At 59.7% G+C, this 57,671-nt stretch carries 34 protein-coding genes (1 of these 34 running past the window's edge); 15 read left to right on the top strand and 19 right to left on the bottom strand.

What is annotated here, in order from left to right; genetic code table 11:
- Positions 1–161, bottom strand: the start of a protein-coding gene (locus RYC18_RS19330; protein WP_002551776.1) for a carbamoyltransferase. Its footprint begins 1,597 nt before the window's first position; the window shows 161 of its 1,758 coding nt (coding positions 1–161); its start codon is at positions 159–161; its stop codon lies beyond the left edge, outside the window.
- A gap of 302 nt (positions 162–463) precedes the next feature.
- On the opposite strand from RYC18_RS19330, the gene RYC18_RS19325 reads away from it, so the two are divergent.
- Positions 464–6,556: a membrane-targeted effector domain-containing toxin gene (locus RYC18_RS19325; protein WP_316886614.1), complete on the top strand. Its 6,093-nt coding sequence runs from the start codon at positions 464–466 to the stop codon at positions 6,554–6,556.
- Positions 6,557–6,566: 10 nt separating this feature from the next.
- On the opposite strand, the gene RYC18_RS19320 is transcribed toward RYC18_RS19325, so the two are convergent.
- From RYC18_RS19320 to glnE, 8 genes are all read right to left on the bottom strand, one after another.
- Complete coding sequence (locus RYC18_RS19320; protein ID WP_080164388.1) at positions 6,567–8,012, bottom strand: lipopolysaccharide kinase InaA family protein; 1,446 nt, start codon at positions 8,010–8,012, stop codon at positions 6,567–6,569.
- On the bottom strand, positions 8,012–8,791 hold the full coding sequence (locus RYC18_RS19315) for a lipopolysaccharide kinase InaA family protein (protein WP_005743032.1): 780 nt from the start codon (positions 8,789–8,791) through the stop codon (positions 8,012–8,014). The genes RYC18_RS19320 and RYC18_RS19315 overlap by 1 nt, the downstream gene beginning before the upstream one ends.
- The gene (locus RYC18_RS19310; RefSeq protein ID WP_005743033.1) at positions 8,788–9,522 is read right to left on the bottom strand and encodes a lipopolysaccharide kinase InaA family protein; all 735 of its coding nucleotides are present in this window, start codon (positions 9,520–9,522) and stop codon (positions 8,788–8,790) included. Before RYC18_RS19310 ends, RYC18_RS19315 begins: the two co-directional genes overlap by 4 nt.
- A complete protein-coding gene (rfaP, locus tag RYC18_RS19305) occupies positions 9,522–10,328 on the bottom strand; it encodes a lipopolysaccharide core heptose(I) kinase RfaP (RefSeq protein WP_005743035.1) in 807 nt (268 codons plus the stop codon). Before rfaP ends, RYC18_RS19310 begins: the two co-directional genes overlap by 1 nt.
- On the bottom strand, positions 10,328–11,449 hold the full coding sequence (locus tag RYC18_RS19300; protein ID WP_002551770.1) for a glycosyltransferase family 4 protein: 1,122 nt from the start codon (positions 11,447–11,449) through the stop codon (positions 10,328–10,330). The genes rfaP and RYC18_RS19300 overlap by 1 nt, the downstream gene beginning before the upstream one ends.
- A complete protein-coding gene (gene waaC, locus RYC18_RS19295) occupies positions 11,449–12,513 on the bottom strand; it encodes a lipopolysaccharide heptosyltransferase I (RefSeq protein ID WP_005778825.1) in 1,065 nt (354 codons plus the stop codon). Before waaC ends, RYC18_RS19300 begins: the two co-directional genes overlap by 1 nt.
- A gap of 2 nt (positions 12,514–12,515) precedes the next feature.
- Positions 12,516–13,550 (bottom strand): lipopolysaccharide heptosyltransferase II, encoded by a 1,035-nt coding sequence (gene waaF, locus RYC18_RS19290; protein WP_002551768.1) that lies wholly within the window; start codon positions 13,548–13,550, stop codon positions 12,516–12,518.
- A 129-nt stretch (positions 13,551–13,679) separates the two neighbouring features.
- On the bottom strand, positions 13,680–16,637 hold the full coding sequence (gene glnE, locus RYC18_RS19285) for a bifunctional [glutamate--ammonia ligase]-adenylyl-L-tyrosine phosphorylase/[glutamate--ammonia-ligase] adenylyltransferase (RefSeq protein ID WP_004666430.1): 2,958 nt from the start codon (positions 16,635–16,637) through the stop codon (positions 13,680–13,682).
- 384 nt (positions 16,638–17,021) lie between these two features.
- Here glnE and aceE point away from each other — a divergent pair, with 384 nt between their 5' ends.
- The 5 genes from aceE to yccS all read left to right on the top strand — a co-directional run bounded on the left by aceE (position 17,022) and on the right by yccS (position 26,938).
- Positions 17,022–19,667, top strand: coding sequence for a pyruvate dehydrogenase (acetyl-transferring), homodimeric type (gene aceE, locus RYC18_RS19280; RefSeq protein WP_002551766.1), 2,646 nt, complete (start codon positions 17,022–17,024; stop codon positions 19,665–19,667).
- A gap of 142 nt (positions 19,668–19,809) precedes the next feature.
- A complete protein-coding gene (aceF, locus tag RYC18_RS19275; RefSeq protein WP_316886613.1) occupies positions 19,810–21,462 on the top strand; it encodes a dihydrolipoyllysine-residue acetyltransferase in 1,653 nt (550 codons plus the stop codon).
- A 299-nt stretch (positions 21,463–21,761) separates the two neighbouring features.
- Positions 21,762–23,141, top strand: coding sequence for an ATP-dependent RNA helicase DbpA (dbpA, locus tag RYC18_RS19270; protein WP_002551764.1), 1,380 nt, complete (start codon positions 21,762–21,764; stop codon positions 23,139–23,141).
- Between the two features lie 296 nt (positions 23,142–23,437).
- On the top strand, positions 23,438–24,616 hold the full coding sequence (locus tag RYC18_RS19265) for an NAD(P)/FAD-dependent oxidoreductase (RefSeq protein WP_005778819.1): 1,179 nt from the start codon (positions 23,438–23,440) through the stop codon (positions 24,614–24,616).
- Positions 24,617–24,739: 123 nt separating this feature from the next.
- Entirely contained in the window at positions 24,740–26,938 is a 2,199-nt protein-coding gene (gene yccS / locus RYC18_RS19260; protein ID WP_011167518.1) for a YccS family putative transporter, read from the top strand.
- Here the strand turns inward: yccS and RYC18_RS19255 are convergent.
- Positions 26,901–27,656, bottom strand: a complete 756-nt coding sequence (locus RYC18_RS19255) for a substrate-binding periplasmic protein (RefSeq protein WP_316886612.1) — start codon at positions 27,654–27,656, stop codon at positions 26,901–26,903. The genes yccS and RYC18_RS19255 overlap by 38 nt on opposite strands.
- A 227-nt stretch (positions 27,657–27,883) precedes the next feature.
- Between RYC18_RS19255 and RYC18_RS19250 the strand changes: the two genes are divergently transcribed.
- Both RYC18_RS19250 and RYC18_RS19245 read left to right on the top strand, forming a co-directional pair.
- Positions 27,884–28,342, top strand: a complete 459-nt coding sequence (locus RYC18_RS19250) for a GNAT family N-acetyltransferase (RefSeq protein ID WP_002551760.1) — start codon at positions 27,884–27,886, stop codon at positions 28,340–28,342.
- Between the two features lie 61 nt (positions 28,343–28,403).
- Complete coding sequence (locus RYC18_RS19245) at positions 28,404–28,700, top strand: helix-turn-helix domain-containing protein (protein WP_002551759.1); 297 nt, start codon at positions 28,404–28,406, stop codon at positions 28,698–28,700.
- Between the two features lie 16 nt (positions 28,701–28,716).
- On the opposite strand, the gene RYC18_RS19240 is transcribed toward RYC18_RS19245, so the two are convergent.
- On the bottom strand, positions 28,717–29,241 hold the full coding sequence (locus RYC18_RS19240) for a M48 family metallopeptidase (protein ID WP_005731076.1): 525 nt from the start codon (positions 29,239–29,241) through the stop codon (positions 28,717–28,719).
- A gap of 33 nt (positions 29,242–29,274) precedes the next feature.
- Positions 29,275–31,413, bottom strand: coding sequence for an EAL domain-containing protein (locus RYC18_RS19235; protein ID WP_004654469.1), 2,139 nt, complete (start codon positions 31,411–31,413; stop codon positions 29,275–29,277).
- A gap of 314 nt (positions 31,414–31,727) precedes the next feature.
- Between RYC18_RS19235 and RYC18_RS19230 the strand changes: the two genes are divergently transcribed.
- Positions 31,728–32,399 (top strand): polysaccharide lyase family 7 protein, encoded by a 672-nt coding sequence (locus RYC18_RS19230; protein ID WP_005743045.1) that lies wholly within the window; start codon positions 31,728–31,730, stop codon positions 32,397–32,399.
- A 98-nt stretch (positions 32,400–32,497) separates the two neighbouring features.
- Here RYC18_RS19230 and putP read toward each other — a convergent pair whose 3' ends face one another.
- Positions 32,498–33,985: a sodium/proline symporter PutP gene (putP, locus tag RYC18_RS19225; RefSeq protein WP_005731074.1), complete on the bottom strand. Its 1,488-nt coding sequence runs from the start codon at positions 33,983–33,985 to the stop codon at positions 32,498–32,500.
- A gap of 448 nt (positions 33,986–34,433) precedes the next feature.
- On the opposite strand from putP, the gene putA reads away from it, so the two are divergent.
- Together putA and RYC18_RS19215 are read left to right on the top strand one after the other, a co-directional pair.
- Positions 34,434–38,387, top strand: coding sequence for a trifunctional transcriptional regulator/proline dehydrogenase/L-glutamate gamma-semialdehyde dehydrogenase (putA, locus tag RYC18_RS19220; RefSeq protein ID WP_316886611.1), 3,954 nt, complete (start codon positions 34,434–34,436; stop codon positions 38,385–38,387).
- A gap of 226 nt (positions 38,388–38,613) precedes the next feature.
- The gene (locus RYC18_RS19215) at positions 38,614–40,416 is read left to right on the top strand and encodes an acyl-CoA dehydrogenase (protein ID WP_005743048.1); all 1,803 of its coding nucleotides are present in this window, start codon (positions 38,614–38,616) and stop codon (positions 40,414–40,416) included.
- A 21-nt stretch (positions 40,417–40,437) separates the two neighbouring features.
- Here the strand turns inward: RYC18_RS19215 and RYC18_RS19210 are convergent, their stop codons facing one another.
- Positions 40,438–43,083, bottom strand: coding sequence for a dermonecrotic toxin domain-containing protein (locus RYC18_RS19210; RefSeq protein ID WP_081023536.1), 2,646 nt, complete (start codon positions 43,081–43,083; stop codon positions 40,438–40,440).
- Between the two features lie 500 nt (positions 43,084–43,583).
- On the opposite strand from RYC18_RS19210, the gene RYC18_RS19205 reads away from it, so the two are divergent.
- Together RYC18_RS19205 and mscK are read left to right on the top strand one after the other, a co-directional pair.
- Positions 43,584–45,326 (top strand): potassium/proton antiporter, encoded by a 1,743-nt coding sequence (locus RYC18_RS19205; protein ID WP_004666441.1) that lies wholly within the window; start codon positions 43,584–43,586, stop codon positions 45,324–45,326.
- Between the two features lie 38 nt (positions 45,327–45,364).
- Entirely contained in the window at positions 45,365–48,754 is a 3,390-nt protein-coding gene (mscK, locus tag RYC18_RS19200) for a mechanosensitive channel MscK (protein ID WP_054083575.1), read from the top strand.
- 69 nt (positions 48,755–48,823) lie between these two features.
- Here the strand turns inward: mscK and RYC18_RS19195 are convergent, their stop codons facing one another.
- Genes RYC18_RS19195 through RYC18_RS19175 form a run of 5 tightly spaced genes read right to left on the bottom strand, consistent with a single transcriptional unit; the run spans position 48,824 to position 54,977 of the window.
- Positions 48,824–50,557, bottom strand: coding sequence for an acetyl/propionyl/methylcrotonyl-CoA carboxylase subunit alpha (locus RYC18_RS19195; RefSeq protein WP_057404845.1), 1,734 nt, complete (start codon positions 50,555–50,557; stop codon positions 48,824–48,826).
- A complete protein-coding gene (locus RYC18_RS19190; RefSeq protein ID WP_005743053.1) occupies positions 50,554–52,158 on the bottom strand; it encodes a 5-oxoprolinase/urea amidolyase family protein in 1,605 nt (534 codons plus the stop codon). The genes RYC18_RS19195 and RYC18_RS19190 overlap by 4 nt, the downstream gene beginning before the upstream one ends.
- 9 nt (positions 52,159–52,167) lie before the next feature.
- Positions 52,168–52,962, bottom strand: coding sequence for a putative hydro-lyase (locus tag RYC18_RS19185; RefSeq protein ID WP_005743054.1), 795 nt, complete (start codon positions 52,960–52,962; stop codon positions 52,168–52,170).
- A 2-nt stretch (positions 52,963–52,964) separates the two neighbouring features.
- Positions 52,965–53,729, bottom strand: coding sequence for a LamB/YcsF family protein (locus tag RYC18_RS19180; protein ID WP_005778796.1), 765 nt, complete (start codon positions 53,727–53,729; stop codon positions 52,965–52,967).
- 15 nt (positions 53,730–53,744) lie between these two features.
- The gene (locus RYC18_RS19175; RefSeq protein ID WP_002551747.1) at positions 53,745–54,977 is read right to left on the bottom strand and encodes an NRAMP family divalent metal transporter; all 1,233 of its coding nucleotides are present in this window, start codon (positions 54,975–54,977) and stop codon (positions 53,745–53,747) included.
- A 253-nt stretch (positions 54,978–55,230) separates the two neighbouring features.
- Here RYC18_RS19175 and RYC18_RS19170 point away from each other — a divergent pair, with 253 nt between their 5' ends.
- Together RYC18_RS19170 and selO are read left to right on the top strand one after the other, a co-directional pair.
- The gene (locus tag RYC18_RS19170; protein WP_081023535.1) at positions 55,231–55,896 is read left to right on the top strand and encodes a GntR family transcriptional regulator; all 666 of its coding nucleotides are present in this window, start codon (positions 55,231–55,233) and stop codon (positions 55,894–55,896) included.
- 138 nt (positions 55,897–56,034) lie between these two features.
- On the top strand, positions 56,035–57,498 hold the full coding sequence (selO, locus tag RYC18_RS19165; protein ID WP_057404843.1) for a protein adenylyltransferase SelO: 1,464 nt from the start codon (positions 56,035–56,037) through the stop codon (positions 57,496–57,498).
- Positions 57,499–57,671 lie beyond the last annotated feature (173 nt).

Below are 57,671 nucleotides of genomic sequence, written 5' to 3'. Positions count from 1 at the left end.
AGACAGAACTTCGCCGACTCGTAGGGCATGCGGTTCTTCGCGTGTTTGTCACGAACGAAGCGCTCTTCTTCAGCCGCTGCTATCAGCTTGCCGTCGATATAAAGCGCTGCGGAAGGATCATGGCTAAGGGCGCCGGACAGGCCAAGGATCGTCAATGCCACTAGGGTCTAGCCTCTTTAGTCTGCATGCAGGCGCATTGCGCCCGAGAAAAGGTGTGCCCCCGCACAGCGGGCTGAGGGCAGCTAAAGGGCGGGATTATAACGTAATGACCAAGGATTGGCTCGACGCGCTGAAATGTCATCGGGGATGCCCGCCAGACGGCGTAGGAAACATCTCTTTCTCAGCATCAATAACTATCTACGACCTGACGCCCGTTGCTTCTGATTAATTGAGGCCCATCGTCGCCGGCCCGACGGCCGTCGCTCAAACCTCAGCGCCTGAAGCGCGCAATGGAACGCCTGTCATGACACAAACACTGTCCTCTTTGGCTATAACGCCTACACCACTGAAACCTGCCGATACCTGGCCTGCCGCCTCCGCCGCACTGAAAAGGCTCGATGAACTGCGCACACTTCTGGCCATCGAGCTGAAGGCCCAGCCTGGCCCGGGCGAAGCGCTGTTGACTGCGCTTGGCGGTTCCGATGTTTCTGAACGGGAACTGGAAATATTCAGCCTGCTGCAACAGACCGATGACTACTGGACAGACCCTGGCAAAAACGCTGAAAGCCGCCGCGACCGGCTTGTACCTGCCCTGCAGCGAGCCTTGCGTGATGAAGCCAGCGTCAGGATTCACGAGCGTGATCTGGAGAGTGGCTATCTTGTCTGCCTGCCGGACTCGCCCGATCAAAGCCCGGCGCTCACTTACGCCTCGCTGCATGTGCAACTGCACGATGACGAACACGTTGAAATGGCAGGCGCGCTGGCGATATCCGAGGAACAGGGACGCACGCTGCTGATGTTACCCGGGCTCGGTATCATGGGCTTTGCCACGCAGGCCCTGATGCTCGCAACCCTGACGCGCTGGCTCAACACAGCGACGTTGCAGGATGCTCTTCTGAACACGATGGAAAGGCGTCATCAAGATCAGCTTTTCAAGATCATCCAGGACGCCGACCTTTACCTTGAGCCATTCAAGGCTGAAGACCTGCAACTACAGCCGGTCACCACCCCCCCCTTCATGCATGCCCTGGATCGCCTGCTGAACAAGCAGCGCAATGACATTCGCCATGCGTGCGAACGACCTGATACTGAAGACCGGGCAACACGTCAGGCGCTGATTCAGGCAGCCATCGACATGCGCCGCCTGCTTGGCCCTGCCTACATGCTCGAACTGCGCGAACTGACCAACAGGCAACGTCAGTATCATCGAAGCCTGCCGGACTGGATGAAGATAGCCAGCGAAGCCGACCTGCAGACCTATGCCTGGCACTTGCGACACTACGATGAGGCGCATGCAGCGATGCTCAGCGTACTGGGCATCGCGGCCTCTCCAGAACATTTTGCCGAAGCACGTTTGCGCACCCGGCTGGCCGATGACCTGGGCCATGACCTGGACCCACGCGCATTGACCATCGACACGCGGCGCACGCTGCCATCCACGAGCGAGACCTACCGCGTGACATGCTCACTGGTCGAGCTGGCACTCTATGGCCTGCACCCGGAAGACGAGAGTGCAGGCTCGGACTTTATCGATCACACCGTTATCACTCTTGATGGCAAACCGCTTGATGCAGCCTGCTCGGCATTGAATCCGGCTTACCTTGCCGGAGTGATCGATGAGCTCGATCTGCGGGCGGAGTTTGGCGAGTTTCAACGCAAGGCTTACCAGCAAGAGCACAACCGGCAAATGCTCTGCGCACTGGCGCGAACCCGACTGACCGCGCAGGGTTGGGCGGCGAAGATGCAGGGGCATATCCAGCCCGGTGATTTCGCCATGGTCGCGGCACTGACCGGCCCGGCAGCGCGCGCATCCGATCCAGCATTGCGTGTACAACAGATCAAACTCAACAACCGCAACGTGATGGCCAGATTGCTGGTGTTTCGCAAGCAGGGTGCCGAGGGGCGTACGCAGCGGCTGATCATGGTCGCCACCGATGCACCCGGGCAGCAGTACTTCAAAGCCTTCGACACTGAAACCCAACTGCTGCACGAGGTGGTCGGCTGGACTGCTTCGCCATCAATGGTCAACTACCTGCTCGATCAGGTGGAAGTGGATGCCCGTGCGGCACTGGCAGAGCAACTGACGGCACTGGCACTCAAACCCCAGCCTTCGAAAGACTTCATTCAGTTTATTGATCATGCGGACTGCGAGTCGGCCTTGCGCCGCTTTACCGACGAACAGACCCGCATATTGCTTTCCGAACAGGCCAAGCATACGCCGGACTGGTACCTGCGCGCCAGTCGCGCCCAGCGCCGGGAACTGTTGGCCCTTGAACAGGCCATTGGCGGAGCGCTCGACAACTATCAGGCGCAGCCACACACGGGAGTCAAGCCATTCCAGGATTACGTACACCAACGTGCCAGCCAGCAAATCGGCAAGCTGCTGAACGTACCAGCCGGCACGGTAGACCCCGACCTGATCGTAATTACTACCGAGCGCGAAACACTGACCTACACCGACATGCTGCTCAATGGCTATGACGACAGCATTGACCCCTTGCGTGCTTCCGCAGCAACCAACGCGACGTTCAGCGGCCCGGAAGGCATCGACGTGAGCGCGCTGTCAGCTGCTGCCGTTGCAGGTTCGGTGCGCGGTCAGTGGCTGGCGGACGAGTACATTGCCTTGATCAGAAACACCCTGCTGAACAGCGAAAGCGAAGGCTATGCCTATCGTCGCCAGTTCAGCGTGATGATCACGCAACTGCAGATGCAGGCAGCGGCATTGCGCAGCGTGCTGAAAGGTCATATCGAAGCAGCGCACTATGCGTGGTTGAAACAATCTCTGGATAACGCCCACCTTGACGACACCGCCTCCCGCGAGCGATATCCCCTCTACCCGCTGCAAGTGCATGTGGACAAACCGTTTATCGCCTCGGGGCTGACCGGCGTCGATCAACTGGTCATCCCCAGCACGCTGCTCACCCACGTCGAAACCGTGCAGGGCTGCCTGGTGATCCTGCCGACACAGACTCGCCATGCTGCGCTGCTCTACACGCCACAGGCGCCTGACGGTATCGAGTTTCGTCTGTTCAGCGACTTTGTGCGCTCGCTCGTTAGCGAAGGCATGATCGATTACTACAAGGATCGCTGCCGGATCAAGACGCGCCGAACCTTGTCGTTCTTGCTCCGCGACATGCAGCAGGGTAAGGCCAACAAACCTCCGGTCATTCCCAAGGCATTCATTTCAGACTTCGCCGATACCTGTTTCAACAGGCCGCTGGAGCGCAGGTTGCGTGATGTGGAAGAGACCACCACCGGCCGCAACGACATGCTCGTCCGGCTGATCCGGGTCAGCGTCGAGATAATTGCTACCGCCTTGACCCTGCCGTTCCCACCGGCAAGCTTTGCGGTTGGCAGCCTGCTTTCATTGCATGACAGCGGGCAGGCAGTTGCCGCCTTGACTGAAGGCGACCAGCAACGCGCTGCAACATACATGCTCTCGGCACTCTTCAACGGCATCGGCGCAGGCAGCGACTTGTTGGTTGGCATTAAGGGCTTCGGCGGCGTATTGCATCAGCTTGAGCACGGTCATCAATCAGCGCCGGTCCTGCGCTCGTTCCAGCGCCAGTCCTCGCTGCCGCGTTACGAGGACCTGTACCCGGTTGAACTGCAGGAGCAGGTTTTTCTGATCGGCAAGCCCAACGCCCATGGTCACGCTGCAGTTTTCCATGCACCCCACGTCGCCTCGGCGCCCCCGATGGCAACCGGTCAGTTCGCCCTGCGAGAAGCCGCTGGTGCCTGGCAGCCACTCCTGCCACCGCCCAACGCCTTGGCGCGCGCGCCTTCCGGGCTGCGCACCGACCTGGCAGTCGACGTTTCGCTGGATAACGTGCCACGTATCACCGACGGCCACGCGAAAGGCGTGTACGCACTCAACGGAAAAAATTACATCAGGTTGTCAGGCAACACCTTTCAGGTTCAATACGATGCGCATCTGCGCTGCTGGCAGATCATCGATCCGGCCAATCCATTCGCATTCTTCGGCAAACAGCCGGTTCGCCTGAATGAACAGGGCCAGTGGCTGGTCGTCGACCGGCGCTTGCGCGGCGGCGGGCTGGACGGTCCGGGGAACTATAGGCCACTGCCTGAAGATGCCGCCGCAGGCTCGCTCAACACGTTGATCGACTATGAGATGCCAAGCACCATGAGAGCGCATCTGGACATCGTCATCAGCAAGGAAGTCTTTGACCCGACCGGCGCAGGTCTGGAAATCTATTTCGAGACCTATTTCACGGAAATACGCCAGACCTTTACAGCGTTTCGGGAAAAGCTCTACCAGGACGCTCAGGCATTTTTTGCCCGATTTTCTCCGCCGCCCAGGCCGACACTGCCCGCTTATGGCCTGCCCGGTAGAGTCGAGACGCTGATCGAGCACATCTTCACGCACAGCAACGGGTTGGTTTTCAGCGAGGCCCCAAAGTCGGTAGCCAGCAAGCGCCTGCTCCTGCTTAACATGCCTTTGCTGGCAGAACAGCGTGTCGAGGTCCTGTACATCGAACACCTGCTCACCGACAAACACCTGCTTAAACTAAACAGATATCGCCATCTGGGCAAAAAGAGTCGCTCTGGCTCTCATGAGCTCAAGTACTACCTGCACGACGTCAATCGCGGCGCCTTGAACAACTCGAGCAGCGAATACGACTACTACCACCTGATCAAGGAAGCCCACCGTCACGGCATCGAAGTGCGCCCGTTCAGCTCGTCGATAAGCTACCCGTTTTTCGGCCATTCGGTGCTGGCCGCCGCTGATGATCCGGCAGCGGCCAGCAAAATGAGCAACTTCTTCGGGCACAGGCTCATCAGCCAGGACATCGCACCCGGCTCTTCCAAACGCTGGGTCGCACTGCTCGACCAGAAACTTGCCACGACGCATGATCAGGCGCCCGGCATTGCCGAGATGCAAGGAGTCGTCAGTGTGCATGTTCAGGACATACCGGCAGGACGCCCGACCCGCATAAGTGAAGGTACCAACGGGCCGCATCAAAACACGCCGACTCGCTGTGACTTCACCATTGCGTTTGCCGACCCTGCACTGCCGGGCGTTCCGCTGCCCCCCGCCACCCCTGTGGATGACATGCTGATCCGCGAGCTGAGGGGCTCCGTTGCCGAGGGCGAGCATTGGGCGGGCCAGTACGGGTTTGTCCACGGCGAAAACACTACCTGGCTACGCGTACCACCCGAAGAGTGGACTGCCGACAGCCCGATGACAGCGATCCAGCAATCCTTGGCCGACGCGACCTATGAGATGCCGCTTGATACCAGAACGACGCTTCATACATTGGCGAACTTCGAAAGGAAAGGGCTCGACATGGAGTATTTCTTTGAAGACACAAAACTCGACACTGTTCGCAATACGTTCGCCCAGCGCCGCAAAAATCTGCAAAAGGACGCCGCCACGATCAGATCAGCCCAACTGCCACCTCGCCCGACATTGCCAGCCATCGAGCCACAGACGAGCACGGCGGGGCTGCTTGAAACCCTGTACCGTCACACGGAAGGCATCGTTATCGGCGAGTCGCATTTTTCTGTTTCGAGCAAGAAACTGATCATCGACAACCTGCCATTGCTGGCGCGGCAAAACGTCAAGACGTTGTACATGGAGCACCTGCTGACCGACCTGCATCAGGCGGACCTGGATCGTTTCTTCGAAACCGGCCAGATGAGCAAAACGTTGCTGCATGACCTGAAAATCCTGGACCGTGGGCATCACACCGACCCGGACAAGGTCTATAACTTCGAACAACTGATCATCAAGGCGCGGCAGTACGGCCTGGAGGTCCGCGCTATCGACTGCGCAAGCAGCTATCACCTCAAAGGTATTGCCAGGGAAGAGTCCATCACCCGCCAGCAGATGATGAATTACTTTGCGTCGCGCACAATCCGCAGGCATCAGGACGTGATGGGTTCCCACAAATGGATCGCGCTGGTGGGCAACAGCCATTCCAATACCTACCAGGGCGTGGTACCCGGTATTGCAGAACTGCAAGGAGGGATCGGTCTGCGGGTTATCGATGTGGCACCAGGGAAATCGACCGGCGTAGTACCGGATCCGGGAGAGCTTGTTACGGGAGGCATAACCAATGAACAGGTCTACATCAAGGGCGATTACCGAGTGGCTATGGAAGTGTCGCGCCCAGAGTCAGCCAGGCTCTTAAGCATTGACCAACGCCTCTTCAAGCCGGGAATGTTTCTGGTGCAACAGGGCGAAGGCGATTTGCAGACCATCGTCCATCGTGCTCGTGACACATGGATTCATCGCACACCGGTGCAGCGCAATGCCGAGGGCAAACTGTATCTGGAGCGTGTGCGTTGGCCGCGTATCCACCTCAAACCCTTCGACGACATGGACGCGCTGGTGACGGCCCTCGAGGCGATGAACCTCACCCGCATTGCCTGAGAGGCCAGGCTCAGTCTGGCGTGATCTTCGGCAAGCGCTGCTCCAGTATCTGGTGCAGCGCACTCTGCACCGGCCAGTTGCGCATAAACCGCGCCCGGTCACGCGCGTAGGCTGCTGCAAAGGACGATTGAGAACTGTGCTGCTGCATGGCATCCAGGTCGATCATCGCCCAGCGATCGGTGTGCCAGAACAGGTTATGCCCCTTGAAATCACCATGACTGATACGCGCCTGGATAAGCTGTGCGAACAGCGTGTCCAGCGCCAGCAGTTCGGCCTCTGGTGCATCACCGGTTGCCACATGGGGAGCGAAGCGCTCGATGATGTCCGGTCCCTCGATAAACTCGGTCACCAGCCAGGCTTTGCTGCGCAAGCCGAGAAAACGCTTTTCCTGAACTGCCAGCGGTTTTGGCGTGGCGATGCCGAGAAACATCAGGCGGTTACCTTCGCGCCATGAATGCCAGGCCCGGCTGGGACGCCAGAAGCGCTTGAGCCAGTGACTGAAATTCTTGATGTTGTAACGCTTGATGACCAGCGTACGACCACTGATTTCGACACGGCCTACGCTCGCAGCGCCACCGGTCTTGTACAGATGCCCCTTGTCGAGCAGGGCATCAGCCTGATCAAGTACCGGCAGCATCGCGGGTTCTTCCTCGCGACGAACAGCACGGAACACCGAAGCGCTGTCCTCGACGCTGAACAGACTGCAATCGCGCACGGTCTTGCCCATGAAGTCCTTGAGCCGCCAGCTGCGAACCTTGTCGATCTGCTTTTGCAGCGCCTCCATCGGCAAACCATGTTCGGCGTTGCTCAACAGGTAATGCACCAGCAACTCTTCAGTGAAGGGCTCGAAAGACCTGGGCAACTGGGCGAAGAACACGCCGAGGTTTTCCAGCACCTTTTGCCGGGACAACGGTTTGCCGGCCTGCTCGGCGCGAATGCCGGCACCATCAATCAGGTACAGCCGGCCTTGGTGGCGCAGCAGATTGTCCAGATGCAGATCTTCCTGCCACAAGCCTTTGGCGTGCTGTTGAGCGATGGCGCTCAGCGCCTCGCCGAGCACGGCTTGCTGCTCATCCGCCAGCGGTGGCAGGTCCTGGACAGCATTCCAGGCATCGCCCAGGCTTGACGCCTGCTCCAGAAACTCGAACAACAGCCAGCCACCCTCGCCATCCTGCAAACCGTCGGCCAGCAGCAGCGGAGTGGTCAGCCCCTGTTCGGCAAGCAGACGCACCCCGGCCAGCTCACGCTGAAAGTGCCGGGCCGCCTTGTCGCCCACCAGCAGTTTTGCCAGCACCGTTCGGCCTCGCCAAACGCCTGCGCCCACATAGCGCTGCCCCGGCAATACGCGCAGCAGGGTCAACAATTGCAGTTCAGCCGAACCGGCAGCATCGGCCAGCGTCAGACTCATCGGCAACTCGGGGGTACGTCCGGCATTCTTGAGTTCAGACAAGCGCATCAACGGGTCTCTTTATCATCGCGGTGTTGAAGGTCTCGTTTGTGAGCGCTGCGCTTGCCCAAACGCGCATTCCAGGCATCGACCAGCAAGCTGTCCGGAGTGGCTTGCAGGTATGCCGCCAACAGCTCGCGGCGCTCGGCTTCATGCCACATCGGCGCACGGCGCAGCAGCGGTTCCAGGTCACGGGCAAGATCACGCTTGCCGAAGATCACCGGACGGGTTTTCTCCAGGTCGATCAGTTGCGCCTGATAGCCCTTTCCCACCGCCTGCAGAAAAATATGCTTGGGATAAAAGCAGCCATGAACCTGCCCGGCACCGTGCAGTGTGCGGGCCAATTGGCCGCAGGCGTGAAGTACCGCCAGACGCTGCACGCTCTCCATCTGGTTCCACTGCTGCAACAGTTCGTCGAGATCGGTCCAGCCGTCCAGCGCACGCGTCATGAGGATCGCCCGGCGCTCCCCGTCGACCTTGCGCTCGCCATAAAACACCGCTTGCAGCGCGGGAATGCCCAGCTTGCGATAGCGACTGATATTACGAAACTCACGAGAGAAGGACGGCTCGCCAAACGGATGATGCAACGTGCGAGTCAGGTAATTGCTCTGGCGCTTGAGGTAAAAACCCTGACCCTCCAGGTCGAGGCGGAACACACTGCTCCAGCCGCCGCGCCCGGTATTGGGCTCGTCGACCGCATCGAGCCTGATGTTCCAAAGCGATTCAAAATCAGCCAGGTTGTGACGCGCCAGTAACGGCAGGTCGGCACTGGCAATAAAAACGCTCATTCACGGCCCTCGAAAAAGCTGACGATATGTCGGATACGTTTTTTGTCGGAGGCGTTCAACCGCGTTCGCTGACGGTACTGCAGGTAGAAGCGCAGGCGCTGGGTGGCCGACAAGTGATACTTCGCGACCTTGTCCAGGCACGCCAGATCCTTGGTGATCCGATAGCGCAGCATGAAGCTCCACCAGAATGCGCCATTAGGGCAATCGATGAAAAACAGCCGACCTTCGTCATCAACCAACAGGTTGCGCCATTTCAAATCATTATGTGTGAAATGGTTGTCGTGCATGGTCCGGGTACAGGCAGCCAGCTGGTGACTTACAGCGTCGACCCATTGCTGGTCGGCCAGTCGCGGATCCTTGCGTTGCGCCAGCGCAGACAAGTCTTCGGTATTGGGCAAGCCGCGAGTGATCAGTGCGCCGCGATCATACGCTGCGCCGTTGCGCTCCAGCCCCCAGGCCACCACTTCTGCCGTGGGAATGCCCCATTTGGCAAAACGCTTGAGGTTCTGCCACTCGGACTTGACCCTGGGCTTGCCGATGTAACGGCGCAGGCCTTTGCCCGCACCTACGTAGCGTTTGACGTAGTAGTAAACCCCGGCACGCTCGACGCGGATGACGTCGGACAGCGGGTCGCGGGTCAACTGCTGGCCTTGCAAGGCAAACACGGAATCCAGACTGCCGAAATCCTGCTGCAGAAAAGCGTACTCGGGCTCAAGCTTCCAGCCCGCCATCAGAGTGCATCCCCGTAGCGCACTTTGCGCTGATAAAGCTTCTCGGCCTTCTTCTCCAGCCAAGTCAGCAGCGGCGCCTCCTTGAGCAGTATTTCGCGCAGCGGTTTCTGGAAATAACCCTTGAGAAAACGCAGCTTGTCGCGTCGCGTGAGACCAATGTCCAGCGCTGAAAAGTACAGCGCGGCCAGGTCCTTGTTGCGCCAGCGTGGTGTTATTGCCCGACGCGTCTGGGCACGGTGCAGGTCGATGACCGACAATCTGAAATCGTCAGCGGTGACCGGTGTGTCGGTGTGCAACAGAAAATGACAGATGTAACAGTCGCGATGGTTCACGCCGGCGCGGTGCATCATACCGACCAAACGGGCAACTTCGGCGATAAACGCTCTTTTCAGACGGGGCTCCGGCGGCTCGTTGCGCCAGTTGATACTGACGTCTTCCAGGCTGGTAGTCGGGGCCAGCTCTTCAGTGACAATAAACGAATGCTGCGCGGCAGGGTTGCTGCCACGTTCACCATAGGCCACGGCCGTCATGGTCGGGACGCCGACTTCATGCAGACGCTCGATGGCGTCCCACTCCTTGCCAGCGCCCAGCACTGGCAACTTGGCAGTTGCCAGGTTCTTGGCGATTTCACCCCAGCCGATACCACGGTGGATCTTGACGAAATAACCACGCCCGTCGACCTCGGTGCGCAGCGTGCGGCGTCCTTCAAGCTCGCGGTAGACCTCGCCGCTCAGGCCCTCTACCTCGACGAACGCATCGCGTCCGGCCCACAGGCTCTTGAACGGTTCAGCCAGGAACAGCTTCATCAATAGTGCTCCGCCAGAATCACATCCGCAGCGTGTTGCGGCATGCTGTAAAGGTCCGCTGTGTCAGCAAAGGCCAGGCCATTGCGACCCCAGGCGCTGCGCGCGTCATCATCCTCAAGCATGTCCGACAGGTAGCGATTGAGTTGCACCTGATCGAACGGCTCGTCCAGAACCCGCCCACAGTCAGCTTCGGCTATGTAATGGGCGTACCCGCAGACTGCACTGACCAGAACCGGCAAACCGGCGACCAGTGCTTCAAGCAATACGGTGCCAGTATTCTCGTTGTAAGCCGGATGAATCAGCAGGTCGGCGCCCAGCAGAAAACGCGGAATATCGCTGCGCCCTTTCATGAACGTCACCTGGTCGCCCAGGCCCAGCGCCGCGCTTTGCAACTGGAATACTTTGGGGTCGTCCTGGCCGATTACAAACAGGCGGGTACGCTTTTTGAGCTCGGCAGGCAACGCCGCCAGCGCCTTCAGGCTGCGATCGACGCCCTTTGTCTTGAAACCGGAGCCGATCTGCACCAATAACAGGTCTTCGTCGGCAAGCCCGAATTCCTTGCGAAAGCCAGCACGGATGTCTGGTGCGTCCGGCGGTGCGCGGCGATCCTGGGAAATGCCCGGTGGCAACAAATGAAAGCGCGACGGCGGGGTGTCGTAATGCTTGATGAACAGCGGCTGCTGTACTTCGGAAATCATCAACACCTGAGTTTTCGAGTCTTTAGCAAACACCGCGCGCTCGTAGTCAGCAAAGTGGCGATAACGGCCCCACTTGCGATACAGCGGGCTGCGCAGGTTCTGCGCCTTGTCCTCGAAGCAGCCGTCGGCGGCGTAATACACATCCAGACCGGGCATCTTGTTGAAACCGATCAGACGGTCCACCGGGCGCCTGGCCAGGTCTGCTTCCATCCACGCCGTGAGCTTTTCATTGCGTCGATGATTGAAGAACGCCTTGACCGGCGCTACCAGCACTTCAAAACCGGGCGGCACATCGCCTTCCCAGATCAGGGTGTAGACGCGGATCTGGTGGCCGCGCTGCTGGCACTCCAGCGCAATGCGCATGAAATCGCGTTGCAGGCCGCCAAACGGAAAGTATTTGTAGAGTACAAAAGCCAGTTGCATCAGCCAGGTTCCTTTGCCAGCAACAGCGCGCCCAGTTGGCTCGCTACTCGCTCGGGATTCAAACGAGTGAAGCACATCGGCCACTCGCGTTTAAGGTCGAACCGGCGCTGATCATCGGCGGTCGGTTGGTACGTGCATTTCTTTTGCAGGCAAGGTGTGCAGCCCGGATAGTCGCTGGCCAGATGCACCTGCGACTTGCCATACGCTCCGGTCAGGCCCGGGTTGGTCGGGCCGAACAGGGAAATGGTCGGCACGTCCAGTGCGGCGGCCAGGTGTCCGATTCCGGTATCCACCGCAACGCAGGCCTGTGCGCTGGCCAATACCCGCGCTACACCCGCCAGATTCAATTTCGGCAGCACGTGTGCGCTGTCCAGACCGTCGGCAATGCGCTCGGCGCGTGCCTTTTCTGCCGGGTTGCCCCATGGCAATTGCACCTGCAAGCCGCGAGCCGCCATCAGTTCGGCCAGTTGTCGCCAGTACAACTCGGGCCAGTGCTTGGTGTCCCAGGTTGTGCCATGCAGGAACAGCACGAACGGAGCCTGCAACGTGTCATCCAGAGTCGCCAGCGGCTTGAGGCCGTAGTCGCCCATACCGGACGGCTGTGGATAACCCAATGCCTGAGCGAACAACTGACGCAGTCGTTCGACCGCATGCTGCCCGCGTGGCACTGCAAAAGCGCGGTCATAAAAGCGACTGGCGACCGGTTCGCGTGCCGAGTCGCGGTCCAGCCCCGCCACCGGCGCATCGACATAACGTGTCAGCCAGGCACTTTTGAACAAGCCCTGAGCATCAATCACCAGATCGTAGCGCTGTTCGCGCACCTGCTGTTTGAAGCGCCGCCACTCCCCCGACCTGAAGGTCTGCCAAAGGTGCTTGCGCCAGCGGCGGATCGCCACCGGGATCACCTTGTCGACCGCCGGGTGCCAGGCGGGAATTTCGGCGAAACCCTCTTCCACTACCCAGTCAAAGCGGATGCCGGGCAGCGCTCGCTGCGCATCGGTCAGTGCGGGCAAGGCATGGATCACATCGCCCAGCGAAGAAGTCTTGATCAGCAGTACCCGCAAAATCAGGCGACCTCCACCGGCGTGCTGTTCAGGCGGCTCAGCGCCTGAATCACGGCGTCCGGTTCAAGCAGACGCATACAGTTGTAATGGCCGAAACGGCAGGTACGCTCAAAGCACGGGCTGCACTCGATACCCAGGCGCACCACTTCCACTGCGTCGGCCAGCGGTGGCGTGAAGCCCGGCGAGGTCGAACCGTAGACGGCCACCAGCGGGCGGTTCAGCGCTGCGGCCACATGCATCAGGCCGGAATCGTTGGACACCACCGCGTCGGCACACGAGAGCAGGTCGATGGCTTCGGCCAGCGAGGTTTCACCACTGAGGTTGACCGACTCCTCACGCAGACCGGGAATCAGTTCCTGGCGAATACTCTCGCCGACCGGGTGATCCTTTTTCGAGCCGAACAGCCAGACTTGCCAGCCTTCGCGAATGCTGGCGTCGGCGACTTGTGCGTAATGCTCGGCAGGCCAGCGCTTGGACTCGCCGAACTCTGCACCTGGGCATAGTGCCAGCACCGGACGATCGAGGGTCAGCCCGAACTTGCTCAATGCCGCATCGCGAGTCGCGGTGTCGATGCGCAGGCTGGGCTTGGGATAAGGACGCGGCAACTCGGTGCTCTTGTCGAATGCCAAAGCCATGAAACGCTCGATCATCAGCGGATAGCGCTGTTTGTCGAGGGTGCGCACGTCATTGAGCAGGCCATAGCGGAATTCACCGCGCCAGCCGGTACGCTTCGGTATACCGGCAAAAAAGGGCACCAAAGCGGATTTCAGCGAGTTGGGCAGCAGGATAGCCTGATCGTATTGGCCAGCCAGGGACTTGCCGATCCGGCGACGGGTCGCCAGCTCGAGGGCGCCGTGACCCAGCGGGAAACTGAGCGCAGCACGAACCTGCGGCATGCGTTCCAGTATCGGACGGCTCCATTCAGGGGCCAGCACGTCGATTTCGCACTCGGGATGACGCTGTTTCAGACACTGGAACAGCGTTTGTGCCATCACCATGTCACCGACCCAGCTAGGCCCAACGATCAGAATTTTCATGTTCTATCCAAAAACGACCAGAAACGATCAGGGAGGCCGATCAGACTGCGTGACATTCCCACACAACCTGTCGCCTCCCTGTCATAGCTTTATATAGTGTTGCAGCGGAATATGGCGTTGCCGCGCGGCTCAGCTCAACCCCATCTGCGTCCAGATCCGCATCACCTCACGCCGCTGGGCATGAAACTGATCGCCGCTGACCACGCCCGCCTGCTTCTGCAAAGCCTGACGATGCGCTGCCGAGCGGTACGCCTTGTAGGCTTCGCGCAACAGGCCGGCGTCCGTGTCAGGCAACAGTCCGGCGTCCTCAAGCCCTTCGAGAATCCGTATGTTGTCGGTGTATTGCAGCAGCGCAGGATGCTCTCTGGACCACGCCAAGGCGGCGTATTGCACCATAAATTCGATATCGACGATACCTCCGGCGTCCTGCTTGAGGTCGAACGGCACCGACGCCTCGAAGGCATTGGCCGCCCTTCCGGCTGCTGTCACGCGGGTGCCGAGGTTGTCGCGCATCTTGCCGCGCATCTCGCTGACCTCTGCGCGCAGCTTGCCCAGATCACGCTCGCGCCCCAGCACATCGGCACGGACTTTTTCGAACTGCTCGCCAACATCGCGACTGCCGGTCATAACCCGCGCACGCACCAGCGCCTGATGCTCCCAGGTCCAGGCTTCATTGGCCTGATAACGGGCGAAGGCCCCCAGCGAACTGACCAGCAGGCCGGATGCACCCGACGGCCGCAGGCGCATGTCGACGTCATACAACTGACCGGAGTTGGTTTGCGTGGTCAGCAAATGGATCACCCGCTGCCCCAGACGAGTGAAGAACTGCGCGGTGTCGATCGGTTTGGCACCGTCGGTCTCGGCCTCCAGATCGCCATCATGAATGAACACCAGATCCAGATCGGAGCCGTGCCCCAGCTCGATGCCGCCGACCTTGCCGTAGCCGACGATCACGAAGCCCGGATCGCACAACGTGCCGTCCGGACGTAAAGGCGTACCGTGCCGGGCCACGCTGTAGCGCCAAGCCAGAGCGAGCACCTGATCGAGAATCGCCTCGGCCAGCCAGGTCAGGTAATCACTGACTTTCATCAATGGCAGGCTGCCGGATATCTCGGACGCCGCAACGCGCAGACTGTGCGCCAGCTTGAAATGCCGCAAGGCTTCCATCTGCTGCTCAAGGTCGTCCTCCGGGATACGAATCAGTCGTTCACGAAGCTCGGCCGCCAGCTCTGGTGCCAACGGCGGATTGAACAGGCGACCTTCATTGAGCAGCTCATCGAGCAGCAGCGGGAAGCGTGCGATCTGCTCCGCAATCCATGGGCTGGCAGCGCACAGGGTCAACAGTTGTCGTAATGCATCGGGGTTTTCGGTCAGCAACACCAGATACGCCGAGCGCCGGGCGACCGCTTCTACCAGCGGCAGCACACGCTCCAGCACCAGGTCGGGCTTCTCATGCTCTACCGCCTGAGCCAGCAACCGAGGGATGAACGCATCCAGCCGCTCACGACTCAGACGCTGCATCGAACGCAGGTTGGGACTGCTGCGCAGGCTGGCCAGATTCTTCAGTGCCTTTTCGGCATCGACGAAACCGGCCTGCAACAGCTGGCGACCCGCGGCTTCCTCGTCCTGGGACTCTTCCCACAGGGGCAGCCACTCGCCACCCACCGCGACTTCACTGTCGTCCTGCTGCTCGTCGTCGGGATCCGAATCGGGGTCGGCGATGACCTGACGGAAATGCCAGGACACCCGACTGCGCCAGTACATAAGGCGCTCGTGAAAACTGACCCAGTCGGCAAAGCCCATGATCAGGGCAATGCGTGCCTGATCCTGATCGTTGTCCGGCAACATTTGCGTCTGACGGTCGGCAATCGCCTGAATGGCGTGCTCGGTGTAACGCAAAAACTCATAACCCTCGCGCAGCTCTTCAGTCACCGCCGAAGGCAGATAACCCTGCCCTTCAAGGGTTTTCAGCACTTTGAACAGCGGGCGCTGTTGCAGGCTCAGGTCGCGGCCACCGTGGATCAGCTGGAACGCCTGGGCGATAAACTCGACTTCGCGAATCCCCCCCGCACCGAGCTTGATGTTTTCCGCCATGCCCTTGCGCTTCACTTCCTGCTGAATCAGCTGCTTCATGGTGCGCAGCGCTTCAATGGCCGAGAAGTCCAGGTAACGGCGATACACAAACGGGCGCAACATATCCAGCAGCTCGGCACCTGCGGTCTGATCGCCGCCGACCACTCGTGCCTTGATCATCGCGTAACGTTCCCAGTCCCGGCCCTGATCCTGGTAATACTGCTCCAGCGCGTTGAAGCTGAGCACCAGCGCCCCGGAAGAACCGTAGGGCCGCAGGCGCATGTCGACCCGGAACACGAAACCATCGACGGTTACCGGGTCCAGAGCCTTGATCAGCCGCTGCCCCAGGCGAATGAAAAACTCCTGGTTATCCAGCGCACGCTTGGTGCCCAGCGTCTCGCCACCCTCCGGGTAGGCAAAGATCAGGTCAATGTCCGACGAAAGGTTCAGTTCGACCGCGCCGAGTTTGCCCATGCCCAGAATGACCATGTGCTGCGGCTGCCCAGAGTGACGACCGGTCGGTGTGCCGAACTGCTCGCAGTGCCGTGGATACAGCCATTGGTAGGCCAGGTCGATCGAAGCATCGGCCATTTCCGATAGATCACGGCAGGTTTCGATCAGATCTGCCTGACGGGTCAGATCGCGCCAGATGATTCGCACTTGCTGGCGTGCGCGCTGCCGACGTAGATTACGCCCCAGCTCGTCATCACTGGTGGCGCTCGACAGGGCATCGGCAATCTGACCGCGCAATTGGCCGGCAGAGAGGCTACGCTCCAGCTCGCCCGAATCGGCCAGTTGCAGGAGCATCTGTGGGTCACGGCAAACTTGCTCGGTGACAAAATCACTGGCGGCGCAAACCCGGTCGAACGCCTTGCGGCGCGCTTCCGGCCAGGCCTCGAAAGACGCCAGCGCGTCCTCCGACAAAGCAGTGAGCGCGGCCTGGAAAGTCTGGCGGGCACGGGTAATCAATGGCAGCAGAATGGCCGGAAATTCAGCCAGTAAAGGTAGGCTCATGGTCTATCCTTGATCGGCGTGCAAACGCCCGTCTGTCATGACGGCAAGACGCATCTGCCAGCACCGCTTGTCGAACAAAGGTTATAAATTGCTGGAAAAATCAAATTAGAAGCATAAAAATCCGCTTTTTCCCTGCAAGATATTCAATAGCAATCAACAGTAACGTCTTAAGTTACAAGACAACAGGAGCGATTGAGTCGCTTCTCTGTAGTTTTACTACTGGGTCCGATACTCGGAGGGCTGAAATCGTCGTCGATTTGTAGTAAAACTACACGCCGCCGGATCCCACCCTCCGGTAATCCAAGAATTTATGTCGTCTGCCCACAAGGCCAGTCGCAAACTCAGGCAACCGATTCTGGAAGCCTTTCCGCCCTGGAGCAAGCCATGCAAGACCTCGATCCCGTCGAAACCCAGGAATGGCTGGACGCCCTGGAATCGGTTCTCGACAAAGAAGGCGAAGACCGCGCTCACTACCTGATGACCCGTTTGGGCGAGCTGGCCACCCGTAGTGGTTCGCAGCTGCCGTACGCCATCACTACGCCATACCGCAACACGATTCCTGTCACCCACGAAGCACGCATGCCTGGCGACCTGTTCATGGAACGCCGCATTCGCTCGCTGGTGCGCTGGAACGCATTGGCAATGGTCGTCAAAACCAACCTGAACGACCCGGATCTGGGCGGCCACATCTCCAGCTTCGCCTCCAGCGCCACGCTGTACGACATCGGCTTCAACTACTTCTTCCAGGCCCCGACCGACGAACACGGCGGCGACCTGATCTACTTCCAGGGTCACGCATCGCCAGGCGTCTATGCCCGTGCGTTCCTCGAAGGCCGTATCACCGAAGACCAGATGAACAACTTCCGCCAGGAAGTCGACGGCAATGGCCTGTCGTCTTACCCACACCCGTGGCTGATGAAGGATTTCTGGCAGTTCCCGACTGTATCGATGGGCCTTGGCCCGATCCAGGCGATCTACCAGGCACGCTTCATGAAGTACCTGGAACACCGCGGTTACATCCCGGAAGGCAAGCAGAAAGTCTGGTGCTTCCTGGGTGACGGCGAGACCGACGAGCCGGAATCCCTGGGCGCCATCGCTCTGGCCGGTCGCGAGAAGCTCGACAACCTGATCTTCGTCGTCAACTGCAACCTGCAGCGCCTCGACGGTCCGGTTCGCGGCAACGCCAAGATCATCCAGGAACTCGAAGGCGTGTTCCGTGGTGCTCAGTGGAACGTCACCAAAGTCATCTGGGGCCGTTTCTGGGACCCGCTGCTGGCCAAGGACGTCGACGGTATCCTGCAACGTCGTATGGACGAAGTCATCGACGGCGAATACCAGAACTACAAGGCCAAGGACGGCGCGTTCGTCCGCGAGCACTTCTTCAACTCGCCTGAACTCAAGGCAATGGTTGCCGATCTGTCCGACGACGAGATCTGGAAACTCAACCGTGGTGGCCACGATCCGTACAAGGTTTATGCGGCCTACCACGAAGCCGTCAACCACAAGGGTCAACCAACCGTGGTTCTGGCCAAGACCATCAAAGGTTATGGCACCGGCGCCGGCGAAGCGAAAAACACTGCACACAACACCAAGAAGGTTGATGTCGACAGCCTGCGTCACTTCCGTGACCGTTTCGACATCCCGGTCAAGGACTCCGAACTCGAAGCCCTGCCGTTCTACAAGCCGGAAGAAGGCAGCGCCGAAGCCCGTTACCTGAGCGAGCGTCGTGCTGCGCTGGGTGGCTTCGTACCTCAGCGCCGCGCGCAGAGCTTCAGCCTGCCGACGCCGCCACTCGATACCCTCAAGGCCATCCTTGACGGTTCGGGCGATCGTGAAATTTCCACCACCATGGCTTTCGTGCGCATCCTGGCGCAGCTGGTCAAGGACAAGGAAGTCGGTCAGCGCATCGTGCCGATCATCCCGGACGAAGCCCGTACCTTCGGTATGGAAGGCATGTTCCGCCAGCTGGGCATCTACTCGTCGGTCGGCCAGCTCTACGAGCCAGTCGATAAAGAACAGGTAATGTTCTATCGCGAAGACAAGAAAGGCCAGATTCTCGAAGAAGGCATCAACGAAGCGGGCGCCATGTCCTCCTTCATCGCTGCCGGTACTTCGTATTCCAGCCACAACCAGCCGATGATTCCGTTCTACATCTTCTACTCGATGTTCGGTTTCCAGCGTATCGGCGACCTGGCATGGGCTGCTGGCGACAGCCGCACCCGTGGTTTCCTGATCGGCGGCACCGCCGGCCGTACCACGCTGAACGGCGAAGGCCTGCAGCACGAAGACGGTCACAGCCACATTCTGGCGTCGACCATCCCGAACTGCCGCACCTTCGACCCGACTTACGGTTACGAACTGGCAGTGATCATCCAGGACGGCATGCGCCGGATGTTCGAAGAGCAGCAGGACGTTTTCTACTACCTGACCGTGATGAACGAGTCCTACACCCAGCCAGCCATGCCGGCCGGTGCGGAAGAAGGCATCGTCAAGGGCATGTACCTGCTCGAAGAAGACACCAGGGAAGCGGCGCACCACGTCCAGTTGCTGGGCTCGGGCACCATCCTGCGTGAAGTTCGCGAAGCGGCGAAGATTCTCCGTGACGAGTTCAACATCGGCGCTGACGTCTGGAGCGTTACCAGCTTCAACGAACTGCGTCGCGACGGTCTGGCGGTAGAGCGTAACAACCGCCTGCACCCTGGCCAGAAGCCGGAACTGAGCTATGTTGAGCAGTGCCTCAACGGTCGCAAAGGCCCGGTCATTGCATCGACGGATTACATGAAGCTGTTCGCTGACCAGATTCGTCAGTGGGTTCCAACCAAGGAGTATAAAGTCCTGGGCACCGACGGTTTCGGCCGTAGCGACAGCCGCAAGAAGCTGCGTCACTTCTTTGAAGTCGATCGTCACTTCGTTGTGCTGGCAGCCCTGGAAGCTTTGGCGGATCGTGGCGATATCGAACCTAAAGTGGTGGCGGAAGCCATCGCCAAGTTCGGCATCGATCCTGAAAAACGCAATCCACTGGACTGCTAAGAGTCTGCTTCAAGAGCGCTGATCAGAGCGTAAACAGCCGAGGATGCGGAATTTACCTACCGTAAATGAGCATCCAACGCTGTTTCGTTGTAACTGAACCAGCGTATTGGTGAGTGAACAGGTTCTCCTAAGGAGAGACATAGTGAGTGAGTTAATTCGTGTACCCGACATCGGCAACGGTGAAGGCGAAGTCATTGAATTGATGGTCAAGGTCGGTGATCGCATCGAAGCCGACCAGAGCATTCTGACGCTGGAATCAGACAAGGCGAGCATGGAAATCCCTGCTCCCAAGGCTGGCGTCATCAAGGCCATGAAGGTCAAGCTGGGCGACCGCCTGAAAGAAGGCGACGAGCTGTTCGAGCTGGAAGTGGAAGGCGAAGCGGCTGCCGCTCCTGCCCCCGCAGCCGAACCTGCCGCGGCCCCAGCTGCTGCCGAAAAACCGGCTGAAGCTGCACCGGCACCTGCCGCTGCGCCTGCTCCGGCAGCCAGCGCCAGCGTTCAGGACATCCACGTGCCGGACATCGGCTCGTCGGGCAAGGCCAAAATCATCGAGCTGATGGTCAAGGTTGGTGACTCCATTCAGGCTGATCAGTCGTTGATCACCCTGGAATCCGACAAGGCCAGCATGGAGATCCCATCTCCGGCAGCAGGCGTTGTCGAGAGCATCGAAGTCAAGCTGGACCAGGAAGTCGGTACCGGCGACCTGATCCTCAAACTGAAAGTCGAAGGCGCAGCGCCCGCCGCAGCTGCGGCACCTGCTGCCAGCGCACCGGCTGCCGCTCCTGCCGCTCCTGCCAAGGCTGAAGCGGCTGCACCGGCCGCTGCTCCAGCGCCGAAAGCCGAAGCAGCACCTGCTCCGGCTGCACCGGCCAAAGACGGCGCCAAGGTTCACGCAGGCCCGGCTGTTCGTCAGCTGGCACGCGAGTTCGGCGTCGAGCTGAGCGCGGTCAGCGCCACCGGCCCACACGGCCGCGTGCTGAAAGAAGACGTTCAGGTTTACGTCAAGACCATGATGCAGAAGGCCAAGGACGCTCCGGCTGGCGGCGCAAGCGGCGGCTCGGGCATTCCGCCGATCCCGGAAGTCGATTTCAGCCGTTTCGGCGAGATCGAAGAAGTACCGATGACGCGCCTGATGCAACTCGGCGCTTCGGGTCTGCACCGCAGCTGGCTGAACATTCCGCACGTCACGCAATTCGACCAGGCCGACATTACCGACCTGGAAGCTTTCCGTGTTGCGCAGAAAGGCGCTGCCGAGAAGGCTGGCGTCAAGCTGACCGTTCTGCCTCTGCTGCTCAAGTCCTGCGCCCACTTGCTCAAGGAGCTGCCGGACTTCAACGCCTCGCTGGCACCAAGCGGCAAGGCTGTGATCCGCAAGAAGTACGTGCACATCGGCTTTGCCGTGGACACCCCGGATGGCCTGCTGGTACCGGTTATCCGCGACGTCGATCAGAAGAGCCTGTTGCAGCTGGCCGCCGAAGCCGCAGCACTGGCTGAAAAGGCACGTAACAAAAAGCTGACTGCAAACGACATGCAGGGCGCGTGCTTCACCATCTCCAGCCTCGGCCACATTGGCGGCACCGGCTTCACGCCGATCGTCAACGCGCCGGAAGTGGCAATCCTCGGAGTTTCCAAGGCCACCATCCAGCCAGTCTGGGACGGCAAAGCCTTCCAGCCAAAACTGATGCTGCCGCTGTCGCTGTCCTACGATCACCGCGTGATCAACGGTGCAGCTGCCGCCCGCTTCACCAAGCGCTTGAGCGAATTGCTGGCGGATATCCGCACAATCCTGCTGTAAGCCAGGCAGGCCCGTCCCCGGACGGGCCTTGCTATACATCTTTGCGAGCTGCCACGCTCGAACCTCAACCCCGCCTTCCAGCGGGGATTTTTTTGCCTGGCTATCGCGCCCATGCTCCGCGCTCATTGCTGGATTCTGTGGGAGTGACCGGGGCGGCGATCCGCATTGCTCACGACCATCTTCTGGGGCTGTACGGACCCCTTCGCGAGCAAGCTCGCTCCCACGACCTTTATCGCGGTGCCAGGTCTGACTGGCGGGTGATACACTACGCGACATTTTTGTTTTGCAGGTCCACCGTCGTGACTAACACCGCTTTCAATTCTCTGCCTCTGTCCGCTGCCATGCTGGCTAACCTGGAGTCGCTTGGTTACGCCGAAATGACACCGATTCAGGCGCAGAGCCTGCCGGTGATCCTCAAGGGCATGGACCTGATCGCGCAAGCCAAGACCGGCAGCGGCAAGACCGCTGCGTTCGGTATCGGCCTGCTCAACCCGATCAACCCGCGGTTCTTCGGCTGCCAGGCACTGGTCATGTGCCCGACCCGCGAACTGGCGGATCAGGTGGCCAAGGAAATCCGCCGTCTGGCGCGCTCGGAAGACAACATCAAGGTGCTGACCCTCTGCGGCGGCGTGTCTTTCGGCCCGCAGATCGGCTCGCTGGAGCACGGCGCGCATATCATCGTCGGTACGCCTGGGCGTATTCAGCAACATTTGCGCAAGGGTTCGCTGGTGCTGGACGGCCTGAACACGCTGATTCTCGATGAAGCCGACCGCATGCTGGACATGGGTTTCTACGACGCCATCGCCGACATCATCGAGCAGACCCCGCAACGCCGTCAGACCCTGCTGTTCTCCGCGACCTACCCGGTCGGCATCAAGCAGTTGTCGTCGAAATTCATGCGTGACCCTCAAACTGTCAAAGTCGAAGCGCTGCACGCCGACAGCCAGATCGAGCAGATTTTCTATGAGATCTCTCCGGAACAGCGTCTGGAAGCGGTGGTCAAGGTACTCGGTCATTTCCGTCCGGCGTCCTGTGTGGCGTTCTGCTTCACCAAGCAGCAGGTTCAGGAAGTGGTCGACCACCTGACCGCCAAAGGCATGTCTGCCGTCGGTCTGCATGGTGATCTGGAACAGCGCGACCGCGATCAGGTACTGGCGATGTTCGCCAACCGCAGCACCTCGGTACTGGTCGCCACCGACGTGGCCGCGCGCGGTCTGGACATCGACGCACTGGACATGGTGATCAACGTCGAGCTGGCGCGCGATTCGGAAATCCACATTCACCGCGTAGGCCGTACCGGTCGCGCAGGCGAAAAAGGCATCGCGGTCAGCCTTGTGGCACCGTCGGAAAGCCAGCGCGCCCGCGCTATCGAAGAATTGCAGAAAGCCCCGTTGAACTGGCAGCAGTACGATCAGCTAAGCGTCAAGGAAGGCGGCAAACTGCTACCGACCATGACGACGCTGTGCATCGGTTCGGGTCGCAAGGACAAACTGCGCCCGGGCGACATCCTTGGCGCGCTGACTGGCGAAGCGGGTATTGCGGGCACTCAGGTGGGCAAGATCGCGATCTTCGATTTCCAGGCGTACGTCGCCGTCGAGCGCAGCATGGCCAAACAGGCTCTGGAGCGTTTGAACAACGGCAAGATCAAAGGCAAGTCGCTGCGCGTGCGGATTTTGTAAAGTTTATAGTTGACCCTGATAGTCCCTACACTCCGCGCCGAGCATCATATACAGGCCCCGAAGGTCCTGAAAACGCGGTTTTCAGGCCTCTGCCCGTAGGGCGTGGGAGCGAACTTGTTCGCGAAGACGGTAGTTCAGACGATAAATCTTCGGAGAACATACCGGCCCTTTCGCGAACAAGCGAAGCGTCGCCCGGTCCGCTCCCACGGCCTTCGGCCAGAATCAAAAACAGGCTTGTATATAGCTTAGCGCGGAGCATGGGAACGATCGTGACCTACAGATCGAGGAAACACGCTGTGCCCGTTACCGACGTTGTAATCATTGGCGCTGGCGCCGCTGGTCTGATGTGTGCGTTCACCGCTGCCGCTCGCGGGCGCCGGGTGATGTTGATCGATCACGCCAATAAACCTGGCAAGAAGATCCTCATGTCCGGCGGCGGACGCTGCAACTTCACCAACATGTACACCGAGCCGGCCAATTTCCTGTCGCAGAACCCGCACTTCTGCAAATCGGCGCTGGCGCGCTACACCCAGTGGGATTTCATTGCGATGGTCGCCAAACATGGCGTGCCGTATCACGAGAAAAAACTCGGCCAGCTGTTCTGCGACAACAAGTCCAGCGACATTCTGGAAATGCTCCTGGAGGAATGCCGTCAGGCCGGTGTCAGCCTGCACATGGACACTTCCGTGCAGCAGATCGACAAAACCGAATCCGGCTACAGCCTGCAAACCACGCTGGGCACGTTGAATTGCGAGGCGCTGGTTATCGCCACGGGCGGGCTGTCGATCCCGACGCTGGGCGCGACCGGCTTTGGCTATCAGGTCGGCAAGCAGTTCGGCCACACGCTGCTGCCCACCCGCGCAGGCCTGGTGCCGTTCACCATCACCGATCAGCTCAAGGAGCTGTGCACCGAGCTTTCGGGCACATCGGTGGATTGCCTGGTCAGTTGCAATGACACCAGCTTCCGCGAAAACATCCTGTTCACGCATCGCGGCCTCAGTGGCCCGGCGATCCTGCAGATCTCCTCGTTCTGGCAGCCCGGTGACACGGTGGAAATCAACCTGCTGCCCGATCACGATGTGCCCGCCTGGCTCAGTCAGCAACAGGCCGAGCGTCCCAACAGCGAGTTGAAAACCCTGCTGGGCGAGATTTTCACCAAAAAGATGGCCAACCTGATCGCCGAACACTGGTTCGTGTCCAAGCCCATGAAGCAGTACACCCACGCCGAACTGTCCGACATCGCCGAAAAACTGGCGAGCTGGAAGGTGGTCCCGGCAGGCACCGAGGGTTATCGCACTGCTGAAGTGACGCTGGGCGGTATCGATACCCGTGAAGTGTCGTCCAAGACCATGGAGTCGCTGAAATCCCCTGGCCTCTATTTCGTCGGCGAAGTACTCGACGTGAGCGGTCATCTGGGCGGCTTCAACTTTCAGTGGGCGTGGGCCTCGGCCTACGCAGCGGCGCAGTACGTGTGACGTAGTGCGCACGACACTGCAAACCGGTATAAATTTTGCCAAGCGGATGTACAGCCAGTCGTTTGGTCTGTACATATCCTCCTGCAGAATTGATCAATTGCGAACAGGGCCGTCAGCTTACCCATGGCATCGAAATCTCTCCGTCATACATTCCGTCGATTGTGGGCGCTGGATAAATTCAGCTATAGCGTTCGAGTCTTTATCGCACTGACCGGCAGCATGGCGCTGTGCTGGTACCAAAACGAGATGGCATTGCTGATCCCGCTGTTTCTGGGGATTATTGCCTGTGCACTGGCAGAGACTGACGATAGCTGGCAAGGCCGGCTAAATGCTCTGGCCGTGACGCTGGTGTGCTTCAGTGTTGCCGCACTCGCCGTAGAACTGCTCTTCCCCTACCCCTGGCTGTTTGTCTGCTCGCTGGCGCTGGCCAGCTTCTGCCTGACCATGCTCGGCGCGCTGGGCGAACGCTATGGCGCGATTGCCTATGGCACGCTGATCCTCTCGGTCTACACCATGATCGGCGTCGATCAGCGCGGCGGTGAGGTACTGGACTTCTGGCATGAGCCGATGCTGCTGGTGGCGGGTGCAGCCTGGTATGGCCTGCTGTCAGTGCTGTGGCAGATGCTGTTTTCCAACCAGCCGGTGCAACAGGCGCTGGCCCGGCTGTTCCGTGAGCTGGGGCAGTACCTGAAACTCAAGTCGACGCTGTTTGAGCCGATCCGCACACTCAATGTAGAGGCCCGTCGTCTGGAACTGGCGCAGCAGAATGGCAAAGTGGTCGCCGCGCTGAACTCCACCAAGGAAATCATCCTGCACCGCGTTGGCAGCGGCCGCCCCGGTTCGAAAGTCAGCCGCTACCTGAAGCTGTATTTCATCGCCCAGGACATCCACGAGCGCGCCAGCTCGTCGCACTACCCCTACAACTCACTGGCCGACGCCTTTTTCCACAGCGATGTGCTGTTCCGCTGCCAGCGCCTGTTGCGTCAACAGGGCGTTGCCTGTCAGGCCCTGTCGGAATCCATCCAGTTGCGTCAGCCATTCGTATACGACCCAAGCTTCGCCGAAGCCATGGAGGACCTGCACGCCTCTCTGGAACACCTGCGCATCCAGAGCAACCCTGCGTGGCGTGGCCTGTTGCGTTCGCTGCGCGCGCTGGCTGCCAACCTCGGCACACTGGATCGCCTGATCAGCGACGCCAGCAACCCGGACGCCGTGGCCGATGCCACCGACAGCAGCCTGCTGGATCGCTCGCCGCGCAACCTCAAGGATGTCTGGACCCGCCTGCGCTTGCAGATGACGCCGACCTCACTGCTGTTCCGTCACGCCCTGCGCCTGCCGCTGGCGCTGACCATCGGTTATGCGATGGTGCACCTGATTCACCCGTCACAGGGCTACTGGATCATCCTGACCACGGTGTTTGTCTGCCAGCCGAGCTACGGCGCCACCCGACGCAAACTCGGCCAGCGGATCATTGGCACGGCAATAGGTCTGACGGTCGGCTGGGTACTGTTCGATCTGGTTACCAGTCCGATTCTGCAATCGATGTGCGCGGTGTTGGCCGGTGTGGTGTTCTTCGTCAATCGCACCACGCGCTACACCCTGTCGACCGCCGCCATCACAGTCATGGTGCTGTTCTGTTTCAATCAGGTCGGCGACGGTTACGGGCTGTTCCTGCCACGGCTGTTCGATACGCTGCTGGGCAGCTTGATCGCCGGGCTCGCGGTGTTCCTGTTCCTGCCGGACTGGCAAGGACGACGCCTGAACAAGGTGCTGGCCAACACCCTGACCTGCAACAGCATTTACCTGCGGCAGATCATGCAGCAGTACGCCAAGGGCAAGAGTGACGACCTTGCCTATCGACTGGCGCGACGCAACGCACACAATGCCGACGCTGCGCTGTCGACCACATTGGCAAACATGCTTATGGAGCCCGGTCACTTCCGCAAGGAGGCCGATGTCGGTTTCCGCTTTCTGGTCCTGTCACATACGCTGCTGAGCTACCTTTCCGGCCTCGGCGCGCACCGTGATACACAGTTGCCTGGCGATGTCCGCGAACACCTGATCGATAACGTCGGCGCTACGCTGGCAGCCAGTATCGACGAAATCGCCGCAGGGCTGGCCGAGAAGAAACCTGTCGCCGTACAGAGTGACGCAGAGGAAGCACTGGCCGCGCAACTGGAACAGCTGCCGGAAGAGATGGACGAAAGCCAGCGTCTGGTACAGGCTCAGCTAGCCTTGATCTGCCGCCAGCTGGCACCGCTACGCACCCTTGCCGCCCACCTGATCAAAGCTCCGGAGGCTGTTGCAGCCCATGCAGTCTGAACAGCTCGTCGTAGGTGCCGTCGGCCTTCATGGCGACAATTTCACGATCAAAATCGGCGACGATTTTTGCGTGCTGAGGGTTTTTCAGGCTGACCAGAATATGCAGGCTGTTCTCGCTCAACGAGCCGGGTAGAAACTCGACACGGTCGCGAACCGCTTCTGGCTCCATCGCAAGGTTATAGCGGGCGACGTATTCGTCCTCCAGTGTCAGGTCTACACGTTCGGCAGCGAGCATGCGTACGGCTGTGGAGAAGTTTTGTACAGGGACCTTCTTGAGCAGACTGTCGCCGTCAAACGCAGGGGAATAGGCATAACCGCGTACAACCGCAATCCTGTAATTGTGCAGTTGTTCATGGGTCCGAACCTCGATAGGCGATTCCCTGCGTTTGATGAAGCGCACGCGATTGAGCAAGTATTCGGCTGAAAACTGGCCAATTTTTGTGCGATCTTCGCTGAACCATGCGTTGATCAGCACATCGTGCCGCCCTTCACTCAACCCCAGCATTGCCCGCGCCCAAGGCACTTGCTCATACAGGGTGGTGTATCCGGCGCGGCGTAACGCCGTATTGACGATATCGGTCGCAAGCCCGCCGTTGAGCAGCAGCGCATCGGTAAAAGGTGGCCAAGGGTCAGCGACGAGGCGCAGTTTCTCCGCTGCACTGGCATGCGCCATCAGCAAAAAGACCAGCAACCCAACCGCTCGAAGCCACTGCGACATGCTCAGGTTCCTGAAAAGGGCGGTATACCCGATTTAATCCTATCGGCAGCAAAACCATCACTCATGAGAGTGCCAGCAGCTTTTAATTGAAGACCTGAAGCGGTCAGTAGACAAGCCGGAAGAAGAACATGCTCAGTAAAGCTGTACGCACATCGTTGACAGCGTTTATTGGGAATGTCGGCGGATACGTTTAGACTTCGCTTCTGGTTTCCCTGCGAGTCTGCGACATGTCTATCAAATGGATCTGCAAACATCACACCGAGTTGAGCATCCAGCAGCTGTATGCCGTGCTGCAACTGCGCGCCGAGGTGTTTGTGGTCGAGCAGCAATGTGTGTATCTGGACGTGGACGGGCAGGACCTGACGGGCGATACCTGCCACCTGATGGCCTGGCAGGAAGACAAGCTGGTCGCCTACCTGCGCTTGCTGGACCCTATCCAGCAGGGCGGCGACGTCACTATTGGGCGAGTCGTGACAGCCCCTTCGATTCGCAGCCGGGGCATTGGCCATGAACTGATGGAACAGGCTCTGGAAAACGCCGAACGCAAATGGCCTGACCAGCCAATCTATCTGTCGGCACAAGCCCACCTGCAAGGCTATTACAGCCGCTACGGTTTCAACCCGGTGGGCGAGGTCTACCTGGAAGACGACATCCCCCACATCGGCATGCGCCGCGATCTGGACTAAGAGCAGTTGCACGCCTTGAGCTGCAAGCTGCACATTGAAAGCATTGAAAAGGGATTCGTCGATGGAGGTCAGCAAGACCAAAAGCAGTTTCTATCGCCGCCTGTACGTGGCGTACCTGATTGATTCGAAGCTCGCCAGCAGCGTACCCGAACTGACCGCCGTGACCGGCATGCCACGCCGCACCGCGCAGGACACCATCAGCGCGCTCTCCGATCTGGACATCGTGTGTGAATTCGAACAGCAGGAAGGTGCCCGCAATCACGCAGGCAATTACCGTATTCGCAACTGGGGCGCCATCGACAAAACATGGATCGCCCGCAACCTGAACAGCATCAAGGCCGTGCTCGGGTATCCCTAGCAGGGCAGTTGCGAGCTTAAAGCTTGCCGTTCGAAGCCTGCAGCTCGTTATAGGTCAGGTAGACGCGCAGGTCGAATTCCAGCTGGTGATACCCGGGCAGCATGTGCTCGCATAACTGGTAGAACGCCTTGTTGTGGTCTGACTCGCGAAAATGTGCGAGCTCATGAACCACGATCATCTTCAGGAATTGTGCAGGGGCTTCCTTGAACAAGGCGGCTACCCGAATTTCATTGCTTGCCTTGAGCTTGCCGCCCTGCACTCTGGATATTTTAGTGTGCAACCCGAGCGCGCGATGGGTCAGGTCCAGGCGACTATCGAAGAGCACCTTCCTGATGGCCGGCGCGTTGCGCAGGTGATCCTGCTTGAGCGCCAGCGCGTAGGCGTAAAGAGCCTTGTCGCTTTGTATCTGATGACGCTCAGGGTAGCGCTGCTCCAGATAGTCCGCCAGACGGTTCTGGGCAATCAACTGATGCACTTGATCCTGCAGGGTCTGCGGATAGGCCTGCAGGTATTTGAGCGGAGCATGGCTGGCGGCAGTCATGGGGCCTTTTGCATGATGACGAAAGACGCCATTCTACAGCAATCCACTCGATCTCAAGCCTGCCACCTCAAAGTGCCCGGGGAAGCGCAGCGCGTCTTCGGGCACCATCGGATGCGCGATCAGAAAGCCCTGCATGACCTGACAGCCGTTGTCCGCCAGCCACTGGTATTGCTCGGGGGTCTCGACCCCTTCGGCAATAACCAGCATATCGAGATTGCGACTCAGGTCGATGATGCTGCTGGCCATCGCCGCCTCGCGCCTGGACTCGACAATGTTGGCGACAAAACGCCTGTCCAGCTTCAAGGTGTCTAGCTGAAGATTGCGCAAGTGCGACAGCGAGCATTCGCCGGTCCCGAAATCGTCCAGCGCAATACGCACGCCGACGTCATGCAGCAACTTCAGCTGTTTATGGCTATGCGTAAGGTTATGCACCAGAGAGCTTTCAGTGATTTCCACCTCGATCTGCCCTGGTTTGAGCTCGAAGCGATCCATGGCACGCTTCAGCTCCGAAGCCAGGTTGGGCATGCAGAATTGCGTGGGGCTGACACAGACACTCAGTACCACATCGGCAGCAAACACCCGACTCCACGCCTGACGCTGTTCGGCACCCTGATCGAAAATCCAGCTGCCTAGCCGGTTGATCAACCTGGTCTCTTCAAGCAAGGGAATGAACAGTGCAGGAGGTACCTCGCCGACCGCCGGATGCTGCCAGCGCAACAACGCTTCGAAACCACGCAGGCGGCCATCCGCAACGTGGACCTGGGGCTGGTACACCACCGAAAAATCCTTGCCATCGATGGCCGTGCGCACGCTTTCCTCAAGCATCAGCCGTGAGCGGGCGCGTCCGTTCATGTTCTGGTCGTAGAACCGGTATTGCTGACGCCCTGCACGCTTGGCCTCGTACATGGCGATATCTGCCGCACGCAGCAAACCGTCCAGATTCGAGCCGCAGTCCGGAAAGGTCGCAATACCGACACTGGCACCCAAGGTGATATCGACACCGTCGACCTGGCGTCTTCCCGACACCCGTTCAATGAGCTTTTCGGCGATTTTGGCCGCCTGTTCGGGGTAATCAAGCCCATCGATCACGACCGTGAATTCGTCGCCGCCAATGCGCGCCAGAACATCATAGGGGCGCATGCTGTCCTTGAACTGCTCGGCGACCCAGAGCAATACCTGATCACCGGCGTCATGACCCAGCGCATCATTGATCTGCTTGAAGCCGTCCAGGTCCATGAACAGCACAACCAGGTATTTGTCTGTCTGCTCCTTTCGCAGGAGCATGCCTTCAACGGCCTGATAAAGCCCGCGGCGATTGAGCAGGCCTGTCAAAGCGTCGGTAACGGCCTGTTTTTCAAGTTGCTGATAAAGATCACGGACTACCGACATATCCAGAACCGTCATCACCATCGCCTTCTGCTCCGCAGGCAGCGCCGCGCAAGACAAGGCAACCGGCAACTGTGTACCTTGTGCGGTACGCAGAACGGCATCGTGCACCCGGTAGGTGTCGGCCTTGCGATAGTGCTTGTAGAAGCCAGACTCCAGCCAGTCGCCCACTTGCGGTTCGATAATGTAATCCAGCACTTGCGTACCGCGCAGTTGATCGACCGAAGCGCTCAACAACTGGCAGATGGCGGGATTGGCAAAACTGATGGTGCCCGCCTCATCAACGACCAGAATGCCTTCGGCGACGTTGGCCAGCACTGACGCGTTGAACGCTCGGGCCGATTCAAGCTCCAGCGAGAGCTGTTGCAGCGCACGACGGTTACGCTGCTGCTCAAGCAGGGTCTGCACCTTGGGCTTGAGAACGTTCGGGTCGAAGGGTTTGAACAGGTAATCCGTCGCGCCATTCGCATACCCCTTCTGCACGGCATCCTGAGTCTGCTCATTGGCCGTGAGAAAGATAATCGGCGTCAGACGGGTGCGCTGACTGCCTCGCATTAGCCGGGCGACTTCGAAGCCGTCCATGCCCGGCATCTGCACATCCAGCAGAACCAGATCGACTTCCTGCTCAAGAAGTACCGTCAATGCTTCGATGCCTGAACTCGCAGTCACAATATGCCAGTCCGTTCTTTGCAGAACAGCGCACATCGTCACCAGATTTTCCGGGTAATCGTCTACAACCAGTAAAACCGAAGAGCCATCGTGTGGCTGTGTTGGCACGCGTTCCATGCTGCTTCTCTATGTGGGCATGACGCCTGGGTTTCAGGACGACCGTCATACTTTGGAATAACTCTAGCCCCGTCTCGCAAAAAGCAGAAGCAAGGCACCCCTTCCCTACCATCAAAGTTCGATCTACCCGACTAACGGTCATTCCCTGTACGCCGTGCACACTCTGCTCTGCAGGAAAAGTGACAGCACTTTGACGTCATTGGTTCGACAACTTTTAATTAACAAATCGCCCTACAATCCGTATAAAACTCGCTCAAACCCTCTTGCTAGAGGCCCCCCTTGGTAGCAAACAGACATGCGCGGAAGGATTGAACATGATCGATCTCGGATCGTACCAACTCAGCATTCCAGTGGGCTCACCCCCCAAAACCATTACCACCGCTCAGCTTGTTAAGGGTTATGACGGCAAATACTTCAAATCAAAATCGGACTCCATTGTGTTCTGGTCTCCGGTGACCGGGACCAAAACCGAAAACGCTAAATATTCGCGCAGCGAGTTACGGGAAACATGGTCAGATGGATCACTGCACAATTGGGTATATCCCGACGCGGACAACTATCTGAACGCTAAACTGGAAGTCGATCAGGTGCCCTCTTCCGGCAAGATCGTGATCGGCCAGATACATGCCTACGAGAGCACCGAGCCTCTTCTGAAAGTCGAGTATCAATACAAGGAAGACACCAAGACCGGAGACATCGTTGCGAAAGTTCGCAATCGTTTCGATGACGACGAAAGCAAGGTCTATAAGATAGTCGAAGGTGTGAAGCTCAATCAGACATTCAGTTACGTCATTCACCTGAGCAAGGGTGGAAAATTGACTGTCAGTGTCAACGACACCGACTGGAGCAAGCGCATCAGCGAGACCTGGCGCGACAAGCCTTTGTATTTCAAAGCCGGTGTTTATACCCAGGACAACACCGGGTATACCTCGGAAGGCGGCAAGGCCACGTTCTATAATCTGGATATTGATCACAACAAGAGCTGAGTCGCACGCAGGCCTTGAATCAAACGATCAAAAAAACGGCCCGCACTTGCAGAAAGTGCGGGCCGCTTTTCATTTCATCGGTTATTCAAGCAGCATTATCAGCGGTTGGCTTTGAACTCCTGCTCAGCCGCCAGGAAACGTGTCTGCATGGACGCGGACGCAGGCTTGCCGATCAGACTGAATACCACGATGGCAATGCTGGCAAGGATGAAACCCGGGATGATTTCATACAGGCCAAGGGTACTGAACTGCTTCCAGAGTACGACAGTCGCAGCGCCGACTATTACCCCAGCCAGCGCACCATTGCGCGTCATGCCTTTCCACAGCACAGATATCAGCACCACAGGGCCGAATGCAGCGCCAAACCCTGCCCAGGCATAGCTCACCAGCCCCAGTACGCGATTCTCGGGATTGGCGGCCAGCAGAATGGCAATGACAGCGATCAGCAACACCATCGCACGCCCGACCCACACCAACTCAAGCTGCGAAGCCCCCTTGCGCAGATAAGCCTTGTAGAAGTCTTCGGTCAGCGCGCTGGAGCACACCAGCAACTGGCAACTCAGCGTACTCATCACCGCAGCCAGAATGGCCGACAGCAATACACCGGCAATCCATGGATTGAACAGCAGCTTGGCCAGTTCGATGAAGACCCGCTCCGGGTTCTCGGTCACCGGCCCGGCCACATCCGGGTGCGCGGAGAAGTAAGCGATACCAAAGAAGCCTACCGCCACAGTACCGCCAAGGCACAGGATCATCCAGGCCATGGAGATGCGTCGGGCGCTGGCAATCGACTTGACCGAATCAGCCGCCATGAAGCGCGCCAGGATATGCGGCTGACCGAAATAACCCAGTCCCCAGCCAAGCAGGGAAATGATGCCGATGAAGGTCGTGTTCTTGAACATGTCGAAGCTGGTCGGATCTTTCGCTTCAATGGCCAGGAAGGTGGTATCGACCCCGCCTGTTGCCAGCAGGACGATGATCGGCGTCAGGATGAGGGCGAAGATCATCAGCGTGGCTTGTACGGTGTCGGTCCAGCTCACGGCCAGAAAACCACCGACGAAGGTGTACGCAATGGTAGCCGCAGCGCCGGCCCACAGTGCGGTTTCGTAGGACATGCCGAAGGTGCTTTCAAACAGACGCGCGCCCGCAACGATGCCCGAGGCGCAATAGATGGTGAAGAACACCAGAATCACGATGGCCGAGATGATGCGCAGCAGGCCGCTGTTGTCTTCGAAGCGGCTGCTGAAGTAATCCGGCAGGGTCAGCGCGTCACCGTTGTGCTCTGTCTGCACACGCAGACGACCGGCCACGAACAGCCAGTTCAGGTAGGCGCCGATGATCAGACCAATGGCGATCCAGCTTTCCGACAGGCCGGACATATAGATAGCCCCCGGCAACCCCATCAACAGCCAGCCGCTCATGTCCGAGGCCCCTGCTGAAAGCGCTGTTACCACGCTGCCCAGGCTGCGCCCGCCGAGGATGTAATCCGAAAGGTTGTTGGTAGAGCGATAGGCCATCAGGCCGATCAAGACCATTGCCGCTATATAGATCACAAACGTGATCAAGGTAGGGTTACTGACACTCATGAGTTCAGCCTTGGCATTGTTTTTATGTTGGCACCCGATGCCAAAGGGAATAGCGACCGATATTCGGCGCATCCGTGCTTTTGCACCCGACACCGCGTTGACTGATCGCTCCGCAAGGATCGGCAATCAATGACTGGCGGTTGCACCGCGGGAATGAATCCTATTAAACAAACCAAACAAGGTGCAACCCATTTCAACGTGCAAGTTGCACCTGTTACAAAAAAACCAATAAAGGCGTTTTTCTGCGCCATTTTAGGGCGTTTTCGACCCTCTCTACAAACAATCGCGCACCAGCTCTGAGCAAAGCAGCACTCTCGCGGGTCACTTGCCGGGAATGTCACAAAATATTATCGAAACAGGGTTGCACTCGGTTGCACCTGACCCCGTCACAGCGCTAATCTTCGCCAAAGCCGATGCCACCGTTGCGTGGCTATAATGAGGACAACACATGGCCACCACTACTCTAGGCGTCAAACTTGACGACCCGACCCGCGAGCGATTGAAAGCCGCCGCCCATTCGATCGACCGCACACCGCACTGGTTGATCAAGCAGGCGATTTTCAATTACCTGGAAAAACTGGAGAGTGGTGCAACCTTGCTGGAGCTCAATGGCGCGACTGGCAAAGACAGCGAAGACCGAGGCGAAGTGGCGGAAGACACAGGCCTGCAATGCTTCCTGGATTTCGCCGAGAGCATTCAACCGCAGTCGGTATTGCGGGCGGCCATCACCTCCGCCTACCGCCGCCCCGAGCAGGAAGTGGTGCCGATGCTGCTGGAGCAGGCGCGCCTGACTGCACCTGTTGCCGAAGCCACCAACAAGATGGCCGCGTCTATTGCCGAAAAGCTGCGCAACCAGAAAAGTGCTGGCGGCCGCGCTGGCATTGTTCAAGGCCTGTTGCAGGAATTTTCGCTGTCCTCGCAGGAAGGCGTTGCACTCATGTGCCTGGCCGAGGCGTTGCTGCGCATTCCGGACAAGGGCACGCGCGATGCCCTGATTCGCGACAAGATCAGCAACGGCAACTGGCAGCCGCACTTGGGCAACAGCCCCTCGCTGTTCGTCAACGCTGCCACCTGGGGCCTGCTGCTGACCGGCAAGCTGGTCGCCACTCACAATGAGGCAGGCCTCACTTCTTCACTGAGCCGCATCATCGGCAAGAGCGGCGAACCGATGATCCGCAAGGGCGTCGACATGGCCATGCGCCTGATGGGCGAGCAGTTCGTCACCGGCGAAACCATCGGCGAAGCCCTGGCCAATGCCAGCCGTTTTGAAGCCAAGGGCTTCCGCTATTCCTACGACATGCTGGGTGAAGCGGCGCTTACCGAGCATGATGCGCAGAAGTATCTCGCGTCCTACGAGCAGGCCATACACTCCATCGGCAAGGCCTCCCACGGCCGCGGTATCTACGAAGGCCCGGGCATTTCCATCAAGCTGTCGGCACTGCACCCGCGCTATAGCCGCGCCCAGTACGAGCGCGTGATGGAAGAACTGTACCCGCGCCTGCTGTCGCTGACCCTGCTGGCCAAGCAGTACGACATCGGCCTGAACATCGATGCCGAAGAGGCTGATCGTCTGGAGCTGTCACTGGATCTGCTCGAGCGCCTGTGCTTCGAACCGCAGCTGACTGGCTGGAACGGCATTGGCTTCGTAATTCAGGCTTACCAGAAGCGCTGCCCTTATGTGATCGATTACGTGATCGATCTGGCTCGGCGCAGCCGTCACCGCCTGATGATCCGTCTGGTCAAGGGCGCGTATTGGGACAGCGAGATCAAGCGCGCCCAGGTCGAAGGTCTGGAAGGCTATCCGGTGTACACGCGCAAGGTGTACACCGACGTCTCGTACATCGCCTGTGCCCGCAAGCTGCTGGCGGCACCAGAAGTCATTTATCCACAATTCGCCACACACAACGCCCACACCCTGGCGGCTATTTACCAGATCGCCGGGCAGAATTATTACCCAGGTCAGTATGAGTTCCAGTGCCTGCACGGCATGGGCGAGCCTTTGTACGAGCAGGTCGTAGGCAAGGTCGCAGACGGCAAGCTGAACCGTCCATGCCGCGTGTACGCTCCGGTCGGCACGCATGAAACGCTGTTGGCCTATCTGGTCCGTCGTCTGCTGGAAAACGGTGCCAACACGTCGTTCGTCAACCGGATTGCCGACCATTCGATCTCCATTCAGGAACTGGTGGCCGACCCGGTCAGCCAGATCGAACGCATGGCAACACAGGAAGGCGGTTTCGGCTTGCCGCACCCGCGCATTCCGCTGCCGCGCGACCTGTATGGCACCGAGCGCGCCAACTCCAGCGGCATCGACATGGCCAACGAGCATCGTCTGGCTTCGCTGTCCTCGGCCCTGCTCGCCACAGCGCACAATGACTGGAAAGCTGCCCCCATGCTCGGCTGCCCGGCCAGCGCAGGCACACTGACTGCCGCGTTGAACCCATCGGACCTGCGTGATGTGGTCGGTCATATTCAGGAAGCCTCGCTGCAGGATGTCGAGAACGCCATCCAGTGCGCCTTGAGCGCTGGCCCGATCTGGCAGGCAACACCGCCTGCCGAACGCGCCGCAATTCTGGAACGTGCTGCCGATTTGATGGAAAGCGACATCCAGCCCTTGATGGGCCTGCTGGTCCGCGAGGCGGGCAAGACCTTCGCCAACGCCATCGCCGAGGTGCGCGAAGCCGTCGACTTCCTGCGTTACTACGCCGTACAGGCGCGCAATGATTTCACCAACGACGCCCATCGTCCGCTGGGGCCGGTGGTCTGCATCAGCCCGTGGAACTTCCCGCTGGCAATTTTCAGCGGTCAGGTCGCTGCTGCACTGGCTGCGGGCAACCCGGTGCTGGCCAAACCGGCCGAGCAAACACCGTTGATTGCCGCCCAGGCCGTGCGCCTGCTGCTTGAAGCCGGTATCCCGGAAGGCGTGGTGCAATTGTTACCGGGGCGCGGTGAAACCGTAGGTGCCGGGCTGGTCGGCGACGAACGCGTCAAAGGCGTGATGTTCACCGGTTCCACTGAAGTCGCCCGCCTGCTGCAACGCAACGTGGCGGGTCGCCTGGACTCGCAGGGCCGCCCCATCCCGTTGATCGCCGAAACCGGCGGTCAGAACGCGATGATCGTCGACTCTTCGGCGCTGACCGAACAGGTTGTCATTGACGTGGTTTCTTCGGCGTTCGACAGCGCCGGGCAACGCTGCTCGGCACTGCGCGTGCTGTGCCTGCAGGAAGACTCTGCGGACCGCGTCATCGAAATGCTCAAGGGGGCGATGGCCGAGAGCCGCCTCGGCAACCCGGAGCGCCTGTCCGTGGACATCGGCCCGGTGATCGATGCCGAGGCCAAGGCGGGTATCGAAAAACACATCCAGGCCATGCGCGACAAAGGCCGTACGGTTTATCAGGTGGCCATTGCCGACAGCACGGAGCTCAAGCGTGGCACTTACGTGATGCCGACCCTGATCGAGCTGGAAAGCTTCGATGAGCTGCAACGCGAAATCTTCGGCCCGGTGCTGCACGTGGTGCGCTACAAGCGCAAGGAACTGGGCCTGCTGATCGAGCAGATCAATGCATCCGGCTACGGCCTGACCCTTGGTGTTCATACCCGCATCGACGAGACCATCGCCAAGGTCATCGACAACGTCAACGCAGGCAACGTCTATGTAAACCGTAACATCGTCGGTGCTGTGGTGGGCGTCCAGCCATTTGGCGGCGAAGGCTTGTCCGGTACCGGCCCTAAAGCCGGTGGCCCGCTCTACCTGTACCGCCTGCTGTCGACGCGTCCGCAGGATGCCATCGAGAAATCGTTCGTGCGCAGTGATGCACTGTATGCTCCGGACACCCGCCTGCGTGACATCCTCAACAAACCGTTGCAAGCCTTGAAGGCCTGGGCAGCCAGTAACCAGCAAAGCGATCTGGATGCCCTGTGCAGCCAATACGCCGAGCAATCGCAAAGCGGCATCACTCGCCAGCTGGCGGGGCCGACCGGCGAGCGCAACAGCTATGCGATTCTGCCGCGTGAACACGTGCTTTGCCTGGCGGATGACGAGAACGACCTGCTGATTCAACTGGCGGCCGTGCTGGCTGTCGGCAGCTCTGCCGTGTGGCCGGAAACAGACATCAGCAAGCCATTGCGCGCTCGTCTGCCAAAGGACGTTCAGGCACGCATCAAGCTGATCCCTGACTGGACCAAGGACGAAGTCGCTATCGACGCCGTCCTGCACCACGGCGATTCCGATCAGCTACGCGCCATCTGCCAGCAGATCGCCCAGCGCAGCGGTGCAATCGTCGGCGTCAACGGCCTGTCCCACGGCGAAACCAACGTGCCGCTGGAACGCCTGGTGATAGAGCGGGCATTGAGCGTGAACACTGCGGCGGCGGGTGGCAATGCGAGCCTGATGACGATCGGCTGATGCCGCTAGGTAACAGATGACGCAGGGCGTCAAGAAAGGCCTTCCCACGCTGGAGCGTGCGGAACGAAAGGTGTCTGAAAAACACCGACCGTTCCCATGCTCTGGACGCTTCGCGTCCGCTCTCGATACCCCCCGCACACGCTCGACCATCACCCGAATCAATCTTGCTACCCTCCCCCCTCAACCCGACCTAGACTTGAGCCATTCAAAGAATAGGTACGCCATCATGTCCGAGTCGCTGCTCAGTTCCCGAAACCTGGCTTTCGAGCTGTATGAAGTGCTGGACGCCGAAGGGCTGACGCGGCGTGAGCGGTTTGCCGAGCATTCGCGGGAAACCTTCGATGCAGCGCTGGGGACGGCGCGTACTATCGCGGAAAAGTATTTTGCGCCGCACAACCGCAAGGCTGACGAAAACGAGCCGCGCTATGAAAATGGCGAAGCGATTCTGATCCCCGAGGTCAAGCCTGCGGTGGATGCGTTTCTCGCCGCTGGTTTTCTCAATGCATCGCGTGATTTTGAAGCGGGCGGCATGCAGTTGCCGACCCTACTGTCACAGGCCTGCTTTGCCCACTTTCAGGCAGCCAATGTCGGAACCACGGCCTACCCGTTCCTGACCATGGGCGCGGCGAATCTGATTGAGAGTTTTGGCAACGACGAACAAAAACAGCGCTTTCTGCAACCGATGATCGAGGGGCGCTTCTTCGGCACCATGGCGCTGACCGAGCCACACGCAGGCTCGTCGCTGTCAGACATCCGCACCCGCGCCGAACCGGCAGACGACGGCACCTACCGGCTGCGTGGCAACAAGATTTTCATCTCGGGTGGTGATCACGCGCTTTCGGAAAATATCGTGCACATGGTATTGGCAAAACTGCCGGATGCGCCTGGCGGGGTCAAAGGTATCTCGCTGTTCATCGTGCCCAAGTTTCTGGTCAACGACGACGGCAGCCTCGGCAAGCGCAACGATGTGCTGCTGGCTGGCCTGTTTCACAAGATGGGCTGGAAAGGCACTACCTCTACCGCGCTGAATTTCGGCGATAACGGTGAGTGTGTCGGCTATCTGGTCGGCAAGCCTCATCACGGTTTGAGTTACATGTTCCAGATGATGAACGAAGCACGCATCGGCGTCGGCCTGGGCGCGGTCATGCTCGGCTATTCGGGGTATCTGTATTCTCTGGATTATGCCCGCGACCGACCTCAAGGTCGGCTGCCCGACAGCAAGAGCCCCGAGAGCACGCCTGTTCCGATCATTCAGCACGCCGACGTGCGGCGCATGCTACTGATCCAGAAAGCGTATGTAGAAGGCGCGTTCGACCTGTGCCTGTATGCCTCACGACTGTTCGACGACACACAGACCGGAGAAACCGAAGACGCCCGCAAGCATGCCCATGAACTGTTGGACCTGCTGACTCCGGTGGTCAAGTCATGGCCCTCGGAGTTCTGCCTGAAGGCTAACGAGCTGGCGATTCAGGTTCTAGGCGGTCATGGCTATACCCGCGAATACCCTGTTGAGCAGTACTACCGCGACAACCGGCTTAATCCGATTCATGAAGGTACTCACGGCATTCAGTCGCTGGACCTGCTTGGCCGCAAGCTGGCGCAGAACGGCGGCACCGGCCTCAAGCAACTGCTGCGCCTGATATCCGATACATGCGAGCGGGCGCAGGTTTATGACTCACTTCATGAGCTGCGCCAACCTCTGGAGCAATTGGTCACTCATGTGCAGGCTGTCACCCTCGGCCTGCTGACCGATCTGGCGCAAGGCAGAATCACCAGTACGCTGGCCAATTCGGCGCTGTACCTCAAGGTATTCGGCCACACCATCATCGGCTGGCGCTGGCTGGAACAGGCGATTCGCGCCGAGGAAGGTCTGGGCAAAGGTCATTCGTCTGACAGCGACTTCTACAAGGGCAAGCTGCAAGCTGCCCGCTACTTCCTGACATGGGAATTACCGGGCTGCCATCACGAGCTGAGCATTCTGGAGAACCGCGATGACACCTGCCTCGCTATGCGCGATGACTGGTTTTAAATAAAACCGGGCGGCGCTTGGTCAGTGAGGGCTGAACAGGTCAGTCATCGGGTTCTGTGGAAAGAACCGGTCGACCAATACCTTGGCATCTGCCCCCAACTTGAGCGCGTATTGCTCTCGACTGAATGGCTCGCCCGTGCGCATATCGTAAAGCGCTCTTCCCTGAACCGGGCGATCGACCTCCTGCATCTGGACTTTCATGAGACGATAAAAATCGCCGACCACTTCTTCGATACTCTCGATCTGAAAATAACAACCGGGCAAAAAGATCGATTCGGCCTCATCGGGCGAGGCTGAAAATGGCGCGATCGGCGTGGCCCTCAAATACCGTCCTTTGGGCAAAACAAAGACCACCGAAGTATCATCGAACGTTATCGGCCCAATCACCGCATTAGTAGGGGCACCGGCTCGACTGCTGGCGAACGCGCTGACCACATAGGGGTTTTCACTGAACGAAGTGATATCGGTATTGACCAGCACATCGCCAACCTTGATCTGCCCGCTACGGAACACGGCACCCGAGGTGCCCCGATCACCGCTGCCACCCCGATACAACTCGACATCATTGCTATAGCCCACCACCTGGATGTCATCGGCAAGACGCTCAATGAACCTTACCTGGTTGGGGCCCCTACGTTCGCCTGTACGCAGGAATCGATTGAACACAGTATCCTCCTGGGTATAGAGCATGATGTTAGCGCCGTAATAGTCGTCCTCGCCCAGCTTGAATACCCTGTGTTTACCGTGCCACGGGTCCCGGTACACTTCATCGCCTTCGGGTGAAGAGTCAGACTCCAGAACATCGTCCGTGGTTGGCTCCCAGATATCCATGACCTCTTTCTGACGAGTCAGGGCTCTTTCTGCATAATATTGCTCATTGAATATGTCCGTTTGCAGGTACCTGTCCCAGAACGTTGAATGCACTGTTGCATAAGGTTTTCCTGGCGGGACTGATGAGCTGGTAGACGGCACCTGCGGATCCATAGGCGAGCCACCCTGCAAGCCAGGTGATTGAATCAGCGTCCATTCTCCGTCGAGCCCCAAGCGAACCGGCTTACTGCCAACGAACGCAAAAGGATTGTCAGGGTCAACGATAAACCAGCACTGCTGTTGCTCACTGAACATCACGCGATACGGCAACCGCGCAAGCTTGATCCAGGTTTCGCCATTGCTCAACGAGTAAACGCCACGAAACCTGCCTTCCTCGGCTGAGGGCGTGAGGCTGTCCAGCAGCAGGTTGCCTTCCATGTTTTCCAGCGGATCGACAATCACGCCACTCTCCACAACTTCACTGGGGAGCGACACGACATCCGCCCGCACTAATGGCATACGCTCAGGCATGGCACGAATGGACATCAGTAGCGGCAGGTTAAAAAGCAGGTAAAGGGTGTTGATAATGGCACCCAATACACCAGCGCGACGTTGCGCCGGGGTCTTGCCATTGACCGCCTGATCAATGTTCAACCCGGTATTGGCGAGGCCTGCGCCAACCAGCGTCAGAGCAACGGGCCACCCCAACGCGGCTAGCCCGCCAAAAGCCTGCATGAAGGCACTTAGATAACCGATCCACATCTGCTTGCGCAGATCGGCATTGGACGTCAGCAACTGATGCGCGTCGGCGGTCATGACCTGACGCGCGATATCACGCATATGAATAAAGGGATCACCCACGATGGGTGCCCGGGATTGATTGATAATTCGAACATCGGCACGCCAGTCATGTGCGAGCAATTCACTGACCCCGCGCGCAAACCTGACGCCGTCTTGTGTTCGTGCCGCTTCGCCGCGCAGGAAATTGCCTGTCAGTACCTTACCCGCCTGCTCGCTCGCGAACTGGACCTTGAGCCAGTTGTACAGCGCGCGTTCGTTTTCAAACACCTGAAAAGGCTGCTCGGCATCAGGCCGGTAAATCACTTCCCGGCCATCAGCGATAACGATACGCAGCATGTCGTAAGTCTTGACGCCGTTGATATCCAGCGTATGCACCGAAAGGCCAGGCGTTACCAAGGGCGAGTCCCGCAAGGCCTTCAGCGTCGCAGGCTGCGAGGGATCAGTGACGACGAATCGAGTGACGTGCTTGAAGTCGTCTGGCGAAAGCTGACCTTTGCGCAGGCAATTACCGGCTGCAACCAAATAGTGCGCTTTGGCCAGAATGCAAAAATTCTCACTGTGCGAACTCCAGAAACGCTCCATGCGGCGGGTGTGCAGCGAGCTGAAATCCAGCGTCCACATTTCTGCCAGCAAAGTCTGCGGCAGCATGGGCACCTCGTTGCGCTCGTCGAACACCTCATGATCCGGACCGTCAGTATAAAAACCGCCGTAAAGGGAAAGCTCATCACTGGCCTCTTGGTCGTGGCCGTTGAAGTTCTGCATGAGCAGTTCGATCAACGTCATCGATTGCAGCGGTTTGCCGGAATGTTGCCAGCCGGTAAATGTACGCGGACTACTGCTTGCGCTGCCGAAACGATGCCAATAAACCTTGTCAGGGTTAAACACCTTTTGCGTGTGCTGAAGCATGATCTTGCTGACTACGCTATAGGCCAGATCGTGCAGATCGGGGTAGTCGAAAACAAATTGCTTCGCGCGTTCGCGCAGCAGTTGCTGATCGGTTTTAGGTATTTTCAGAGGTTGGGTCGTCATGACTTCTTCCTGTATGAGAGAAGTCATGCACGTAATCACTCCTTACGGCATACGTGGCACTAACTATTTATAACGCGACCCTGCGCAGGCAGGCGCGTGAACTGATTCAGTCAGAGGCCCGACAGCAAAGGCAGCGGGTGACTGCAGATTGATCGGGTTCAGCCGGAAGTAATCGCGACCGAAAGTATTTGCTCGCCCGCCTCCAGAACTCTGCATGCGGATCCCGCTTATCGCCGAACGGATTTCCGCCCTTCTTATTTCTGCAATTTCATCGTCCATGATGAAAACCTTCTATAACTGAAGCTCGACAACAGGCCGCAAGAAGGCTTGGCTTGCGGCATATACGTCTGTGTCGACCGCCGGATTGCGACGAGTCACGTGCTCTGGAACGCCGAATCTGCGTGATCCGCCGAAAATTGATCTTTGACAGCCAAGCAATTCAACAGGTTAAATCGCTTGGCACGCGGACTGCATGGTCAGTTTTCGCCCCTCTCGCTTCAATTCAGTTTTTCTACGGAGTACCGCCCTTGGACGCCACCACCATCAACAGCCTGTTTCTGGTCGGCGCGTTGCTGGTAGCCGCAAGCATCCTGGTCAGCTCTCTTTCATCACGCCTGGGTATTCCGATCCTGGTCATCATCCTGGCCGTGGGCATGGTGGCGGGCGTGGATGGCGGCGGGATCATCTTCGACAACTACGCTACCGCCTACCTAGTCGGCAACCTTGCGCTGGCCGTGATCCTGCTCGACGGCGGGCTGCGCACACGGGTGGCCAGTTTCCGGGTTGCGCTGTGGCCTGCCTTGTCGCTGGCAACGGTGGGCGTGCTGATCACCACCGTACTGACCGGCATGGTGGCTGCCTGGCTGTTCAATCTCAGCGTCATTCAGGGCCTGTTGATCGGCGCGATCGTCGGTTCGACAGACGCTGCTGCGGTGTTCTCCCTGCTGGGCGGCAAAGGCCTGAACGAGCGGGTCACCGCCAGCCTTGAGATAGAATCGGGCAGCAACGACCCTATGGCCGTGTTCCTGACCGTCACCCTGATCGGCATGCTGGCCAGCGGTCAGACCGGCTTGCACTGGGGGCTGCTGGGGCATTTGATTCAGGAGTTCGGCATCGGCAGTTTCATCGGCCTGGGCGGCGGCTGGATCCTGCTGCAGCTGGTCAACCGCATCAATCTGGCGGCCGGCCTGTACCCTATTCTGGTGATTGCCGGGGGGCTTGCGATCTTTGCCCTGACCAACGCGATTCACGGCAGCGGCTTTCTCGCGGTCTACCTATGCGGTCTGGTGCTGGGTAACCGGCCGATCCGCAGCCGCCACGGCATCCTGCACATGCTTGACGGCATGGCCTGGCTGGCACAGATCGGCATGTTTCTGGTGCTGGGCCTGCTGGTCACGCCACACGATCTGCTGCCGATTGCGATTCCGGCGCTAGGCCTGGCGCTGTGGATGATTCTGGTGGCACGTCCGCTGTCGGTGATGGTCGGCCTGCTGCCGTTCAAGGCCTTCCATGGCCGCGAAAAAGCCTTTATCGCCTGGGTCGGCCTGCGCGGCGCGGTGCCGATCATCCTCGCCGTGTTCCCGCTGATGGCCGGGCTGCCCAATGCGCAGCTGTACTTCAACCTGGCGTTCTTTATCGTACTGGTCTCGCTGCTGCTGCAAGGCACCAGCCTGCCATGGGTGGCCAAACTGTTGAAAGTGACGGTTCCGCCAGACCCCGCGCCTATTTCCCGAGCCGCACTGGAGGTGCACGTCACCAGTGAATGGGAGCTGTTCGTCTACCGTCTGGGCGCTGAAAAGTGGTGCATCGGTGCAGCGCTGCGTGAGCTGAAAATGCCTGAAGGCACGCGTATTGCCGCGCTGTTCCGGGGCCAGCAGTTGCTCCACCCGTCCGGCAGTACGACGCTGGAAGTGGGCGACCTGCTCTGTGTGATCGGTCACGAACATGATCTTCCGGCACTGGGCAAACTGTTCAGCCAGGCACCGCAACGTGGCCTGGACCTGCGCTTCTTCGGCGACTTCGTTCTTGAAGGCGATGCACGGCTGGGTGAAGTCGCGGCCCTGTATGGCCTGAAACTCGATGGCATTGACCCCGGAATGCCACTCAGCCAGTTCATCGTGCAGAAGAACCGCGGCGAGCCAGTGGTGGGCGACCAGATTGAATGGAATGGAACTATTTGGACAGTTGCCGTCATGGACGGGAACAAGATCCAGAAAGTGGGCGTCAAATTCCCCGAAGGAACCCGCCCGGGCCCCGGACTGTTCCTTTAAACTGCCAATCCACACGTATCATCATGCGACCGGTGTCTATGTTTTCCCTGCGTTCCATTTGTGCTGCCGCACTGTTTGCGCTTTGCCTGTCCACCTTCCCGGCGCTCGCCGCCGACCCGCCCAGCAGCGATGCCGTGCAGCAAAGCCTCGACAAGATTGCTGATCGCAAGCTGCCTGATGCCGAGCAGAAAGCGCTGCAACAGGTACTCGAGCAAACGTTGGCTTTTCTCGCCAGCAAGAAGGACAGCGAGCAGAAACTCGAAGCGCTCAAGCAACAACTGGCCCAGGCGCCAAAACAGACCTCGGAAAACCAGCGCGAGCTGGCCCGCCTGAAAGAAAGCAAAGTGGTACCCGTCGCCCAGCGCTACGGCGGCCTTGATGTGCCACAACTGGAGCAGCTTCTCAGCCAGCGCAGTACCCAGCAAAGCGACCTGCAAAGCGAACTCAACGACGCCAACAGCCTGGCCATCACCGCGCAGACCCGGCCCGAGCGGGCGCAGACTGAAATCAGCGCCAATCAGACGCGTATCCAGCAGATCAACGCCATCCTCAAGAGCGGCAAGGACAATGGCAAGACCCTGAGCGCCGACCAGCGCAATCTGCTCAATGCAGAACTGGCCTCGATCAACGCCCTCAACCTGCTGCGCCGTCAGGAACTGGCCGGTAACAGCCAGTTGCAGGACCTGGGCAATAGCCAGCACGACTTGCTGACCGAAAAGGTCGCGCGCCAGGAACAGGAAATTCAGGACCTGCAAACCCTGATCAACGATAAGCGTCGCGCTCAGTCGCAGAAAACGGTCGCCGACCTGTCCCTGGAAGCGCAAAAGTCCGGTGGCAGCAGCCTGCTGGCGACCGAAAGCGCCGCCAACCTCAAGCTGTCGGACTACCTGTTGCGCGGCACCGATCGCCTCAACGAGCTGACCCAGCAGAACCTCAAGACCAAGCAGCAACTGGACAACCTGACCCAGACCGATCAAGCCCTCAGCGAGCAGATCAACGTGCTGAGCGGTAGCCTGCTGCTGTCCAAGATTCTCTACAAGCAGAAGCAGGCGTTGCCGCACCTGGAGCTGGACAAGGGCCTGGCCGACGAAATCGCCAACATCCGCCTGTATCAGTTCGACATCAACCAGCAACGCGAGCAGATGAGCACGCCGACCGCCTATGTCGAAAAGCTGCTCGCCACTCAACCGCCTGAAAACATTACCCCGCAACTGCGCCGTACGCTGCTGGACCTGGCAATCACCCGCAGCGACTTGCTGGAGCGCCTCAATCGCGAGCTGAGCGCGTTGCTCAACGAGTCCATCACGCTGCAACTGAACCAGAAGCAGCTGACCAGCACCGCTCAGGGACTGCGCGCCACACTCGACGAGCAGATGTTCTGGATCCCCAGCAACAAGCCGCTGGACCTGGAATGGTTTCAGAATATCTGGCCGCGCCTGCAAAAGCAGATCGCCACCCTGCCCTGGACATCCAGCCTGAGCGAGCTGTCAGACGGCCTGACTCAGCGACCGCTGCTGTTCCTGCCCCTGCTGCTGTTGATCGGCGTACTGACCTGGCGGCGCAAGGCGCTGTATCAGAAGCTGAATCGCCTGCATGCCGACATCGGCCACTTCAAACGTGACAGCCAATGGAAAACGCCACTGGCGCTGCTGATCAACGTGCTGCTGGCCATGCCCGTGGCGCTGGGCCTGGCGCTGTGCGGCTATGCCCTGCAAATCGATGCACGCGGGCAAAACGCCAACCTGGGCGAGGCCTTGTTGCAGATCGCCCTCGCCTGGCTGGTGTTCTACACCGCCTACCGCGTACTCGCCCCATCTGGCGTTGCCCAACTGCATTTCCGCTGGGAAACGGCGCAGGTCGAGTTCCTGCGCGGCTGGGTGCGTCGCCTCGGGCTGGTCGTTCTGGCCCTGGTGGCCGTGGTGGCCGTCGCCGAGCACCAACCTGCGGCGCTGGCCGACGATGTACTGGGGATCGGCGTGGTGCTGACCTGTTACGCGCTGATGACCTGGCTGCTCGCTCGCCTGCTGATCTCAAGCCCCACGCACCATAACGCTTCGCTGTTCCGCAAGACTGTCGGCGTGGTGTTCACGGCATTGCCGGTCGCGCTCTTCCTGGCGGTTTGCTTTGGCTACTACTACACCGCGCTCAAGCTCAGCGACCGTCTGATCGACACTCTGTACCTGATGATGATCTGGCTGATGGTCGAGGCGACCTTCGTCCGCGGCCTGAGCGTCGCCGCCCGGCGTCTGGCCTATCAGCGCGCGCTGGCCAAGCGTCAGGCAGCCCGGGAAAACGGCGACAGCGACATTCCGGTCGAAGAGCCGAAGCTGGACATCGAACAGGTCAACCAGCAGTCGCTGCGCCTGATCCGCCTGGCCCTGCTGGCCGGGTTCGTCGGCGCGCTGTACCTGGTCTGGGCCGAACTGATTACGGTATTCGCCTACCTGGACAACATCATCCTCTACGAATACACCAGCGGCACCGGTGCCAACATGAGCATGGTGCCGATCAGCCTGAGCGACTTCCTCGGTGCCGGGGTGATCATCGTCATCACCTTCGTGCTCGCCGGCAACCTGCCGGGTCTGCTGGAAGTGCTGGTGCTGTCACGCATGAACCTCGCGCAAGGCAGTGCCTACGCGACAACCACGCTGCTGTCGTACACCATCGCCGGTGTCGGCTTCGTGACCACGCTGTCGACGCTGGGCGTGAGCTGGGACAAATTGCAGTGGCTGGTCGCGGCGCTGTCGGTAGGGCTCGGGTTCGGCATGCAGGAGATCTTCGCCAACTTCATCTCCGGCATCATGATCCTCTTCGAACGTCCGGTGCGGATCGGTGACACCATCACCATCGGTGCCCTCTCGGGAACGGTCAGCAAGATCCGCATCCGCGCCACGACCATCACCGACTTCGATCGCAAGGACATCATCGTCCCGAACAAGACGTTCATCACCGGCCAGCTCATCAACTGGTCGCTGACCGACACCGTCACCCGCGTAACGCTCAAGCTGGGCGTCGATTACGGCTCGGACCTGGACCTGGTGCGCTCCCTGCTGCTGCAAGCCGCTCGGGAAAACCCTCGGGTGCTCAAGGAACCAGAGCCCATCGTTTACTTCCTGAACTTCGGCGAAAGCACCCTCGACCACGAACTGCGCATGCACGTCCGCGACCTGGGCGACCGCAACCCGGTGCTGGACGAGATCAACCGCTTCATCAATCGCGAGTTCAAGAAGCAGCACATCAACATCTCGTTCCGCCAGATGGAGATTTACCTCAAGAACACCCAGGGCCTGGAATACAAGCTGGTGCCCGCCGAGCCGAGCGACAAAACCGGTGCCCCGACCGGGCAAACAACGCTGCAACCGGTAAACACCAAAGTGGCCCCGGCGACCAAGGATGCGCCCGAGCCGCCTGAGTTGCGGCTGGACTGAGGCGATTATTTTCTGCAACAGCACGCGTCAATCGGGTAACCGCCCGGTTGACGCGCGATTGCAATGAAATCAGGCCTCGACCCGACCAATCACCACCTTCGCCTCCAGATACCCGCCAGGCTCCTTGCTGATCTGCACGGTTCCGGCACACGGCGCCAGTATCGATGTTTCCATCTTCATCGCCTCCATGATGGCGATCACCTGTCCCTTCTCTACCGTCGCACCGTCTTCAACCGCCCAGGCATGCAGGTTGCCCGCGACCGGCGTCAGTACTGCGTGCGGGTCAGGGGCGTCGGCAGCTGGCTGGCTAGCGTCAGCTGTTGCAGCCGAATTCAGGCTCATGCCACGCAGCAGCGCAGCAGGCAGGCCCAGTTCGTGGCGTTTTCCGTCGATTTCGACGAAGGTGCGCAGCACGCCTGCATCAACTGGCGCAGCGCTGCGCGGTGCGAGGGTGACGTGTTCGGCGAAGTCGGTTTCGATCCAGCGGGTGTGGACGGCAAAGGTATTGGACGCCGTGAAGTCATCATGGTCCATGACCGCCCGATGGAACGGCAGCACGGTGGCCACGCCTTCCACCTTGAACTCGACCAACGCACGGCGGGCGCGGCTGATGGCCTGTTCGCGGGTTGCGCCGGTGACGATCAGTTTGGCGATCATCGAATCGAAGTTTGCTGACACTCGCGAGCCTTCTGTCACGCCGGTGTCCAGCCGCACGCCCGGTCCGGACGGTGGCTGAAACACGTCGATGGTGCCCGGGGTCGGCAGGAAGCCGTTGCCTGCATCTTCGGCGTTGATGCGGAATTCGAAGCTGTGGCCACGCGGTACAGGCGTACCGTCGAATGATAGCGGCAGGCCGTCGGCCACGCGCAGTTGTTCGATGACCAGATCCACACCGCTGGTTTCTTCAGTCACCGGGTGTTCGACCTGCAAGCGTGTGTTGACCTCCAGGAATGACAGGGTGCCGTCGCCACTGAGCAGGAATTCCACCGTACCGGCACCGACATAGCCCGCTTCGGCACAGACCGCGCGGGCCGACTCGTGAATGCGCTGGCGCAGCTCGTCGGTCAGGTAAGGGGCCGGGGCTTCCTCGATCAGCTTCTGGTTGCGACGCTGCAACGAGCAATCCCGGGTGCCGACCACAACCACCCGGCCATGCCGGTCGGCGATGATCTGCGCTTCAATGTGCCGTGGGCGATCCAGAAAGCGTTCGACGAAGCACTCGCCACGACCGAACGCGGTCACCGCTTCACGCACCGCAGACTCGTACAGCTCGCTGACTTCATCGAGCTTCCAAGCGACTTTCAGGCCGCGACCACCGCCGCCAAATGCCGCCTTGATGGCAATCGGCAGGCCGTACTGCTCGGCGAACGCAAGCACTTCAGAAGCATCTTTCACCGGGTTTTCAGTGCCAGCTACCAGCGGCGCACCGACTTTCAAAGCGATGCGCCGGGCTTGCACCTTGTCGCCCAGCGCGTCGATGGTTGCAGGGTCCGGGCCGATCCAGGTCAGGCCGGCGTCGATTACGGCGCGGGCAAAGTCGGCGCGTTCCGAGAGGAAGCCATAACCTGGGTGAACCGCGTCGGCACCGGCACGAGCAGCGACTGCCAGCAGCTTTTCGATGTTCAGATAGGTGTCGGTGGGGCGCTCACCTTGCAGCCCATAGGCTTCATCGGCCTGACGCACATGCAGCGCGTCGATATCGGCATCGGCATACACGGCCACCGAGGCAACCCCATAGTCACGGCAGGCGCGGGCAATACGCACGGCAATTTCGCCACGGTTGGCAATCAGAACCTTTTTCATCTGTTATTGGTCTCGTCTGAAGTGGCGGAGCGCACTGGCTCGAAGGCGCTCAGCGGGTTGAAACGAATGCGAGCATTGACCGGAATCTGCCCGGCCTTGTCCAGGTGATAGGTAGCGACTGCGCCGATGACCGGGTAACCGCCCGTCAACGGGTGGTCCGCCAGAAACAGTACCGGCTGGCCACTGGGCGGCACCTGAATGGCACCGACCGTGGTGCCCTCGCTGGGCAGTTCGCCACTGACGGCGCGCGCAAGCGACTGCTCGCCTGCCAGGCGGATACCGATCCGGTTGGATTGCGGTGTGACCAGCCAGGTCTGCTGCGCAAGCAACGCCTGCGCCTCGGCGGTGAACCAGTCGCTGCGCGGCCCCATGACCACATCCAGGGTAATGACCTGATCATTACGCGGCATATCGAAGGCCGGTTGTTCGCCAGTCGACACCGCAGCACCACCGGTTCTGCGCCTGAAGCCCAGCCGGTCATCCGCCGCCAGCGCTGCGGGCCCCACCTGGGCCAGCGTGTCGGTGGACAGACTACCCAGCACCGGCTCGTGGACAAAACCGCCGCGCACGGCCAGATAACTGCGCAAGCCTGCGGTGGGCGAACCGATGCTCACCTGATCGCCGCTCTGCAACGAAAACGGCGCGTAAAGCGGCGGCTGCATGCGTTGGCCATCAGTCGTCAGCACCTCGACAGGCGCCTGAGCACCGGTAACCGCTACCACGGCCTGGCCCTGACAGGTAAACGTCAGGCCACCCATGAGAATCTCCAGACAAGCAGTGCCCGGCTCGTTGCCTACTGCGCGATTGGCCGCACGCAATGCGCCGCGATCCAGCGCGCCTGATGCGGAAACACCCTGCCCTGCCCGACCGGGACGACCCAGGTCCTGAAACAGGGTCTGCAAACCCGGCGTAACGACTTGCAGATAGTCTTCGGTGATTGTCGACGCCTGCTGACGAACGGGCGCAGCAACCGACACGCTGGTCACGGGCAGCGGACCGGCGTCTTGAAAGCGCACGCGATAGCCAGGCTGAAGCAAGGCTGGCTCGTCGCGGCCCAGATCCCACATTTTTGAGTGAGTCACGCCGATGATCTGCCAGCCACCGGGGCTGGCCTGTGGATAAATGCCGCTGAAACCACCGGCCAACGCCACTGCACCAGCCGGAATGCGCGTGCGCGGTGTGCTGCGCCGCGGCACCACAAAGCCGGCACCGCCGCTGAGGTAGGCAAAACCGGGCGCAAAGCCGCAGAAGGCAACGTTGTAGTCGCTGCCGGAGTGGCGCTTGATCACTTCGTCAACGCTGATGTCCAGCTCGCGGGCCACATCAGCCAGGTCTTCACCGTTGTAATGCACGGGTATTTCAATCAGCTTGCCGGGCTCGCGAGCGCTGCCGCGAATGTCACGCGAGGCAATCTGCGCCGCCAGCGCCTCGAAACCGATGGCGGACGGGCGAAAATGCACCAGCAGCGTCCGGGCCGCCGGAACGATTTCCTCCACGCCTGCGATGGGCCTCTGCTGTAACGATTCGAACAGGGCCAGAGTCTCGTCCAGGTTCGACAGTTCAACCAGGAGCGCGTCCAGGTTGGCCGGGTAGAAACGCATGAGCCTCTCCTATACGTGGTAGTAGCTGTCCGGAATATCGGTAATGAACATGTGCCCCGGCGCATGGGAAATCGCGAACGGCACACGAGACGCCATGACAACCGCCTGCGGGGTCACGCCGCAGGCCCAGAACACAGGAATCTCGCCGGGCTTGATGCTCACTGCATCGCCGAAGTCCGGATGCGCCAAGTCCTTGATGCCAAGCAGCTCAGGTTCGCCGACATGCACCGGCGCGCCGTGCACGCCGGGGTAGCGCCCGGTGATCCTTGCTGCCTCGGCAACCCGGTCCGCAGCGATGGGCCGCATAGAAACCACCATGTTTCCCTGCAAGCGCCCGGCAGGTCGACAGACACGATTGCTGCGGTACATCGGTACGTTGCAGCCTTCGCTGATATGGCGCACGTCGATCCCGGCGTTCATCAGGTCGGTTTCGAAGGTGAAGCTGCAGCCGATCAGAAAACTGACCAGATCAGTGTGCTGCGCCCAGATGTGGCTCACATCACTCAGCTCTTCGGCCAGTTGCCCATCGCGCCAGACCCGGTACAGCGGCAGGTCGGTGCGCAGATCAGCCTGTTCGGCCAACAGCGTGGTGTGGCTGCCGGGCTCGGTCACATCCAGCACCGGGCAGGCTTGCGGGTTGCGCTGCGCGAACAGCAGAAAGTCATACGCCCATTCACGCGGCAGCGTGATCATGTTGCACTGGGTCAGACCGGGCGCTTCGCCAGCGGTCGGCGCGACGAATCCCTGGCGATAACGGGCACGGGCGGCGCTGGCTGCCTCGCGGGCGAGTTGCAGTGAATTCATGATCAACCTCGATTGAATGCGCGGACAGTGACGCCTGCATCGTGCAAACGGTTTTTCAGGATGCGAGCGATGTTCACCGCGCCCGGGCTGTCGCCATGCACGCAGATCGAATCGGCCTGCAGGCTGATTTCGCGGCCGTCTTCAGCCTCGATGATGCCTTCGCGCACCAGGCGCAGCATGCGTTCGGCGATCAGTTCGGCGTCGTGCAGCACGGCACCGGGCCGCGAGCGCGAGACCAGCGTGCCTTCAGCGGTATAGGCGCGGTCGGCGAACGCTTCGGCGACGCAGGAAAGCCCGGCGTCGCGTGCCCAGTCGAGCAGCGGGGAATTAGCCAGGCACACCAGCTTCAACGCGGGGTCAATGCGCAGCAGCGCCTGAATGACCGCCGCTGCCTGGCGCTGATCGCCAGCGATGGTGTTGTACAGCGCGCCGTGAGGCTTGACGTATGTCACGCTGGTACCAGCGCTGCGCGCCAGCCCCTGAAGCGCGCCGATCTGGTAAATGACGTCGGCGGTCAGCTGGTCGCTCGGGATATCCATGTTGCGGCGGCCAAACCCGACGAGGTCCGGGTAAGCCACATGCGCACCAATGGCCACGCCCCGGGCCGCAGCGGCCTCAAGGGTGCGCAGGATGCCGGCCGGATCACCAGCATGAAAACCGCAGGCCACATTGGCGCTGCTGACCACATCGAGAATCGCCTCGTCGTCGCCCATGCTCCAGGCGCCGAAGCTTTCACCGAGATCACTGTTGAGGTCTATTGCAGGCATTTTTATTCTCCGAAATCAGGCTGCATTGATGAAGGCAAAGATGGCTCCCGCCGATTTGAACGCCATGTACCACGACAGCAGACAGGTCAGCACGCCCAGCACCAATAGCCAGCGCGGGTAATGGTAGCCGTCCATCATGTCGGACCGACGCCAGCCCACGTACATGAAAATGCTCAGGCCCAGTGGCAGAATCAAGCCGTTGAAGCCACCGGCAAACACCAGCAGCGCAGCCGGTGGTTTGCCCCACATGACGTATACGACCACGGTGATCAGGATAAAGCCGACCGTGGCAAGGTTACGCACGCGCTCGGTGATGCGTTTGGAAAATACAGTGATGAACGACATCGAAGTATAGGACGCGCCGATCACGCTGCTGATGCCGGCCGCCCAGAGCACCAGGCCGAACATGATCAGGCCGAAGTTGCCAGCGGCAGCGGTGAACGCCTGGGCCGCAGGGTTTGCGCCCTGGCCGGATACATCGATGACAACGCCGCTGGCGACCACGCCGAGGATTGCCAGAAAAAGTATGTAACGGACAACCCCGGTGACCAGAATACCGGTCAGCGCCGCCTTGGACACGACATCGATGTTCTCGACCCCGACGGTGCCGCGATCCAGCAAGCGGTGAGCACCGGCGTAAGTGATATAGCCACCGACCGTGCCGCCGACGATGGTGGTGATGGCGGCGAAATCGACCATGTCCGGCAGGATGGTCTGGCGCAGAGCCTCGCCCAGCGGCGGATGCGAGGCAAAGGCGGCGAATAGAATCAGGCAGACCTTCAAGGTGCCCAGCACCATCATGATGCGATCCATCGCAATACCCGCACGGTGCGACGAGAAGATCGCAATGGCGATCAGCGCACTCAAGGCGCCCCCCCATTTGGGGTCAAGACCGGTCAACGCATTCAAGCCCAGGCCCGCACCGGCGATGTTGCCCAGACTGAACACCAGGCCGCCGAAGATGACCAGTACCGCGAGCAGATAACCACTGCCCGGGATCGCTGCGTTGGCCAGATCGGCCGCGCGCATTCTGGTCAGCGTCACGATGCGCCAGACATTCAACTGCACCACGAAGTCGATCAGGATCGACGCCAGAATGCCGAAGGCAAACGCCGCCCCCAGGGTCGCGGTGAAAGTGGCTGTCTGGGTCAGAAATCCTGGGCCGATGGCAGAGGTCGCCATCATAAAGATCGCGGCGATCAATGAGGCGCGACGCGCCTTGGTGAACTCATTGGCAGTCTGTGTCACGGCGGCATTCCTGAGATGAGAGGTAACCTGCCAGAGCAATGAGCATGCCAAAGGGCATTAAACAGCGCCAAGTTGTAGATACATAAAGATAATATTGTTGAACAATCCATATCTTATGAATCAACAATGCGCACCATATTGTTACGTTTGAACTCAAGTGTGCTACCTGATGAAGCATCGGATGGCCTTCGTCCTTGCCAGCCAATGAGCTGTCGTGGAATATCGACTCGGCTTTTCTTTATCCGGACCCTTTATGAATGACGCTGCCTCTCTCCTCCCTCGTACGCTTGGAGAATCCATCACCACAGAGCTTCGCAGAATGCTGGTCGAGGGTGAGCTGGTTCCCGGTCAACGCCTTTCGGAAGCGGCGCTGGCCGAAAGCCTGCAGATTTCCCGCAATACCTTGAGAGAAGCTTTCAGAATTCTGACCCGCGAGGGTTTGCTCACTCATGAACCCAACCGCGGCGTGACCGTGGCCAAGCCTGACATGGCCTCAATCATCGATATTTATCGCATCCGGCGCTTTATCGAATGCAGGGCGATTGCCCAGGCGTATCCACAGCATCCCGGTGTGCTGCACATGCGCAATGCGGTCGAGGCCGGCGTGCAGGCGCGTGAGGCCAAGGACTGGATTGCCGTGGGCACCGCCAACATGATGTTTCACAAGGCCATCGTCGAGCTGTCCGACAGCCCGCGACTGGCGGCGTTTTATGCGCAGATATCAGCAGAGTTGCGCTTGGCCTTCGGGCTGCTCAACAATCCGGAATTGCTCCACTCGCCCTATCTGGACATGAATGCTGCCGTGCTCGGCCGCCTCGACGCTGGCAAGACCGATGAAGCGACCCATATGCTTGAAGAATATCTGGTGCAATCAGAGCGCACGATCCTGGCCGCCTTCGAGCGAAGCCGGAACCGATAGTCCGGGCGCAGCCCCGATCACCAGAACTACCACCCAGGGACCCGGTCTACGGGTTCTGACCGTTGCAACACGCCCGACGAGCCAGGCAGGCCGCCGCTTCGTTGAAAGCCTGAAATTCCCCTCTGGAGGCGATACGCTTTGAAAGCACTCGACGAACTCACTTTCGACAACCGCTTTGCCCGACTGGGCGATGCGTTCTCCACTTCCGTGCTGCCTGAGCCCATCGATGCGCCGCGGCTTGTGGTTGCCAGCGAATCCGCGCTGGCGCTGCTGGACCTGGCCCCTGAACAGGCCGATCTGCCGCTGTTCGCGGAAATCTTCAGCGGCCACAAGCTGTGGTCAGAAGCCGAGCCGCGAGCGATGGTTTATTCCGGCCACCAGTTTGGTTCCTACAACCCGCGCCTGGGCGACGGCCGCGGGCTGTTGCTGGGCGAGGTGTACAACGACGCAGGCGAACACTGGGACCTGCACCTCAAGGGCGCGGGCCGCACGCCGTACTCGCGGATGGGTGACGGGCGCGCCGTGCTGCGTTCGTCGATCCGCGAGTTTCTGGCTTCCGAAGCGTTGCACGCGCTGGGTATCCCCAGCAGCCGTGCAGGGTGCGTAGTCAGCTCCAGCACGCCGGTATGGCGCGAAACCCAGGAACACGCAGCGATGGTGCTGCGTCTGGCGCAGAGCCATGTGCGCTTCGGCAGTCTTGAATACTTCTTCTACACCAAACAGCCAGAGCAGTTGAAGACCCTCGCCGAGCATGTGCTGACGATGCATTACCCGCACTGCCAGGAGCAGCCTGAGCCGTATCTGGCGATGTTCCGGGAAATCGTCGAGCGTAACGCCGAGCTGATTGCCAAGTGGCAGGCCTACGGCTTCTGTCATGGCGTGATGAACACCGACAACATGTCGATTCTGGGCATTACCTTCGATTTCGGACCGTTCGCGTTTCTGGACGATTTCGATGAGCACTTCATCTGCAACCATTCCGATCACGAAGGTCGCTACTCCTTCAGCAATCAGGTGCCTATCGCGCAATGGAACCTCAGCGCGCTGGCACAGGCGCTGACGCCGTTCATCAGCGTGGAAGCGTTACGCGAGACCATCGGCTTGTTCCTGCCGCTTTATCAAGCGCACTACCTTGACCTGATGCGTCGTCGACTGGGCCTGACCATTGCCGAAGATCAGGACGAACAACTGGTCAGCCAATTGCTGAAGCTGATGCAGAACAGCGGCGTGGATTACACCCTGTTTTTCCGTCGCCTGGGCGATCAGCCCGCCGTAGAAGCGCTGCGCACATTGCGCGACGACTTTGTCGACATCAAGGGCTTCGATGGCTGGGCAGAAGCGTATCTGGCGCGTATTGCCGGCGAGGGCAAAGGCACCGAGCAAGAGCGTCAAACCCGCATGCACGCGGTCAATCCGCTTTACATCCTGCGCAACTACCTGGCCCAGAACGCTATCGCCGCAGCGGAAAAAGGTGACTATGCAGAAGTCCGCCGCCTGCACCAAGTGCTCTGCACGCCCTTCACCGAACAACCCGGAATGGAAGGCTACGCCCAGCGACCACCGGACTGGGGCAAGCATCTGGAAATCAGCTGTTCGTCGTGAAGCTTTTGGTCCCCTATCGTGCCCATGCTCAGCGTGCTCAGCGTGCTCTGCGTCCTGCCTTGAGTGTGCGGCGCGGCATAGATCTGTGACGCGGAGCGTCACGCACGGCATTCCCACGCTGGAGCGTGCGGAACGATAATCCTGTAACTATCGTGCGGCGCTCCGCGTCGCAT

It is taken from the genome of Pseudomonas syringae group sp. 247E2, from assembly GCF_032587795.1.
Lineage (GTDB): Bacteria > Pseudomonadota > Gammaproteobacteria > Pseudomonadales > Pseudomonadaceae > Aquipseudomonas > Aquipseudomonas amygdali.
Note: the sequence above shows the minus strand (reverse complement) of the source record. Positions and strands in the feature narration are given on the sequence as shown.

Bases quoted from the DNA above. Each gene is read 5' to 3' on its own strand.
- RYC18_RS19315 (WP_005743032.1), bottom strand. From the start codon at position 8,791: ATGAGCGTTTTTATTGCCAGTGCCGACCTGCCGTTACTGGCGCGTCAC.
- aceE (WP_002551766.1), top strand. From the start codon at position 17,022: ATGCAAGACCTCGATCCCGTCGAAACCCAGGAATGGCTGGACGCCCTG.
- RYC18_RS19235 (WP_004654469.1), bottom strand. From the start codon at position 31,413: ATGGAACGCGTGCCAACACAGCCACACGATGGCTCTTCGGTTTTACTG.
- RYC18_RS19210 (WP_081023536.1), bottom strand. From the start codon at position 43,083: ATGACTTCTCTCATACAGGAAGAAGTCATGACGACCCAACCTCTGAAA.
- RYC18_RS19325 (WP_316886614.1), top strand. From the start codon at position 464: ATGACACAAACACTGTCCTCTTTGGCTATAACGCCTACACCACTGAAA.
- RYC18_RS19240 (WP_005731076.1), bottom strand. From the start codon at position 29,241: ATGACTGCCGCCAGCCATGCTCCGCTCAAATACCTGCAGGCCTATCCG.
- RYC18_RS19230 (WP_005743045.1), top strand. From the start codon at position 31,728: ATGATCGATCTCGGATCGTACCAACTCAGCATTCCAGTGGGCTCACCC.
- RYC18_RS19300 (WP_002551770.1), bottom strand. From the start codon at position 11,449: ATGCAACTGGCTTTTGTACTCTACAAATACTTTCCGTTTGGCGGCCTG.
- rfaP (WP_005743035.1), bottom strand. From the start codon at position 10,328: ATGAAGCTGTTCCTGGCTGAACCGTTCAAGAGCCTGTGGGCCGGACGC.
- RYC18_RS19255 (WP_316886612.1), bottom strand. From the start codon at position 27,656: ATGTCGCAGTGGCTTCGAGCGGTTGGGTTGCTGGTCTTTTTGCTGATG.
- RYC18_RS19190 (WP_005743053.1), bottom strand. From the start codon at position 52,158: ATGCGTTTCTACCCGGCCAACCTGGACGCGCTCCTGGTTGAACTGTCG.
- RYC18_RS19185 (WP_005743054.1), bottom strand. From the start codon at position 52,962: ATGAATTCACTGCAACTCGCCCGCGAGGCAGCCAGCGCCGCCCGTGCC.
- yccS (WP_011167518.1), top strand. From the start codon at position 24,740: ATGGCATCGAAATCTCTCCGTCATACATTCCGTCGATTGTGGGCGCTG.
- RYC18_RS19310 (WP_005743033.1), bottom strand. From the start codon at position 9,522: ATGGCGGGCTGGAAGCTTGAGCCCGAGTACGCTTTTCTGCAGCAGGAT.
- RYC18_RS19180 (WP_005778796.1), bottom strand. From the start codon at position 53,729: ATGCCTGCAATAGACCTCAACAGTGATCTCGGTGAAAGCTTCGGCGCC.
- RYC18_RS19250 (WP_002551760.1), top strand. From the start codon at position 27,884: ATGTCTATCAAATGGATCTGCAAACATCACACCGAGTTGAGCATCCAG.
- putP (WP_005731074.1), bottom strand. From the start codon at position 33,985: ATGAGTGTCAGTAACCCTACCTTGATCACGTTTGTGATCTATATAGCG.
- waaF (WP_002551768.1), bottom strand. From the start codon at position 13,550: ATGAAAATTCTGATCGTTGGGCCTAGCTGGGTCGGTGACATGGTGATG.
- glnE (WP_004666430.1), bottom strand. From the start codon at position 16,637: ATGAGCCTACCTTTACTGGCTGAATTTCCGGCCATTCTGCTGCCATTG.
- RYC18_RS19170 (WP_081023535.1), top strand. From the start codon at position 55,231: ATGAATGACGCTGCCTCTCTCCTCCCTCGTACGCTTGGAGAATCCATC.
- RYC18_RS19195 (WP_057404845.1), bottom strand. From the start codon at position 50,557: ATGAAAAAGGTTCTGATTGCCAACCGTGGCGAAATTGCCGTGCGTATT.
- putA (WP_316886611.1), top strand. From the start codon at position 34,434: ATGGCCACCACTACTCTAGGCGTCAAACTTGACGACCCGACCCGCGAG.
- mscK (WP_054083575.1), top strand. From the start codon at position 45,365: ATGTTTTCCCTGCGTTCCATTTGTGCTGCCGCACTGTTTGCGCTTTGC.
- RYC18_RS19320 (WP_080164388.1), bottom strand. From the start codon at position 8,012: ATGCGCTTGTCTGAACTCAAGAATGCCGGACGTACCCCCGAGTTGCCG.
- RYC18_RS19215 (WP_005743048.1), top strand. From the start codon at position 38,614: ATGTCCGAGTCGCTGCTCAGTTCCCGAAACCTGGCTTTCGAGCTGTAT.
- RYC18_RS19245 (WP_002551759.1), top strand. From the start codon at position 28,404: ATGGAGGTCAGCAAGACCAAAAGCAGTTTCTATCGCCGCCTGTACGTG.